The following is a 57,671-nucleotide window of genomic DNA, read 5'->3' on the forward strand; positions in this document are numbered from 1 at the left end:
CCAGTGGAACAATTTTTCATTGATTGCGTAATCGTCATACATAGTTGTCGGAGAAAAATTTTCTTCAGATTTGATAAGATTTATAAAAAGTAATTCCGTGTTCAGTGATGAATTTTCTGCGACGCCTTCTCGACTTGGAGATTTTCTTTCAAATGTGCTTAAACCAAAGGCGACCAAAATTTGATCCCTAGTATAACGCGCATGAATTTTAAGCGGTTGACTGTACGGAAGAGTAATATCTATCTCTTTAAAACTGATTCCATCTATCAGCAACTCTAATATCTCAATAATTTCACCTAGAAGCACTTTGTTTCTCCCTAATTCTCGAACACTCTTTTCTAAAGAATTAAACTCACCGGCTTTTTGCCAAATGTCATAATGTAACATCAAAAGCATTTGTTTTTGCGTTTCACTAAAGTGATCTAATGATATATTAAACCCTTTTTTTGCAATGCTTAAAACGAACTCAAAATAGCTAGTTGAGCTACACGACAACCATTTATTCGAAATTGCTTTAACAATTTCCTTTTCATTTGTGTTATCAAATTCGTCTAACTTTCCTGCATCGAAACATAGTCTTTTCCAACCCCCTCTTTTGTATATTATTTGGATGGGAATATTGTTAAACTCAATAAAATTTTTCAAGTTTAACGATAAAGTTGTTTGATGTTGAAAGTTTTGAATCTTTTGAATCAGTTGATTTCGGTTTAAAGAAGTGGCTGTCGTAATGTTTGATAAAATGATTTGTTTGGCTTTCTTTTCTAAAATGACTGAGCACCCTAATGGTAAATGAGGGAAATTATCTTCGATTTCCTTTTTTACAGTAGAAGCTGTTTTGCCGATCAAAGCCCTAAACTTATTTTCAAAATTGTATTCAGGTCTAGTGTTACCAACAAAGTCTAAAACCGTCAGGCAATCTTTATTTTCTGCAAGTCGTAAACCTCTACCTAGTTGTTGTAAAAAAATAGTTAAACTTTCAGTGGGCCTTAAAAACAGAACTGTATCAATTTCTGGAATATCCACACCTTCATTGAAAATATCAACGACAAATAAATAATTAATTTCCTTTTTGAGTAACTGATTTCTAACACTATCTCTGTTTTGATTATTATCACTTGTCAAATAATCCGCCTTTAAACCTGCAAGAGAAAATTTTTCTGCCATAAATCTAGCGTGTTCCATAGTTACACAAAAGCCAATTGTTCGAACATCATTCAGGTCTTTAGTATATTTTTCTAAAGCATCAATGATTTCTCTGACTCTTCTGTCATTGGCAGTATAAACTGAAGATAATTCGCTAGCTACATAACGCCCTCTTTCCCATCTAACATTTGAGAGATCTATACTATCGGTAATTCCAAAATATTGAAACGGACATAAAAGCTTTCGATTCAATGCTTCAGGCAAACGAATTTCAGCGGCAATTTTATTGTGAAAATCTTCTTGAATATCGCCACCATCCATTCTTTCGGGTGTTGCTGTTAATCCAAGTAAAACTTTTGGCTTGAAATATTTAATTATACCGCGATAACTACTTGCTGTCAAATGGTGACATTCATCGATAACAATAAAATCAAAATAATCTGGTGACAAATTGATTTCATTCAAACGATTATTGATTGTTTGAACTGATGCAAATACAAATTCATAGGTGTCCGGAACCATTCCGTCAACCCACAGTTCTCCAAAATTATTATCTTTTAATATTCCTCTAAACACAGACAGAGACTGAATTAAAATTTCTTTTCTATGTGCTAGGAAAAGGAGTTTTGCCGATGGGTTTTCATTTTTAAATCGCTGATAATCAAATGCAGAAATCACTGTTTTCCCTGTTCCGGTAGCTGCAACCACAAGATTCTTATTTCTGTTATGAACAACTCTTTCAACCTCTAATTTTTCTAATATTTCAGATTGAAACGGGTAAGGTTTAATATCAAAAAAAGTAAGGTTCAAGTTTGAGATTTTTCCTGATTTCCCCTGATTCAATGACTGAATTAATTTTTCTTTATGAATCGAATCATCAAATAATTCAAAATCTTCACTTTGCCAATACGAATCGAATGTTTTTTGAAATTTATCAATAATATGATTTACCTCTTTCGTAGTAATTTTAAGGTTCCATTCTAGACCATCTGTTAAGGCCGAGCGAGAAAAATTTGAAGAACCGATATATCCTGTATGAAAGCCAGTATTTCTTTTAAATAAATATGCTTTTGCATGCAGTCTTTCATTTCCAGAATTATAAGATATCTTTATTTCCGTATTGTCTAATTTTGAAAGCAACTGGATGGCTTTGTAATCAGAAGCCCCCATATATGTGGTAGTAATAACTCTTAATTGACCACCTCTTTTAGTGAACTCAATCAATTCTCTTTCTAATATAATTATACCCTTAAATTTTATGAACGAAACAAGCAGGTCTATTTTATTAGATGACAGAATTTCTTTTTTTAGCTCACTTTCAAGAGAAAGACCAACATTTCCACCTGTGAACAATTCACTATGTGTTAAACGAGTATACGGAGTTATTTCTTTTAGATGAAGATTGAAATCCGAAAAATGAGCATCTACTTTTGTGAATACGGCTTTTAATATTTCTCCTTCAACAGCAATCAAATCATTTTCAAACTCTTCCTTTTTAAGTTCGTCTTTCAGAAAGAGAATAATCTTATTTGCAATTTCGATTTGTGCTCCAATTTTATCTTCTGCCTTTACATAATTAAGTGCATTCTTAATGGTTTGTGCTAAATGTTTAGACAGTATAGAAGAAGCTTCTTCTTTATCTAAAACGGATTTATTAACGAAAAATTCATTTTTGTCAATATATTCAAGTTTCTGTGAAACTAATTGGGTTACTAATTCTTCGTATATTCCTTCATTCATAATCTTAAAAATTCGTTGAGAATGGGAATATCTGCTTCCGCCCAGTCTAAATCGTTTAGTTCAACTTTTTCGAGTAAAAGATATTGTTTATGTTCAGACAACTTGATGTCACCGTCAACATATCTTGCAATAAAAGGTATTAGTTCAATCGAAAAGTTTGGATAATCAAAATTAGAATGCGATAACTTAGAAATCAATTCGATTTCAATATTTAATTCTTCCCATATCTCGCGTTTAACACAATCTTCTGCTGATTCACCGTTTTCAATCTTTCCGCCTGGAAATTCCCATTTTAAGGGCAGTTTCATTTTTTCACTTCTCTGAACAACAAGTGTTTTACCATTTAAACAAACGAGTGCACATGTCACATCTAATTTCTTCATTAAAAATATTTTATACCATAACAGCAATTAAACGTGTAGTGATTATAATAATGTTAATGTTTATTGAAAATGAACTGAAAAACTAAATCTTCTTAATTTACAATAAATATAAAACTAAAAATACACAAACATCGAATGCTTTGCAATAAAAGTTAAGATTTTATTTAGAAAGAGAAGATTTTCAAAAATATATGCAAGACTCTTCATAAACCCAAAACCTGCCCCAACCAAGGCTATTTTTATTAAGCTTTTGTGTTGTATAATTTCCGTGTCAAATGGCTTTTTCTAGGCGTAATTAAAATTAAAATGTAAATAAGACTTGACATTTCAATTTGTTGTTTATATTTGTAAAGTTTTATTTACATAATGTATAATCTTAATTACTTTTAAAATGAAAACAACAAGAAAACACATCTTAAATTTAGCGGGCTGGACTTGGTCTTGGGTAGCTACACTTGCCTTGGCCACCTTTGGTCCCATTTACATCTGGGACGACCATCAATTGCTGTCCATATTATTTGTAGGCGTTAATTTTGCCAACGGGGTTGCCATGCTTATTGCCAACCGAAACTTATTTAATAGCTTAGATGAGTTGCAACGGAAAATACAATTGGAAGCTTTAGGAATTACGCTGGGTTTAGCGGTTGTAATTGGCATTAGCTATTCGCTTTTAGATACCACCAACTTAATAGCAGCAGATGCCGAAATTGGCTTTCTAGTCGGAATAATTGGTATTACGTATTTTGTAAGTTTACTCATTATTAGAAAACGCTACGCATGAAAAACAAATTGAAAGTCTTGCGTGCTGAGCATAATCTCACGCAAGAACAATTGGCCAATGCGGTAGATGTATCCAGGCAAACCATCAATGCCATTGAAAAAGAAAAATTTGACCCGAGTTTGGTCTTGGCCATCAAATTATCGCGCTTATTTAAAACGGATATCGAAACTATTTTTACCTATGAAAAATAGCAGCATTCAATTACTCCAAAAGTATTTGCCTTTAAAATTGTGTAAGTGATTATAAAGCCTTATCTAGGTAAGTTGCTGAAACCACAACATTAATTTTGGAAACACCATAATGTTAGTTTCAGTGACTAAATTTCATTTTATGAAGAAACTACTCCTTTTATTAAGCACCGTATTCGCTAGTCAATTTGCTTTTGCACAAGTAGAAGAATCTAAATTAGGAGCTTGGTATATGTATTTTTACAATGCATCTTTTAACGAAAGCGCTTGGGGAATTCAAGGCGACGCACAATACCGAAATTGGAACAGCATTGGCGATTTAGAACAGCTGCTCTTGCGTTCGGGACTAACTTTTTCGCCACAGGAATGGAAAGCTACTTTTACCGTAGGCTACGCCAATATAAGTACGGGAACACCTGGTAACAGCGACAATACCTTTGCTGAAAACCGAATATACCAAGAAGCGCTTTTACCCCAAAAAATAGCCTCGCGCGTTTTTATTACGCATCGTTTTCGGTACGAACAACGTTGGGTGGAACAGCAAGATTTTAGAACACGATTTCGCTATAACTTATTTATCAACGTAAGTTTAAACGCTAAAGAATTGAAAAAAGGAGTCTTTTATGCTGCTTTTTATAATGAATTGTTTATCAATGGCGAACGCCACACGGGAAATGCAGAAGTGGCTTTATTCGATCGCAACCGAACTTACTTGGGTTTGGGTTATGTACTTAGTCCTACATCGCGAATTCAATTGGGCTGGATGCGACAAGAAACTGAAGTTTGGACAAAAAACCAATTGCAATTTAGTTTACATCAAAATTTGAATTTTTAAAAGGCTACTAAAATGCATTTCAATACTTTTGAAGCTATTACACTAAAAAATAAAAAACGCTAGATGAATTTACAAAACAAAACGGCTTTCATCACCGGCTCAACCCGTGGCATTGGGCAGCAAATCGCCATCGGCTTGGCTGAAAAAGGATGCAATATTATTGTACATGGTCGCACAAAAGCCAATTGCCAAACTACACTCGCTTTGTTAGAAAAATACAAGGTGAAAACCCATTCTGTTTATGGCGATTTAGCACATCCTGAAGAAGTGGAAAAAGTGATTCAGCAGGTAGAAAAGTTAAATATAGACGTAGAAATTTTATATAACAACGCTGCCATTATGCGGCCTTATCGACACGATTACTGGAGCCATACCCAAGAAGATTGGAGTTGGAGCATGCAGGTAAATGTATTTGCGCCGTATGCTTTTTGCAAAGCCTTTATTCCGAAAATGATGACTAACGGATTTGGACGGGTTATCAATTTGGTATCAGGAATTCAAGACCAACCTGAACTTTCGCCCTACAGCACATCTAAAGCAGCGCTAGCCAAGTTAACTAAAGACTTGAGTGTAAAATTAGATGAAACTGCCGTGCGCATCAACTCACTCGATCCAGGATGGTTGCAAACCGATTTGGGTGGCGAGTATGCCGACCATCCTGTTGAAGCCGTGATGCCTGGCGCCTTACAACCCGCCTTAATTGAAAACGACGGTCCCAACGGAACAACTTTTTTTGCATTGAATGCTTAACTTTGTAATCAATTTTAAAAATATGAAATTACACCACTTTACATTTACACTCGTTGCAAGTCTCCTCTTGGCTTGCAATTCTACCGCACCTAAAACACAAACCGAAAAACACAGCTATCCCGATACCAAAGTGGTCAGCGCCATGAAAGAAGTGATGTGGAAAGGAAAACTAGGAAGCCAAATTGATTTAGACAGTATTTCCAACACCAAAGGACTGTACGGAATTGGGCCGCTGAGTTATTTAAAAGGAGAATTGCTGATTAACAACGGAAAAAGTTATGTTTCTAAAGTAACTTCAGATTCCACCATGCAAGTAGTGCAAACTTATGCTGCTTCTGCACCCTTTTTTGTATACACCCACGTAAACGAATGGAACGAAGTAGCATTGCCTGAAGAAATAAAAAACATTCAAGATGTGGAGCAGTTTCTACAGCGCGAAACAGTCGACTTAAAAAGACCTTTTGCCTTTAAGTTAGTAGGTAATGTGACCAGTGCGAAAATTCATATTCAAAATTTACCGAAAGGAAGTAAGGTATCTTCACCAGAAGAAGCGCATCGCGGGCAAACCAACTATGCTATTCAAAATGAAGAAGTTGAAATTATCGGATTTTTCTCTACCGAACATCAAGGAATTTTCACCCACCACGATTCGTTTGTACACCTGCATTTAATCACCAAAGATGAAAGCCAAATGGGACATCTAGACGAGCTGCAAATTAAGGACATGAAATTGTATTTGCCTAAAAAATAGCTTGACACTTTTTTTGCGTTGCAAATGGGTTGGATGCTCCTATAAGTCTCGATGAATGCAATAATGCTTTTTTAAAATTGTAGGTAATAAAACTGACAAATATCATTTTTATACTGTTTCGTGTTTCTTGTGCTACCTTAGTTACAAAGCTAAAAAACGGATGTATTTATTTTTGAAACTAGTAATTGGTCTCACTTTAATTGCATTTACATCATGAAGTTTTTTATCTACACTACTTTTATTTTTTTACTGATCAGTTGTGATTCTTCTCCCAAAAAAGGAGCTTATACCAAAATCGTATCCGAACCCAAAAGTGAACTGCATCAACAAGCATCTAGTTTGTTTAGCTCTGTGAATTCTTTGCCTAATCAAGAACTTTCTGCTGAAAAAATTGCACTTGGAAAAAAATTGTATTTTGATAAACGCTTATCGAAAAACAATAGCATTAGTTGTAATTCCTGCCATAATTTGAGTACCTATGGGGTAGATAATTTGGCAACATCTCCCGGAGACACCAAAGAATTTGGAACTCGTAATTCTCCTAGTGTAATTTATGCTCATTTACATACTTCTCAATTTTGGGATGGTAGAGCTAAAGATGTAGAGGAGCAAGCAGGAATGCCTATTTTAAATCCAGTTGAGCATGCAATTCCCGATAGTTTGTACTTGGAGAACAAACTGGCTCAGGTTGATGATTACGTTCAAAGTTTTGCTAAAGTGTATCCTAAAGAAGGCCTAACCTATACCAATATCACAAATGCTATTGGTGCTTTCGAAAGACAAATGTCTCCAGTAAGTCAATTCGATTTATACTTAGATGGAGATGAAGCTGCGCTGAATACAAAACAGAAAAAAGGCCTGCAAGCTTTTATAGATAACGCCTGTATTGCCTGTCATGCTGGTGTTCCCCTTGGTGGAAAAATGATGCAAAAGTTCGGATTATTTGATGATTACTGGAACTATACTAAAAGTGAAACAATAGATAAAGGACTAGCTGAAGTTACTGGCAAGAAATCCCATGAATATATGTTTAAAGTTCCTAGCTTAAGAAACATAACCAAAACCAGTCCGTATTTTCATGATGGCTCTGTAGAAAGCTTAGAAGAAAGCATTAAAATCATGGCCAAGTTACAGAGCAACAAAGATATTAGCGATGAAGATATTGAAGCCATAATGGCCTTCTTTGAATCACTTGAAGCAGATCTTGATGATTCCATGAAAACACTTTAATAAACAAAAACGAGCGTAAATAAAGCCGTTTCAAAATTGAAACGGCTTTGTTGTGGAGAATATCGCCCCGAAACGTCGGGGGAATTCCGTAAATGAGAAAATATTCAATTTTTAATACATTTACGAGGATGCTCGCAAAAGCGGCACCGATGACTCCATTAAAAAATAAAAAACCACTTTAAAAAGTGGTTGTGTTGTGGAGAATATCGAACCCGAACGAGCAACCACCACAACAAACAACAACTTTAAAAGCTAGTAAATATAAGCATTTATAAAATAGTACATTGAAATAAAGCTAACTTAATCGAACAAAGTAGCAATATATCGAACAAAAATCGAACAAAAGTATTATCTTTGATATTGTCTAAAACGTACTAATTTAAAGCAATATCAATGGCAACGATTAATTTTTATTACAGAAGTAAAAAAGAACAATCTTATTTAACCGCAAAGCTGAGGTTTAGTTTCAATAAAAAACCTTTTGTTATAACGGCAAAAACAAAAACAAACACCAGTTTAGAAGTTTGGCAAAAAATAGATGCTAAACGTATTGACGACGGCGAAATAAAAGACCAAGTTATTGACTTGAAAAAAGACTTATCTAAACTAGAAAAATTTGTTTTAAACAACTTTGAAGCTGAGCCGAACAAATACAAGCCAACTCAAAAACAATGGCTAAAAAGTACCTTAGATACGTTCTACAATCCCGAAAACCAAGCCCCGACGGGTTTAGTTGACTATCTAAACTTTTATTTAGAAAATAGAAATACTGAAATAAAGAAACATTTAAAATTCAAGTTCAAAGCTTTAAAATCAAAACTTGAAGCACTTGAAGCACAAAAGAAAACTCAATACGAAATCAAAGACGTAAACGAAAGTTTTAAAAATACTTTTGTCGAGTTCCTAAAAGAAAAAAGCTATTCACAAAACTACACTAGAAAACAATTCGGCTTTTTAAAACAGCTTTGTAATCATGCAAAATACAACGGGCTTGAAGTAAGCCCACAACTTGACAAACTAAACGTAAAAGGCGAGAAAACCCCTAAAATTTATTTAACGCTTGCAGAACTTGAACAAATAGAACAAACCAACTTCAAAAGCGACGAATTAAAAGCGACTAGAGACTGGCTTTTAATTAGTTGTTATTGTGGGCAACGAGTATCGGACTTTTTAAGGTTTACCCCCGAAATGATAAGAACCGAGAACGGCAAACACTTAATCGAGTTCACACAAAAGAAAACCAGTAAAACAATGACAATCCCGCTTCATAAAAAAATACTAGATATTATTGAAGCCAACGGCGGGAAGTTCCCTAAAAAACTAATCGACCAAAAATACAACAAGTATCTAAAAGATGTTTGCGAACTGGCTGAGGTAAACGAGCCAACCAAAGGGCGTAAATTGATAAATTTAGGAACGAAAAAAGAACCGCTTTACAGATACAAAACAGACTACTATCCAAAGCACGAATTAATAAGTTCCCACGTAGGGCGACGTTCCTTTGCAACTAACTTTTACGGCAAAATACCGACCACGTTTTTAATTTACATTACTGGACATAGCACCGAAGCAATGTTTTTAAACTACATAGGCAAAAGCAATAAAGATTTAGCCCTCGAAGTATCGGACTATTTTAATACACTTTAAAACCTCAGCAAATGGAAACAAGAAAAAACGATTTTTTAGTTAGTTGGGAATTTTTAAAAATTGTAAAAACGGAAGCTTATAATATTACGTTCAATTACGAGAATGAAAATAAACTAATTGCTTCTATAAAAAACCCTTACTTAATTACACTTTTTTTAATAGAAACAAACTTAAAAGAAAAACTAATTAATATTGATGTAATACCTTATAAAGCCAACAACGATATAAGTTTTGATTATAAAAAACAAGCATTTTTAAACTTAAAATATATCTTTGGAAAAGGATATTTAGACGGACAAAATCACTACAACAAAGAAATAAAAAACGCCTTAAATACTTTTTATCTAAATGATTTTAATAGGCTTAAGACCGAATTTGATTTTTTGTATAATGAAAAAAAATATTCGCTTGACAACAAAGGAAAAAAAAAGGAAACAATTACTCAGTTTAGATTTGAGTACAAGCCTTTTAGTTTTTCTGAATTAAATGTTTACAAGTGGGGATTTTTAACAGCAATTGAAAATAATTTATTTGACTTTGCAAGTGAAAAACCTTACTTAATTGACTTAACAAAAAGAACACAAAGCGTAAGACCTAAAAATATAGCAGAAAAGATAAATGCTATTTGGATAAAAATAAGATACACCAAAAAGTTAAAAGGTAACCTCAACTTTGACGATGTCAAATCAAACTTCATAGACTCACTAGAACTATTTAAAACTTTAGAAAAACACCACTTAAACAAGTTAGAAACAAAGGAATTAAGGGGCGAAATAATAGAAGCCTTAGAGAAAATAGAATTTGAACTTGAAACAATAGACCAACGTAGATTTATAAGCAAACTTATTGCAGAATTTGAAGACACAAAAAAAATCAACCCTTTTACTATAACAATCAGTTTAACAAGTATTTTCTATAAACTAAAAAATGATATTAAAAACAACAAAAAAATTGACTTGATTGACCTAAAAAATAGAATAAATAGGGCAAAAGAGTTTTATAGAATAGTTCAAAATAATGATTTCGATAAAACTGAGATTGAAAACTTAAAGGACGATATAAATGATTTGCTAACTAAAATTGAAAATGAATTTGCCGAAGCAAAAGACAAAGACAAAAGATTTATAGCTGAGCTAATTGAAGACTTCAAAAGTATTGACTTAGATTTAAAAATGTTTGAAAATAAACACTTTACAACAATGGCAACAACAAAAGAGAGAGTTCATAAAAGAATAGCAATTGAAGCCTTTTTTAAGGTATTAAAAGAAGTTTCAGACCCTAAGACAACCTACAAGGGGGTAATAATTAATACAGCCAACTGGAACGAGTTAAAAGACTTGTTTTTTGAGCAAAGAATGAAAGCCTATGAAAGTAGCTTAAATAGTTCAGAAAAAATAAAACTTGAAAACGAACTACTCGACCAACTAAAAAACGAAAGCGAAAGCATTTTAAAAGGAATAAAAAAACAACAATTCAATACTTTAGTAGATAGGTATAAAAGCTTACTGAATACACCACAAAAAAAGACAAAAAACAAGCCTACTTTTGAAGACTTCTTTACTGGCATAGAAAAACAACAAATAGAACAATTAAAAGACTTCTCAAATGGTTTTAACTCAAAAAAATCAGCTATTTTTATTGACTTGCTTTATAATGAATTTAGGGTTTTAGATGTAATACCAGGAAACAAAAAAGGCAAAAGCCCAAAGGACTTTGCAAAGTTATTTAATACTGAAACCTACTCAGGTCTAAATGATTTTTTTGATAAGTCAAAAACTTTCAATGGGATAAAACTTACTTATAAAGACCAAGAGCAAAGCGAATATTTACAAATGAAAACACGACTTGAAACAATCTTAAAATAGCTTGATTATTGTTTATACTTGATTATCAAGTTTAATCAATTGATTATCAATGTTTTAGACCTAATAACTCTATAATTTTGGTTTTGAATTAATTTTTAAAATCTAAAAGAATGAGTTATTCAGAACCAGTACAATTTGTACAAATCACAACGGACGAACTGGCAAAGCTAATCGACCAAAAAATTAGCGACAACCTCAACAACTTCAAAAAGGAGTTTCTAAGCAAAGAAGCCGACGATGAACTACTAACTAGAGAGCAAACGGCTGAGTTCTTACAAGTCGATGTTTCTACTTTGTACTTGTGGGCTAAAAAGGGTAAAATCAAACCTTATGGAATTGGCAAACGTCGCTATTATAAGCGAAGCGAGTTAATCGAATGTTTAACCCAAATTAGACAACTAAATTAAATAAGGCTATGAGTACAAAAGATACAAATAGCCTTAACAATGCTTTTAACGAGAAGCACAACAAAGATAAGGCTTTAACGCAAAGAAAACGAGTATTTAAAGCATTTTTTGAAGCACCTAAAACGATGCTAATGGTATCGAACGAAACGGGTATTTTACGAGCTAATATTTGTAGATATGTCCGAACGTTTAGACAATCCGACAAAGTAGCTGAGGTTAAAAAAGGTTTATGTAAAATAAGCAACCACCGAGCGGGCTATTTAACAACCAATCCCGACCAGTTCCCTAAGTCAAACCAATTCAAAATGTTTTAAATATGAGTTTTAATAAATTAGACAACTTTATAAAGAATTGGGAAACTAAGTTTACCAATAGAATAGAACAAGCCGTAAAAAGTAGAAAAGAAGTATTCTTACTTTCGGACGCCATAAAGAAAAGCACCACTAAAAACAGACGTTCAGAATTGGACGAAGTAATGATACATTTTTTAGAATACATTGGTAAGAACCCACTAAATAAAAATGATTATTTTAAATATTTGAATAGTTACAAAAAAGGCAAAGAGTTAAATATTGAATATTTTAAACACGATAAGGAACTTTTATTTGAGCTATACAACAAAATAGATGAGTCCCCAGATTATAGTCCGTTTTCAATTGAGAACTGGAAAACCTATGTTTTGTTTATGCTTCTTAAATTTAATAACGTTTACGAGCCTAAGACAATGGACGAAGTATTTAGCGTTAAGGTTAACGGAAGTCGTGAATACAACCCGCTTACAAAGCTTACACGACCGTTAAGGGGGATGCTTCCCAGTTCTTTAAAATTAGTTCAGTATGATATTTCGAGAGCTTACCCTACTTTTATTGATATGGAGCTTAGTATTGAACGAAAAGAAGACGTTTATAGCCTTATAGATAAACGCAAATTCAATATGCTACTAAATACACACAAGGAGTGTAAAAACGCTAAAATTGAAGCTGTAAGGGGTCAATTGAGACCAGTTTACGGAAAGCGAGTTAATGAAGTAATAACAGAAGACCGATTTAACAATAAAGGGAAACTATTTGAAGACCTAAGCAAGTACGAAAAAAAGTACATTAACAAGTTTATAAAAGCCAACAATATTAAAAACTTTGTACGTCTTCACGATGCAATTTTTGTAGATGCTGAGACTGAAATAAAAGAACTTGTTTTTGATAAAATTACTTTTAAAAAGTCCGATGTAGAACCGCCCGAAGTTGTAAACGATAAAAGGCTATTTTATGAAATTGACGGCAACAATAAAGTTAAGACTTCCCCAGTAAGCTATAAAGATTTTTTTGAACAAGAAAATTTCATAAGAGTTTCCATAAAAGACGAAGACACAATTACAATTTTTAAAGATAGTAATAATGTTGTGAAGCCTTTTAACCACAAAACCGACACCGTTTCATTTTTAAAAAGTAAAGTAAATGAATGCAATCCCGAGCCAATTGAAAATAAAATTGCAAAAGACAACAACAAAGATATTAAAGATAGTTTTTGCTTACTCGATGCCGTTCCACTTACTTACTATCGAGACAATGCAAATAGTTTTGGAATACCTTTTAAAAATGGTTTTGTCTTTTACAAAAAGGATAGCGAAAAACTTGAAGTAATACCTTACAAAAAAGTAAACGGATTTTTTCCTGAGCATCCAACACAAAAGCGAGAGTTTAAATACATTGAAGAGCCTCAAATATCAATTTTTGAACGTTTCTTAACCTTAGTTTCAGTTGGCAAAGACCCAATAAAAGAAGCTTTAACGGAAGACGAACAAAAAACACAATTTCAATTTTTTAGAATGTTTGGTTACTTGCTTCACACTTACAAAGACCCGAGTTTTAGTCCGTCTATTATTTTGTCCGATTTTGGAGCTGACGACAATAGTAGAAACGGAAGACGTGGGAAGTCTTTATTAGCCGAAGCAATAAAACAGGTGCAAAGATTAAACGAAAAGCGAGGGAACGAATTTGACGGAGGTTACCGTCATAGGTTTGCAGACCTTACAGAAGCTGACAAAGTTTATTTAATCGACGACGTAATGGCTAATTTTAATTATAATGACTTATACACAAATATTGTGGGAAGTATAAGCGTCGAACCAAAAGGAAAAAAAGCCCGAACAATAGACTTTAAGCAAACGCCTAAGTTTTTAATAACTACTAATTGGGCTGTAAGGTATGACGCAAACGCAAGTTCAACAAACGCCCGCTTTATGGAGTTTAAATTTGTCGACTATTTTAATATTAAACATAAACCAGTTGACTACTTTAAACATAGATTTTTTGAAGACTGGAACGCTAAGCAATGGAATGAATTTTATAATTTTTGTTTTAGTTGTGTAGCTTCTTTTATTGAGTTCGGCCTCGATGCACCAAAATACGACAAAGATGTAGATAATTATAGAGCTTATTTTTATAACGATACATTACTTAATGAATTTGAACGCATCTTAAACGAAGCAACGAGAGACAACGAAAAGGGTTTTAATGTGAGTGAGTTTTTAAGAATCTACAATACTGGCGGGAATACATTAAGGTTTGAAAAATTCTTTACTTCAAAAAACACAAAAACTCTAATTGATACTTATTTAAAGCATCACAAAATTGAGCATAAATATAGGGAAGACTTAAAAAAATGGTTTGTTAATTAGTTAACGTCATAAGCGTAATGTACATTACAGATGTAAAAAGGGCTTAAGGTATTATAAAACAATGCTTTAAGCCTTTACATTACAGATATGACGGTTATTTTAATAAAATGAGAATAAAATTTAAACTTGTGTAATTATAAATACACACACAACACGAATATTAATATTAATACATAAACTTTTATCCGTCATAAGCGTAATGTAATGATATAAGACAATAATATTCAAAAGCTTAACAACCAAAAATAAGCGTAATATAAATTACAGATATTACAGTTAACTGTTTTTTTTTACTGATTATCTACAACCGTAAAAAAACGGACATAAACGGAAAATCATACGAATCGTACACCCTTAAGAGAACTGTTTTTCCGACATAAAAAAGAATTTTCGGAAACCATAAAAAAGGAATTGTTTACAACGGTAAAAAACGGACAAAAACGGTCAACTTTGATTAATCAATTTTTTTCAATTTGAATAAAAAGAAACGAATAATACACCCTTAAGAGAATAAATAAAATTAATAGTTGATTTGTATTAATTAATTAATTTATATTAATGATTAAACAACCTTAATTTTGAGAAACCATAAAAAGGAACTGTTTTTCGGACATAAAAAAGGTACAAAAAATTACAATCCTATGAATAATTAGACTCCATAAAAAAGGAATAATTTATAAAAGTTCGTTAGTATCTACACGCACGTGAGTAAATATTTAAAAAACGACTAGAAAACGACTAGAAAACGGCTGAAAAAAAGGAATTGTTTACGTCGTTTTCGAAGCGACATGAAGTAGGATTGTTTTTCACACATAAAAAAAGGGGCTGAATAAATCAAACCCCCTTTTTGCCTTTTTGTCTAAAACGTACCAGTAAGGCAACCAATACACCGACAAAGATACTTCTTTAATTTTACCTTAAAAAACTACACTAATTTTTGATTTAGAACAAAAATCGAACAAATAGCTTTATAACTTATTGATAATCAATAAATATTGTGGAGAATATCGGATTCGAACCGATGACCCCTACGCTGCCAGCGTAGTGCTCTAGCCAACTGAGCTAATTCCCCGTTTTATTTTATGTAATGAACTTTTTTGATACTTTACAAAGCGCTACAAATATAAATGTATTTTTAAAATGAAATTACAAACAAGTCAAGAAATTAGAAAAGGATTTGTTGAAATGCTACTAAAAAACATTTAAAAGGCTTTTTTATTTTCGAACTCAACATCTTTCAGCAAATAAAAGCTCACTAAATCCATCTACGGCAAACCTATTTTACAATCAACTTTTTAGTAATGCTTTGTGCTTCTGTATTGATCTTTACAAAGTAAATTCCAGTTGATAAGTCCTGTAAGTCAATTTTACCTTGTACAGAGCCGAATTCGATACGTTTTTTCAATCTCCCTTGGAGATTAAAAATTTCAACTTGGTGTACATGTACTGCACTATCAAAATACAGATGGTTTTCGGTTGCTGGATTAGGATACATTTTTAAAGCAACTTTTTCAAAAGTAGGTGTACTTAAGCTGGTTGCTTCAATTAAAAAGTTGTCTACAGTCCAGCGGGTAGCTTCTTCACCAGAAGTGGTATCATATTTAAAAGCAATGTAGGCCGTGCCAGAAATAGCGCTGATATCAATTTCGTCAAAGAAAAATTCTACTTCATTATTACTTCCATCGGGATGCGTAGGAGCGGTAAAATTGGGCAAGCTTGTCCACGTAAAGTTAGATGGGTTGTTCCCTCCGTTATAGTCGGTAGAATAAACCACTTGCAAAGGGGTGTTTCCAAAAGTGGCTTCAGTATAAAAACTCAATTCTAGAAAAGAATAAGCATCAAAATCGATAGGATTGGTGGTAATTAGCCAATCTAAACTAGGTACTTGACCACCGCTAAAACTGTTCATTTGGTAGGCACCCGTATTGTTTAACCCATTATTGTCTGTGCAATTCCAATCTAAATCGCTCAATTCACTCACCGTAAAAAATGAGTCGGAAACCGTGTCGCAATTATCAAAATCTTCAAAAAAGCTAAAATCAGGTCCAGGTAAAGTTGTAGCTGTTGCGGTGTTGCTTGCATCTGAAACATTTCCGGTAGCATCTATAGCAAAAACTTGAAATATGTAAGTGGTTTCAGCTTCTAATCCATCAACTGAAAGACTAAGTTCGCTTGCATCTACAGTAGCAATGGTTTGGTTGTCTTGCTGAATTTGGTAGCTATCTAAAGCTTCATTATCTGTTGAAGCTTCCCAAGAAAGCAATAAGCTGTTGTTGGTAACATTAGATGCCGTTAAATTAGCAGGTGGTGTAGGCGCTTCTGTATCGGGCTCTGGATCCCAAATTTGCTGCACATAAGCTGGATTGTCTATCAAAGGATTTCGGTTTCCTTGAAAAAAATAACCATTGTTATTGCGGTCTATTTCACGTTGTGAAACTGGGTCTTGCAAATGCCAACTAATCAATAAATCGATGTACCATTGTACGTAAAACTGCTGTTCGTCGTTGCTTGTTAAAACTTCGTTGGCATCCCAACTCGAGCTAAATTCTTGCTCATACCGAATGGCGAAATACAAAACCGAACGGGCAATATCACCTTTAAATTCGTCAATAGGTTCAAAAACAACTCCGTTGTAACCCGGAAAAGTATTGTCTCCTCGTTTTGAGCCGTTTGTAGAAGTGTAATCTGGATTGTTTCCTACTTCGCCAAATGGAAAACTGCCACGTGCACCATTCACCGAACCATCAGTAGGTACTACATGAAAGTAATCGTTTTTCATGGGCGATGCGCTGTTAAATGTAGATTGTGGCACCAAATGTTCGCGGTTATAGCAAACGCCTTCGCCATTGTAGTTTCCACATTGATTTTGGAAATGATTGTAGTTGTATGCATCTGCTGAATTGGGTTGTTCTGAATACATGTCTAGCACCGTTCCGTCATTTTCGTAATAATCGTCTGTATCTCCGCTATTTGGATTGGCATACGCATCATACAAAGCGCCATAACCTTGGTCTTGATGAAATGGAAAACCATCGCCATCGTCTATATCATCTATAATTTGATTGAGCGCTGTTTTCAATTCAAAGCCAGTAAGGCCATCAGCATCATCGTAGTAACCTTGTGGTGCTTGAGCTAATGCCGAAAGAAAAAAGAAAAAAGAAAAAGCAAGCGATAAGTAATATTTCATGTAAAGAATTTTAATTTGCCTTAGCTTACGAAATTTGCTAAAGCGGATGCAAAAATAAGGATTGTAAATTGTTTTAAAGTACAGTTATTTCATAAGATTTGAATTCAATTAAAATTAACTGAATTGAAAATTCGAATTTTATAAACTTTTTTGCACCTTTGATTCCTTTTGAAACCCCATTTATAAAAGAAAATTATGGAAGAATTTTGGTTGTATTTTAAACTTGGGCTAACGCATGTTTTAGATGCGAATGCTTATGACCACATTTTGTATTTAACCGCTTTGGTTGCCGCTTATACTTTTTCTTCTTGGAAGCGCGTTTTTTATTTGGTAAGCATTTTTACCATAGGCCATATGCTATCTTTAGCGCTCGCAGCCTACAAACTTGTACAGGTAGACATTAGTATTGTGGAATTTTTAATTCCCGTTTCAATAATTATTGCCGCAGTGTACAATCTGATTAGCGCCAAAAAAAACATAGAAAGTCAAAAAGTGAATTTACTTTATTTTGTAACCTTGTTTTTTGGATTAGTCCACGGGTTTGGATTTTCAACTTACTTTAAAATGATTTCGGAAAGCGCAGACAACATGACGCTTTTACTCGTTGAATTTGCACTTGGAATTGAAGTAGCTCAGCTCATTGTTGTTTCAGTTGTGTTAATTCTTGGGTTTATATTTCAAAACATCTTTAATTTCGCTAAACGCGATTGGATATTGGTTATCTCATCTATAATCATTGGTTTAAGCATTCCTATTTTGCGAGATAATTGGTTATGGTAAGCAAAAATGAAAACAAAAAACAAGCAACTTAAATTTGACAAAGCCTATTTACGAATGGCTAAGGAATGGGGGAAACTCTCGCATTGCAATCGTAAACAAGTAGGTGCTATTATTGTAAAAGACCGCATGATTATTTCGGATGGTTACAATGGGACACCTAGCGGTTTTGAAAATAATTGCGAAGACCAAGATGGCATTACCAAATGGTATGTTTTACATGCCGAAGCCAATGCTATTTTAAAAGTAGCTGCTTCAACACAGTCTTGTAAAGGTGCTACTTTATACATTACGCTTTCACCTTGTAAAGATTGTAGTAAACTCATTCATCAAGCGGGAATAAATCGAGTGGTTTTTCAGAAGCGATACAAAGACGATAGCGGTTTGCTTTTTTTAGAAAAGGCAGGAGTAGAATTGGCGCACATAACAGACCTTGAACATGAGTAAAAAGCATTATCATAAAAAATATTTACCCTTAATTATAGGTACATCCATTGCCATGGGTTTGTTTATCAATTTTTTTATCAATGGTAATCCTTCGCGCTTTTCGGCAAACAATACTACACAACTCAAAATAAACCAACTGCTCAACTACATTGAAAATGATTATGTAGACGAAGTAAATACAGACAGTATGGTAACTACTATGGTAAACCAAATGTTGGATAATTTAGACCCACATTCTACTTATATTTCTAAAGAAGAATATGGTAGCATTAGAGAAAATATGAAAGGTGAAATAGTAGGTATTGGTATTAGTTTTTACAAAGTAGAAGACAGTATTGCCGTAATACAAAGCTTGCCTAACGGACCTTCAAAAAAAGCAGGGATTTTACCAGGAGACCGTATTTTATTTGCCAATGGCATTAAGTTGCACGATCAAAATTTAAGCAATGATAGCATTATCAAAGTTTTAAAAGGAAAAATGAACACCGATGTAAGCTTGAAGGTAAAACGAAAAGGAAAGGAAGAATTACTCGATTTCAATTTATCCAGAGACCGCATTCCTATTCAAAGTGTAAACGCTGGTATTGTTTTAAACCAAAATTTAGGTTACATAAAAATTAACCGTTTTGCTGAAACAACTTATCAAGAATTTATCGAAAAATTAAATCAACTAAAAAGACAGGGCACAAAAAACCTGGTCTTAGATTTGCGCGATAATGGAGGTGGTTTTTTAAAAGAAGCCATTGCCATTGCAGATGAATTTCTTCAAGATGGGACGCCTATTTTGTACACCAAAAATCGTTCGGGCAAAACTAAAGAAAACTTCGCTACACGAAAAAGCAGTTTTAAAAATGGACAATTGTACATTCTACTAAACGAAAATTCTGCTTCTGCTAGCGAAATTGTAGCCGGTGCTATTCAAGATAACGATCGCGGATACATTGTTGGTAGACGTTCTTACGGAAAAGGTTTGGTGCAACGCGAGATGAAATTAGCAGACGGAAGCGCTGTTAGATTAACCGTTGCTCGCTATTACACACCCACAGGAAGGTCTATTCAGCGTCCTTACAGCAACGGAAATAGTTCGTATTTTAACGACTACGAAAAGCGTTATGAAAATGGCGAACTGCTGGAACGAGATAGTATTCAAGTAAACGACAGCCTTAAATTTACCACTCCTGGCGGAAGAATTGTATATGGCGGTGGCGGAATTGTACCTGATATTTTTATTCCTAAAAAAGTGAACAACCTAGACGAAGATCTAGAATACATGTTGAAAGGCGGAGTTATAGATCGTTTTGTTTTTGATGAGTTAGATAAAGACAGAAAATTTTACAATAATCTAACGGAAGAAGATTATTCCAATTTTGAGATTCCTAAAGAAATGCTCTTAAATTATACTGAGTATTTGAATCAGTTAGCTTTCAATTATAATTTTGAAACGCACGAAGACAAGTTAAAACGCTTTTTAAAAGCAAGTATAGCCAAACAATTATTTGGTGAAGAAGCTGCTTACCGTATTCTAACCAAATCTGACCCAATGTTAGAAGCCGTTCAAAAACACTTGAACGAAAGTTCTTAGTTTAAATGGAAGCAGTAGTATAATTAACTACCTGCAAATGGAGTTCCAAATACACCAACCGCAAGCTCAGCCCAAATTAAAAAAAGCAGAAAAAGAATTCCGACTACGAAAAGGGTTCTCGTTTTTTTAGTTTTTATTTTATTCACAACAAGTAAAACAACAGAACCAAAAACTAGCAATAATACTGCTGCCACCAAAAAGTTGAATTCCGACCAGTTTACTTCGTCTGATACTTGCATACCTATCAACGGAATGAGCAACAAAACTCCTACAAGCAGAAGTAATTTAAGAAAAGAGTTGGTTTTCATAATTAAGGACTCCCTATTAGCATCGTAATTTGTAGTCTGTTCTTAGAATTTGTTACATCATTTTTTTTGGAAGGTAAAACTTTTTATTATTTACACCCTTTGCCTTCGGCATTTCCATCAAGGGAAAATTAATTTTTTGGCTTGAGCCTGCCTGACGGCAAAGGCAGGTGGTTTTGATGAAGCAGAGCGAAGTCAAAATTGTATCGAGAACTAGTCATAATTCCAGAGTTTAAATCTCATTACTTAAGACACCCTTTGCCTACGGCATTTCCCTCAAGGGAAAATTAATTTTTTGGCTTGAGACTGCCTGGCGGTAAAGGCAAGTGGTTTTGATAAAGCAGAGCGAAGTCAAAATTGTATCGAGAATTAATTTAGTAACTCTCACAACTCACTTCTCGATACAAATCCTGCGCATTCCATTCGCAGAATTCACTCGAAGAGACAGTGAGATAATATTATAAAAAATTAATAAATTTGAGAAAATAGTACATCTTGTATTTCGTATATGTCTTAAAGTGTTCAGATAAAACCTACTATACAGGTATTACATCTAATCTTGATAAAAGATTAAATGAACATCAGTCAGGAAAATATTTTGGCAGTTACACCTTCTCCCGCAGACCAATACATTTGGTGTACTATGCCGCATTTACTGACGTCAATAGAGCTATTGAAGCTGAAAAGAAAATCAAAAAATGGTCGAAAGCTAAAAAAGAAGCATTGATTAATAATGAATTTGATAAACTCCCTAATTTAGCAAAGAAAAAATTCAAATAACCAATGTCTGTTCGAGCCTGCCTGACGGCAAAGGCAAGTGGTTTTGATAAAGCAGAGCGAAATCAAAATTGTATCGAGAACTAATCATAATTCCATAGCTTAAATCTCATTACTTAAGACACCCTTTGCCTACGGCATTTCCCTCAAGGGAAAATCAATTTTTTGGCTTGAGCCTGCCTGACGGCAAAGGCAGGTGGTTTTGATGAAGCAGAGCGAAATCAAAATTGTATCGAGAATTAATTTAGCAAGTCTCACAACTCACTTCTCGATACAAATCCTGCGCATTCCATTCGCAGAATTCACTCGAAGAGACAGTGAAATCGTATTAAAAATAAAAAATCCGAACTCTCTTACGAAAATTCGGACTTGCATTTTGTTGGCCTACTAGGGCTTACTTCGGCAAGCCCAGCATGAACTTCATCGCCCTACAACATTTTCAATCAAAAAAAAATCCGAACTCTCTTACGAAAATTCGGACTTGCATTTGTTGGCCTACTAGGGCTCGAACCTAGACTCTTCTGGACCAAAACCAGACGTGTTGCCAGTTACACCATAGGCCAATTTGTCAATGCGGGTGCAAATTTATAACATACTTTCTTTACTGCAAAACATTACTGATAAATTTTCTTCATCTTTTTTAAAAATAAAAAACATCTACAAGTATTTGATTCATTATTCGTTCCAGCTTAGAATCACAAAAAAAATTCAACACCCAATTACAATATAATCCTTATTTTCGCTTTCTTAAATAAAAAAGAATGCCAAAACTAAACTTTAAACAACTCAACCTTTTACTGGGATGGTTTGCTTTTTTCATAGCTTTAATTACGTATTGGCTAACCGTAGAGCCAACGGCTAGTTTTTGGGATGCCGGGGAATACATTTCTACATCATCAAAATTACAAGTCGGTCATCCGCCGGGTGCTCCGCTGTACCAAATTTTTGGAGCTTTCTTTTCCTTGTTTGCTTCAGGTCCAGACCAAATTGCATTAATGGTAAATTTAATGTCTGTTTTATCTAGCGCATTTGCTGTTTTGTTTTTGTTTTGGTCCATCACTTTATTGCTTCGTAAGATTATTCCTAATTTCGAAAATGCTTCCACTTCCACTCAATTTGCTGTTTTATCTAGTAGTTTTGTAGGTGCGCTTGCGTTTACCTTTACCGATAGCTTTTGGTTTTCAGCAGTTGAAGCTGAAGTCTACGCTATGGCAGCTTGCATCATGGCGGCCATGTTTTATTTGGGCTTGCTTTGGGAACGCGATATGCATAAACCCCGCGGACATCGTTGGGTTATTTTAATCGCTTTTTTAGTTGGGCTTTCTTTTGGTGTTCACTTTATGGGATTGCTTACTATTCCTGCAATTGGGTTTTTATATTACTTTAAAAACACCAAAAAAGTTACCGTCAAAAACTTCATAATTGCTAATTTTATAGTGGTTGGTATTTTGTTGTTTATCTTCAAATTACTGCTTCCGTATACCATGACTTTTTTCGCTGAAGCGGAATTGCTTTTTGTGAATAGTTTCGGGCTTCCATTTAACTCAGGAACTATTTTCGCTGGCATTGTAGTGGTTGCGCTGTTTGTATTTCTGTTGAAATATACGCGTTCAAAAAAATATTTTCAACTCAACACCTTAGTGCTTTGCATCTTATTCATTTTAATTGGTTTTTCCAGTTGGATCATGCTGCCAATTCGTGCCAATGCAGGAACCGTTATCAATGAAAATGATCCAAACAACGCCAGAGAATTATTAGCCTATTACAACAGAGAACAATATCCCGAAACCAAATTGTTTTATGGTCCACAGTTTACTGCTCGATTTGCAGACTTAGACGCAGCCGAACCTTATATAGACGATAAGCCTAAATACGAAAAAGACGAAGAAGCTGGAAAATACATTGTAGTTAATAAATACGAAGATGTAAAACAAAACTTAAGTGGCGAGCATAAAACCATTTTACCACGCATGTGGTCTTGGGATCATATTGAAAATTATCTTTCTTACACAGGTCCGTTAGAAATTAGCATTAAATCAGAATATCGTGGAGAACAAGAATTGGTTGCCATGGTTAACGATTTAAACCTTCGATACGAAAATGGTGAGATTGAAACTTCAGAATACATTAGTTACCTCAGTGAACTGGAACGCTACATCAATGTAGAAAAACCGGAATATATAGACAACATTAGCTTTATGTTGGACTTCCAAATGGGTTATATGTACTGGCGATATTTCATGTGGAATTTTGCAGGAAGACAAGACGATGTTCAAGGCAGAAAAAACGATTTACACGGAAATTGGATCAGCGGTATTCCTTTTATAGATGAAATGCGATTGGGCAACCAAAGTGAACTTACCACCGATGCCTTGACCAATCCAGCAAGAAACACCTATTACTTTTTGCCCTTAATTTTAGGTCTAATCGGTATCTTTTTTCACTTGGCTAAAGACCAAAAAACCTTTTGGGCACTAACGGTACTTTTCTTATTTACCAGTATTGCATTAAAAATATATTTGAATGAAAGGCCCTTCGAACCCAGAGAACGAGATTATGCTGTAGTTGGCTCCTTTTATGTTTTTGCCATGTGGATAGGTCTAGGGGTTTACGGTTTATTTGAAACTTTCCAAAAATACATTCCCCCAAAAGTTGCTGCTCCTGTAGTTTTGGTAGCCTGTTTAATGGGTGTTCCTTTTTTAATGGCAAGCCAAAATTGGGACGACCATGATCGCTCAAATCGATACACTGCCTTAGCGATGGCTAAAAAATACTTAGATTCGGTTGACGAAAATGGAATTTTATTTACTATTGGTGATAACGACACCTTCGCATTGTGGTATGCACAAGAAATTGAAGGCTACCGAACCGATGTGCGAACCATCAACACCAGTTTGTTTGCTACCGATTGGTACATCGACCAAATGCGAAGAAAGTCCTACGAAAGCGAAGCCATAAAAACTTTACTTGAACACGAAGACTATCGCTACGGAACCAATGATGCTGTTTTGTATAACAAAGATGAGCGATTAGCAGACACGCTAGACATCATGCAGTTCATGAAATACATCAAAAGCGATAACAGAACTACGAGAGCAGAATTACAAAATGGCGAAATAATTAACACTTTCCCTACTCGTCACGTACGCGTTCCGGTAAACAAAGAAAATGTAATTAAAAATGGTATTGTAAAAGAAGAAGATGCCGACTTAATTGAAGATACTTTATACTTAGAAATCAATACCAACCAAATTTCGAAACACCGCTTGATGATGTTGGATTTATTGGCAAACAACAACTGGGAACGCCCGATTGCATTTACCGGCGGAAGTTTTGGAGACGATGATTATTTATGGTTAAAAGACTACCTACAAATGGACGGTGTGGTGTATCAATTGGTGCCCATTAAAACGCCTGTCGACCCTAGAATTCCATTTGATATGGGAAGAGTTGATGTGGACAAAAATTTTGAAATCATGACCAATTGGTATTGGGGCAATAGCGGTAGCGATGATATTTACCATGACCCTGAAACCAGAAAAAATTCAATAACCTACCGAAGCAACATAGCTAGAGTAGTTGAAAAATTGTTGCAACAAGATGATGAAGAACGCGCTAAAATACTAATGGATTTAGCCATGGAAAAAATGCCGATAGATAAGTTTGGTTTTTACACTTTAACCGAACCCTTTATTTCTGGTTATTACAAAATTGGTGAAACCGAAAAAGCCCGCACATACTGGAATCAAGTGGTGAAAAAATACCAAGAACAACTCGACTATTTTGCGAGTTTAGATTTGCCCAGACAATACTATTACATTGAAGATATTGTTACGGACATAGAGCGATATAGAACTTTTGTTGATATTGCCATTATGAATGAAGAAAAGGAATTTTCAGAAGAAAAAGCCTTAGAATTCAATGAATACATTCAACTGTTTTCTCATTTTTATGAAGGTGAAGAGCAGGATTTAGACCAAGAACTTTTAAACGAAATTGATGCAGAAAATTTAGATGAAGCTGAAGTAGATTCGGTTGAAATGGATGCCAATTTAAACGAACTGCTTCAACCCTAGTTAATGATGCTGTATTAGCTTGATTAAAATCAAATGAGTTTGTTTACGGAGTTGTAACTAATCAGTATCCAAAACATGTTCTACTAAACTTTTTTAGAAATGGATGTCTTTCCACATAAAACCCCATTTTGGGTGAAGCAGTTATATCCTAAACGAATTTGGGATATGCATGGAAAAGAAAATGTGCAAAAAACAATCTACCTTAGTTTTGATGATGGTCCCATTCCCAAAGTAACTCCTTGGGTACTAAAAACACTCAAAGAATTTAATGCAAAAGCAAGTTTTTTCTGCATTGGAGAAAACCTTCAAAAGCATCCTGAAATTGCTGAACGTGCTTTAAATGAAGGACATGCATTAGGAAATCACACCTTTCATCATGTAAACGGCTGGAAAACTTCGTTTGAAACCTATGCTGAAGAAGTGCAACAAACCGCAGACTTATTTACTCAACTTGAACTTAAGACCCATTTATTTCGTCCGCCATATGGAAAAATGAATTCCAAACAAGCTGATTTTATTTTGAAGAAAAACTATAAAATCATCATGTGGGACGTACTTACCAAGGATTACAATCAAGGATTGCAAGCCGAAGATTTACTTTCAAAAAGCATTGCCGCAACACGTAATGGAAGTATTGTTATTTTTCATGATAGCGAGAAAGCTTTTGAAAACTTAACCTACATCTTGCCCAAATACTTGCAACACTTTAGGCAACTTGGCTTTAGTTTTAAGAAACTTTAAGCGGTGGTTTGCAATTTGGCTACCAAAGTATTGGCATCCATCACACCTGATTTTCGCCAGACCATTTCGCCATCTTTGTACAAAACAAAAGTAGGGAGGCTTTTAATTCGCAGGACTTCGGCTAGCTCTTGATTTTTATCAATATCAATTTTAATCACCTTCGCTTGATCTCCCAAAGCAGCTGCAACATCCTTTAAAATAGGATGCATGGCTTGAGAATCTTCATCCCATTCTGTATAAAAATTCAACAGTATTGGGATTTTTAAATTGATTAAATCTCCAAATTTTGACATAACTCTTGGTTTAGTTTTTTAAAAGTAAGCATTTTGATAAAATTTAAATAATTTTTACAAAATATTGTTGATAAATTAATACCGAATGTTATTTTAAAGTATGTTATGAATAGTTTATTTCCATATTATAAATCCAAGCATCTATTACTTAATTACTTTGCTGCGAAGTCTTAGACTTCGAAGAGCACAACTTCGCAGAGCGCAAAGACAAAAGACTAAAGCTATGCGAAGTTTGAAACTTCGCATCATGAATTATCTAGTTTCTACATTACAAGTCCAAGCTATTTTCACCTAATTGCTTTGCTGCGAAGTCTTAGACTTCGCAGAGCTCAACTTCGCATAACCTACTTTTAAGCAACAACTTCCTTTTTCTTTAATCTCAATTTTGCTCTGGCTACCAAATAAAACATCACCGGCACCACCACTAAAGTTAAGAATGTTGCGAAAATAAGTCCGTAAATTACCGTCCAAGCTAGAGGTCCCCAGAAAATTACGTTGTCTCCACCGATGTAAATACCAGGTTCATAATCTACAAACAAACCAAAAAAATCGATATTGAAACCAACTGCTAACGGAATTAACCCACCAATAGTCGTAATGGCCGTTAACAAAACAGGACGCAGTCGCGATTTCCCACCAGCTACAATTTCTTCAAAATATTGCTTTTTGGTCAGCATTTGGTCAAAATCTAAATTGAGTTTTTCTTTTCTTCTATCGATTAATATTTGGGTATAGTCTACCAAAACAATGGCGTTGTTCACCACAATTCCCGCTAAGGAAATTACCCCCATCATGGTCATGATGATTACAAAATCCATTTTGAAAATGACCATTCCGAAGAAAACGCCTGCTAAACTCAACACCACCGCAGTTACGATAATGATGGGTTTGGAAAGCGAATTGAATTGACCTACCAAAATCAATAAAATTCCGCCAACGGCTATCAATAAAGCCTTTAACAAAAACGCCATGTTTTCTTCTTGCTTTTCTTGTTCGCCTGTAAACTTATAATTGATGTCTTTGTGAAGATCAAAATATTTCATTTCATCTTCAATCATTTCTACGATTTCATTTCCATTGTACCCTTCCAAGACATTGGAATATAAAGTGATCACTCGTTTTAAATCCTTCCGTTTAATAGCGGAAAAAGTAGTAGTAGGCTTGGTTTCAATTAAAGCTGAAATAGGTACTTGCACAATTTGTCCTTGAATGTTTCTAAACGTAATGGGCTGATCGAAAATGGCATTTTCATCGTACCTGAATTCTTCATTAAAGCGAACGTTAATCGGGTAATCGTCATCTGCATCTTTATAGGTTGAAGCTTCTTCGCCAAAAACTGCTCTTCGGATAGTTTGACCTACTTGTGCCGTGGTAATACCTAATCTTCCGGCTTTGTCTCGGTCTACTTCAATATCCAATTCGGGTTTGGATTTATTGATGTCAATTTTCAATTCTTCAATTCCTTCAATGCCGGTATTGTTGATGAATTGGCGTAAACGTTCCGTTTCATCTAGCATTTTGTCATAATCTTCACCACTGATTTCAATATTGATGGGATAACCCGACGGTGGTCCATTTTCATCTTTTTCAACTGAAATACTAACTCCAGCAAATCCTTTTAAGGCATCTCGAATTTCTGTTTGAACGGTCGAACTTAACACACCGCGCCTCAATTTGAATTCGCGCATAGACAAAGTAACTTTTCCGCGATGTGGCATGTCATTCACCATTCCACCATCGGTATTTGGGTTTCCAGAACCTTTCCCGACTAAGGCAATAGCTGACTCGACCATGAAATTGTAACCGTCTTCATCTTCATATTTTTCAATGGTTTCATAAATGCGTTCTTCTACTCGTCTTACCAATTCATTGGTTTTTTCAATATCCGTTCCTTCAGGATATTCAATATAGGTAATGATTTGGTTGGGTTCGTTTTCAGGAAAAAACAAGACTTTTGGTTGAACAATTGCTATCAATATGAAGGAAAATATCAGTAAAACAATCGTACCAAAAAAGGTGAAATACGCCATTTTTTTAGACAAGGCAAACTTCAATGTATTTTCGTATAAACTTTCTAACTTTTTCAAAAAGGTAAACTGAAAATAATCTACCGCTTTGGCTAAAATCAGTTTGTAAATGAAAATTAAAATAGCAGCAAGAATACTTAGGTTTCCGATGGCTCTAAAAGCGCCGTAATCTTGAATGAATCCAATGGCTAAAAATATTCCCCCGATAACCAACAGGCTTAAACTAATGCGGATGGTTTTTTTGGTAGTCAACTTTTTTTCTTCTACTTTCATAAAAGTGGAAGTAAGCATAGCGTTGATAATCAATGCCACAAAAAGTGAAGAACCCAAAACTACAGAAAGTGTAATCGGGAAATAAATCATGAATTTACCAATGGTTCCCGGCCATAAACCCAATGGAAAGAAAGCAGCTAAGGTAGTGGCTGTTGAAGCAATAATCGGCCAAGCAATTTCGCCTACACCGAGTTTGGCCGCTTCCATTCTACTTTTGCCTTGCGCCATGAGCGAATACACGTTTTCTACAACTACAATACCGTTGTCTACCAACATTCCCAAGCCCATTACCAAGCCGAATAAAACCATGGTATTTAAGGTGAAACCGAAAGATGACAAAATAATCAACGCCATTAACATGGATAAGGGAATAGCAATTCCCACGAAAAGTGCATTTCTAAATCCAAGGAAAAACATCAAAACCACCACCACTAGAATCACTCCAAAAATGATGTTGTTTACCAAATCGTCTACCTGATTGTTGGTTTTAATGGATTGATCGTTACTTAGGCTGATGTGTAAACCTTCAGGAAATTCAGTTTCCAATTCCGTTTCCACCATGGCTTTAATTTGGTCCACCGCTTCAATCATGTTTTTGCCCGCTCTTTTTTTAACGTCGAGCGTAACTACGGGGTCGCCATATTCTCTAGCGTAAGTAGTGGCATCTTGCATTTGAAAATTGACTTTGGCGATATCGCGCAAGTACACTTGTCCGCCATCGTCTTTCACAACAATATTTTCCAGTTCACTTGGGTCTTTTACTTCGCCAAGAATGCGGATGTTTTTTTGAAATCCATTGGTGACAATGTTACCACCGGAGATGGTTTTGTTTTCATTGCGAATGGAATTGATGACATCGTTAAAACTTACTTTGGTAGCTGCCATTTTGTAAATGTCTACCGCTACTTCTACTTCTCTATCTTCTACTCCACGGATGGAAGCTTCTTTGATTTGGGGAAGCAATTCAATTTTTTCCTGAAGGTATTCTGCATGTTCTTTGAGCTTCAGAATAGGAAAATTTCCCGTTAAGTTGATATTCAAAATGGGCATTTCTTCCGAAATATTCAAATCGAATACATTGGGTTCTACTTTGGCACCATTGTCTAAGGTAGGCCAAGTGGTAGCCGATTTCACTTGGTCTACTTTGTCTTTTACTAGTTGTTTGGCGTTTTGAACCGCAACGTCTTCTTCAAATTCAACAATCACCATGGAGAAATCCTGTTGCGTAGTAGAAGTGATTTCGCGTACGCCTTTTACATCCTTGAATTCTTCTTCCAGCGCTTCGGTAATGAACTTTTCAACATCTTCAACGGAGTTTCCAGGGTTTATTGAACTCACATATATTTTGGTCTCTACAATCTCCGGAAAAGCTTCCCTAGGCATGTTGAAGTAGGAAACAATTCCGCCTAGTAGAATAATGGCAATGATGACGTAAACCGTCATTTTATTGTCAATCGCCCAAGAAGATAAACCGAATTCTTTGTACGTATTTTTCTTTGCCATCCTATTTATTGGTATTAGCTATTCTTACTTTTTCGTCTCTCTTTAAGGTGCGAGCGCCTTCGGTAACAATGAAGTCTCCTGCTTGTAAACCTTCTAAAATTTCGATTTTCCCTTGGTAGTTTCTACCCGGTATAACTTTTTGATATACCGCTTTGGCAACATTGTCTTCTTGTTTTTCTAATTTGAAAACAAAAAACTCTCCCGTAGCGGTTTCTTGCAACACATTTTCTGAAACCTTGATGGCTTCATTATTGGTGTAGTCATTCAATTGAAGCGTTGCTATTAAGTTGGGTTTCACGTATTCAATAGAATCGGGAACACTTACACGAACTCTAAAATTACGGTTGCTGTCTTCAATAAAACTGGAAACGCGATCTACTTTGGCTTCAAATGAAGTTTCCAAAGCTCTAAGGTTTACAATACTTTCAGTGTCTTTATCAATTTTGCCTACGTAGGTTTCGGGTACGTTGGCTTCAATGTACATATTGCGCAAATTCACAACTCTAAAAAGCGCATTTTGGTTTTGCATCACTACTTGACCGCGGTCGGTAATTACTTCATCAACTACGCCATCAAAAGGAGCTCTTATTTCGGCTTTTGCCAATTGCTGCTGCATTTGTTTAACCGAATTGTCGATTTGCTCAAAACCAGTTTTGGCTTCCAAAAATTGAATTTCAGAACCGATGTTTTCATCCCATAAACGTTCTTGGCGTTCGAATCTAGTTTTTACCAATTCGCGTTGAGCCCTTAATTCTTGCAATTGATTTTGCATACCGCCATCGTCAATTCTAGCTAACAATTGTCCTTTTTTTACGCGGTCGCCTTCTTGAATGTAGATGTTTGTTAACACACCTGTGAACTCTGGATAAATTAAAAGATTTTCATCTGTGGTAACATTTCCTTGTACTTTGATGTAGTGTTTGAAATTGGACTTTTCAACTTGTTCTGCTTCCACTAAGGAATATTTACTTTTGTCTTCAAAAGCCAACAATTTTTCGTTTACGCGTTCTAAATCGGTAGTTACTTTGCGTTGTTCTGCGTACAACTCTTCCTTTAACTGCTGAATTTCTTCCTTGTTGTTGTTCTCAAGGATTTCATCGATATTTCTTTCGTTTTCCTTGTCGCCACAAGCAATTAACATCAAGGCGAAAAAAAGGAAGTATATGGTGTTTTTTGTTTTCATGGTCAAATATTATCGGGTGATGGGTTTGTTAAGTATGGTTTCTAATTCTGCTTTAGCGGTGATGATGTTGAGCATGGCTTGCAAATATTCGTTTTGAGCTGAATACAGTTGTTGTTGGGCCTGGCGTAATTCAAAACTAGTGGCGATGCCTTCTTTAAATTTCACATCGTTTTTATGTTCGATGCGTTCGGCTAAATCTAAATTACGTTGCGATGTAATGTAAGATTCCGCTGCATATTTAAAATCTGATTTGGCTCTGCTAGCATCTAACTTGAGTTGTTGGGTAGATTGTTCTAAATCTACTTCGGCTTGTTCTAGAGCAATTTCGGCACGTTGACTTCTAGCGCTTCGCTTCAATGAACTAAAAATGGGAACATTTAAACTCACTCCTACGGTTGAAAAATCGAACCAATCGGCATCAGAACTCAAAAAATTGAAGTCATCATTAAATGACAAATAGCCATAATTAGCAAAAGCACTTAAAGTTGGGAGCGCCTTGCTGCGTTCTAATTTCCACTCCAATTCGCGTTGTCTTACTAAATTGTCTGCAATTTTAAAATCGATATTGCTCTCTACATTTAGCTCTTCATCTAGTAAATCTTCTTCCATTAAGTTTTGTTGAGCTAATTCGGTTAAACCGTCTGTCAATTCAACCGAAACATCAATAGGAATACCCAAGACAAAATTCAAGGTTTCTTTGGTGATTTGCTGATTTCTTTTGGCATTTCGCAACTCGTTTTCCAATTGCAAAACCGTAATTTCCAATTGTTCAACATCTTCTTCTTCGGCTAAACCGTTTTCAAAAATGGCTTTGGTTTCTTGAAAGTTGCTTTGCGCATTGGCTAAGTTTCGTTCGATAATGGCAAGAGATTCTTCCATCAACAAAACGTTTCCATAGGCGTCAACTACGGCTTTTCTGACTTCTAATTGAGTTTTTTCTTCAAAGTTGGCAGAATACTTCAAGAAGGTTTTGGCTGCCCGCAATGCCACAATGTACGAACCATCAAAAATCAATTGGTTTAAGGTTGCTGTAGCATTGACGTTTTGCCTTGTAGAAAACTGAACAGGCACAAAAGTTCCAGGTTCTCCGCCCGTAATTTCTGCTGGCAGCGGCGTAACTTGAATAATGGGATTGTATTGGTAATCTACATTGGCATTAATTTGCGGCAATCCATCTGCTGTGGTTTCCCATTTTTGTTTCATGGCTGCCAAGACGTCTTTTCTGGCGTTGATGGCATTGTAGCTGCTGTCTACTGCAAATGCAATAGCTTCTTGCAAAGAAAATTGATAGGATTTTTGGTTTTCTTCTTGCGAATAGCCCAAAAAACCCATCAACAGCATGAGTGTAATTATGTAATTTTTGTACATCACGTGGTTATTTCTATTTGTTTTAATATTTCTAATCCTTTTGGCGTTACGATACTGCGTAAATGATAAGCTAAAAACTCTTCATACAATTGCTTTGGTGTTAAATCTGTATTCTTAAACAATTCTTCGTTTTTAAGATTCAGCATTCCTGAAATGTACAGTCTAGTTATAAAGGTTTCGTTTAAGTTTGCTCTGTAATATCCTTTTTTAATACCGCGCGTAAGGTTTACACTGCAACATTCGTCCATTTTGCAAACCTGATTATCTCGAAGGCGTTGGTATATTTCAGGATAATATTTCTGCATCTGAAATTGCGGAGAAGCTTTTTCGTCTTTCAGGCGTTTCAACACGCAGCGTTTGATTTCAAACAATTCTTCTATGGGATTGAAGTCTGCTTTCATAATGGCATCAATTTCCTGTTGAATTTCATCACTGATAAATCGAGCAACTTCTTCAATTAAATGCGCTTTGTTGTTGAAGTATTCGTAGATGGTTTTTTTGGAAACGCCCATTTCTGATGCTATGTAATCCATAGTTACGCTCTTGAAACCATATTCCAAAAACAACTCCGAAGACTTATGTATAATTTTATCTTTCATCGGGCACAAAAGTAATTCGGAAACTTTGAATACTTTTAAAGTTTCCGAAGTTTTAATGTTAGTTTAACATTGATAGTTTATCAAGTAAGTGAATTTGAAATGCAGTAAAAAGTAGCTTTATGTATAGCTAAATTTTAGGTTGTTAAGTTAGATTGAAGCAGACGGATGAAAAAAATGTCAGGGCGCTGCCCCTTAAATTTATTATCTTGGCTTCTTTAATTATTAACATATCAGGGCTATCGCCCCTTAGATTTGAAAAATCAAAAATGGTTTTACTGATTTATTGTCATTCCTTTTTTAAAATGATATTTAATAATACCTAGCAAAAAAACATATAATCTATTCAAATGTTCGGTTTAATGAAGACATTTTTTTATTCAATATAAAAATTTGGGGGCAGCGCCCACAAATCTTAATAATTTAGCTTGCGTACTTACATCAAGGGGCAGCGCCCTGAAATCTTGAAATCACATCAATTGTAATAAGATGTTTTTATTTTATAATGAATGCTGTTTAGTCAACTGAAAACTCCTAGCCCCGGTAGTAGTGGAAATCTATTTTGGCTTATGGGCAAGTAGGAAACGAACAAAAGAGCGACCCTAGAAGCTCCTTTTGTGAAGATTGAATACGCCCATAAGCCAAAAAAATTAAAACGGATAACGGGTTCTTGGCTTCTGATTGAATTTTTATAAATGGATGCCAATTTTTTATTTTGTTTTAGAATTTTGTTGAAAAAAAAGCTTTGTTTTGCCTTCAAAGCAAAGTAGAATGAAATCAGTGTCCAAATACCAGCAGGCGTTTTTAACTTATATGAAGGCTCAAAATTTTGAGAAAAAACCTGAGGGTCTTTACGAACCCATAGATTACATCTTGCATTTGGGCGGAAAACGCTTGCGTCCTGTATTGGTTTTGATGGCTGCAGAAGCTTTTGGTGCCGATGTAAAAAAAGCTTTGCCTGCTGCAATGGCCATTGAAACATTTCATAACTTTAGTTTGGTTCATGATGACATTATGGACGATGCGCCTTTGCGGCGTGGAAAAGATACGGTACATGAAAAATGGGATGTGAACACAGGAATTTTATCGGGTGATGCCATGCTTATACAAGCTTATCAGCAATTTGAAACTTATGATGCTGAATTGTTTAAAGCTTTGATGCAATTGTTTTCTAAAACAGCTCAAGAAGTCTGCGAAGGCCAACAATACGATGTAGATTTTGAAGAGCGAGACGATGTTACTATAGCCGAATATTTGCACATGATTGAATACAAAACCGCAGTTTTGGTTGCGGCGGCTATGCAAATGGGAAGTATGATTGCAGGTGCAAATGAAGCTAACCAAGAATTGATTTATCAATTTGGTTTGCAATTGGGCATTGCTTTTCAGCTGCAGGATGATTACTTAGATGCTTTTGGAAATCCAGAAAACTTTGGTAAAAAAGTAGGTGGCGATATTGCTGAAAACAAAAAAACCTATTTGTACTTAAAAGCGCTTGAGTTAGCAAGTAAAGATGAAGCACAGCAATTAAGACATTTATACAGCTTACAACCCGAAGATGATTCTGCTAAAATTGAAAATGCAAAGCAGATTTTTGAAGACAGCGGTGCAGCAAAAGCAAGTTTGGATGCCATTGAAAAATACACCACTTCTGCTTTTGAAAATTTGAATAAACTAGACATTGCTTCTCCTTATAAAGAAGCCTTTACCGATTTTGGAAACTGGTTGATGAATAGAAAACATTGATTTGAAATCTGAGTTATCATCTAGCGATTAATAACAATTGTATAACACAGTGTTATTTGTTATATTTGAAAAAAATTCATCATGAGTAACAAGATTCAAACCGCTGTGAGATTAGATAAAGATTTGTTGAAACTTTTAAAAGAAAAAGCAAAAGCGAATCAAAGAAGCCTGAATAACTACATAGAATGGTTATTGTATGAAGATGTAGGGAAAATTCCAAATGATTTAACTAAAGCAGCTATAGAAGAAGCTCAAACAGGAAAGTTAGAATCAGTAGAAGATGTAGATGATTTTCTTGCTAAATTTTAGATAAGAAAATGTATCGCTTAGAAGTTACAGGTCAATTTAAAAAGGATTTGAAAAAAGTCAAAAAAAGAGCAAAGGATTTTGAACTTACTCGGCATCTACTTTTAAATTTGCAATCCAAAGGAAAAGATGGAGTTCCTCCAAAAATGAAGCCCAATCAATTAATTGGAAATTATAAAAATCATTGGGAATGTCACATCAAACCCGATTTGTTAATTATCTGGTTTCAAATTGAAAATCCAAAAACCATCAAGTTGATTAGAATTGGATCACATTCTGATTTATTCAACTAGAAAAAAACTCAGGTTTGAATTCAGAAAAATATGAAATAGCTAAATATTAAAAATGAACACGTATTTTATATCAGGCATCGGAACCGAAGTAGGGAAGACTTTAATTTCTGCCATTGTGGTGGAAGCTTTGCAAGCAGATTACTGGAAACCCATTCAGGCAGGCGATTTACAAAACAGCGACACACACAAAGTGAAAAACTTAGTGAGCAACTCCACTTCTCATTTTTTTGAAAATGCCTATGCATTGCAAACACCTATGAGTCCACATGCAGCTGCTGAAATAGACAACATACGAATTGATTTAGCTAACATAAAACGTCCAAAAATCAACAATAATCTAGTAATTGAAGGCGCTGGCGGTTTGCTGGTTCCGTTGAATGATGAAGACTGCATTATCGATTTAATGCAAGCTGAAGACAAAATCATTTTGGTTTCTAGGCATTATTTGGGAAGCATTAATCATACTTTACTTTCTATTGAAGCCTTACAACAACGTGGATTCATACAAATAGGAATTATTTTTAGTGGTGATGAGCATCCTACTACAGAATCGATTATTTTGCAAAAAACCAACGCAAAGTTTTTAGGAAGAATTCCTGAGTTAAAAACCATCAACAAAGAACGAGTTGCCACTGAAGCTGCAAAATTGCGAAATAGTTTAATGGAGTTTTAGTTTTGCTTGGAAAACTCGGATTTGTAATCGGATAGCTCGGATTTGAAATCCGAGACATCAAACCTTTGCTTTAGGCATTATCTCAACGTATAACTCAGAAATTTTATATGGTTAAATTTCTGAAAAATATAAAATGCTAAACTAATAGCAAAGTCGATAATTCGGATAGCTCGGATTTGTAATCCAAGACAACAAACAAAGTAATATAAATTTAAGCTGCTACTTTCCGAGTAAACTTTAAAAAACACCCTTTGCCTTTCGGCATTTCCCTCCAGGGAAAAATATTCGGATAGCTCGGATTTGTAATCCGAGACAACAAACAAAGTATTATAAATTTAAACTGCTACTTTGCGCTTTAACTTGATCACCGTAATTTCTGGCCAAATACCTAAACGACCGGGATAAGCTAAATAGCCAAATCCACGGTTTACATTCAAAAATTGTCCTGCTTCTTTATAAATTCCAGCCCATTGTGGATAGCGAAATTGGACGGGAGAGAATTTAAACCAACCTGGAATTTCAATTCCAAATTGCATTCCGTGTGTGTGACCGCTTAAAGTCAATTGAAATTTTTTAGGGTGATTTTTGACTTTTGCATCCCAATGCGATGGGTCATGACTCATCAACACTTTGAAATCATTTTCGTTTAAATTTGCAGTTGCTTTGTCTAAATCTCCTTTTTGTTTAAAGCCACCTTTTCCCCAATTTTCTACTCCAACGATGGCAATTTTTTCATTAGCTCTGTTAATTTCGTGAGCTTCATCTAACAACAATTTCCAACCCATTTCGTGTTGAATTTGCTTTATCGAATTGAAGTTATTTAATTTTTCTCTGTCCGATTCCCAGTTGTAATAATCTCCATAATCGTGGTTTCCTAAAATAGAAAACACACCGTCTTTGGCTTTCAATTTAGCAAAAGACGATTTCCAATTGTCCATTTCAGCAGCGGTATTATTCACCAAATCGCCTGTAAACAAAATGGCATCGCTTTGTTGCTGGTTAATTAAATCAATGCCGTAGTTTACCATTTCATTATTATCGAAACTTCCACAATGCAAGTCGCTAATTTGGGTGATTTGATACCCATCAAATGAAGCAGGTAAATCCTCAAATTCCAATTCGTAGGTCAGTACTTTGTAGTTGTATTTGCCTTTGTACATTCCGTAGAGCAAACCCAAAAAAGGAATGCTGCCTATGCCGATGGCCAAAGTACTTATGAATTTCCTTCGACTAGGAATTTCGAAAGAATTAGTTGTAAATAGCTTCTGAAATAACGCCGAAAAGAACCGAAATAGGTCTTCACCAAAAAGAATAAACACAATGCTAATTTTTAATGCAGCCATACTCAACATTAAGCCGATAGCAAAGGAACGCAATCCTGTAAAAGAACCATTTGGATTGGGAGTATTGAAACTGTAGATGATAAATGCAATTAAAGTAAGGCTAACCAAAATGTAAATGGTTAAACTCCATTTGAATTTAAAAAGCGTCCTGAAAGCTTGAAATGCGTAGACTTCAATAAGCAAGAGAATAAAAATCGGGATAATCCAGCGCATTTTTTTTGCTGCAAATATAGTTTTAATAGCAGCTGCAGAAAGACTTTTAATTATTCATTAACCTATAATTAAATAGGCTAAAAGCTTCCTTTGAACTAAAGATTTTGTTTTTTTGTTGAAAATTTTTCAATTTGAAAAAGCAATCCGATCAAACTTGTTTTCATTTGTTTTCCACATCGGTTTCGGGGTATGAGATTCCGAATAAATTTACTTTTCCCTTTTATTACCAAGCGCATCCCTTAGCTCAACTTGCAGCCAAAGAAGTGCAGCAATATTTAGCCACCCAAAGCGATTTTCAACATCAGTTTGGTTTAAATGAAGATGAAAAAGATCCCATCGGAAAAATGTTTGGGGTTTTGGTGGTGAAAAACGAAAAAGATGAATTGGGTTTTCTAGCTGCCTTTTCAGGAAAGTTAGCCAACAGCAATGAACATGCTTATTTTGTACCACCTGTATTTGATTTACTGGCAGAAAACAGTTTTTTTAAAGCGGAAGAAGTTGAACTAAATAATATTAATGCTGAAATAGAAAAACTTCAATTACAACCAGAATACCTTGAACTGAAAAAAGAAAAAAAAGCGCTTCAATTGGAAGCTGAACAAGATATAGCGCAACAGAAAATTCGCATTCAACTAGAAAAGCAAAAACGCGATCAAGTTCGAGCAGAACAAAAAAAACACAAAACTGAAGCTGAACTTGAAGAGTTGAATTTCCGCTTAAGCGAAGACAGTAAAAAGGAAAGCATCTTGCTAAAGAAGATGAAGAAATTCTGGAAATATACACTTCAAGAAAAAGAAGAAAAACTTCAACAATTTGAACAGCTTATTCAGGAATTAAAACAAAGTAGAAAACTGAAATCAGCTGCCTTACAGCAAAAGATATTCAGGCAGTATGCTTTTTTAAATGCAGCAAAACAAGAAAAAAGTTTAGGTGCTATTTTTCAAGACAATCCACCTGCTGGTGCTGGCGAATGTGCAGCGCCTAAATTGCTTCAATATGCCTATTTACAAAATTTACAACCCATTTGTATGGGTGAATTTTGGTGGGGAACATCGCTACAATCTCAAATTAGAAAACACGCTAATTTTTATCCAGCATGCCGTAGTAAATGCGAACCCATTTTAGGACATATGCTAGAAGGTTTACAAGTAGATGAAAATCCTTTGCTTACCAATCCCGCAGAAGGAAAAGAACTGAGTATAATTTACGAAGATACGTTTTATGCTGCCATTTCAAAACCAGCTGAATTTCTTTCAGTTCCTGGGAAAACTTTGGAAGATTCGGTATTAACTCGCGCTAAAAAACTCTTCCCAGATGCCAGCGGACCATTGTTGGTGCATCGATTAGATATGAGTACATCGGGTATTTTATTAATTGCCAAAACCGAAAAAGCGCATAAAAAATTGCAAGCTTTGTTTATTCAGCGTAAAGTAAAAAAACGCTATGTGGCTTTGTTGGAAGGTATTGTAAAAGAAGAATCAGGAAGCATCAACTTGCCTTTGCGGGTAGACTTAGATAACCGTCCGCATCAATTGGTGTGTTACGAATATGGTAAACCAGCAGAAACACATTGGAAGCGGATCGAAATTAAAAACGCACAAACCCGAGTTCATTTTTTCCCAATTTCAGGAAGAACGCATCAATTACGAGTTCATGCAGCACATCAATTAGGATTGAACACTCCTATTGTCGGTGATGATTTGTACGGAAAACGTGCGGAACGTTTGTACTTGCATGCAGAAGAAATTCAATTTACGCATCCGTTTACCAAGGAAACAATCACGATTTATTCGCCTTCAGAATTTTGATCTGCTTGCTGATTGGCATTTCGCATTAAATACGAAAACATAATGACATCATACACAAAATGTGCAGCCATAGCGGTGTAGATGCTCATCCATTCGAAAGCATACCCAAAAGCAGCTGCCACAAAAACCAAGAAAAAGCCGTAAATACTTTTTGGCAAATCTTTTAGACTGATGTATCCGTGTAACAACACAAACAACAAAGCCGTAACCCAAATGCCTAAAAACGGCTGAATGGCACCACGGAATAAAATTTCTTCTCCTACTCCAGCACAAAACGAATAAAACAAAATATCAGGCCAGGTTAAATGGATTTTGGTAAAGATTTGCTGATAAAATTCACCTACTTTTTTTAAAGCTGGAATTTGCAAAACCGCTAAACCCAATGCAGCCAAAACACTTCCGCCTACCAAACCATAAACGATATCTACGTATGGACTTTCAGCTTCAAAAATTGCAGCATAACTATGCATATCACTAAAACTCAAAATAAAATATCCTATTCCGCTAAAACCAAATAAGGTGAAAATGGATAGAAAAGTGAGTTGGTTTTTAGTAAGCATATATTGAATTTCGGTAAAGGTAAGCATTGCATAGAGAAAGGGAATGGAATGCTTGGACTTTGAAATATGTTGTTTAAAATAATGTATATTTGTTTGAATTCAAATTTTGAAAAATGGATTTAGAAGTGATAAAAAAGCGATTTGCTTAACAGTTTTACATTGAACTTAATTAAATTCACTTTCGCTTCTATTAATCACTTAACTCCCAATTTCTTTTAGCCTTTGTCTCCCTTTATGTTTTTTAATCGGTTGTCCAATCTTCAATTACAATGTTATCTAGTCTAACAAAATCTTTCACATTTCTTGTCACTAAGGTCAGATTATTATGAATTGCAGTCGCTCCTATTAGTAAATCAAAATCATCTATTATTCTCCCTTTTGTTTTTAATTTAGCTTTTTCTTTAGCGTAAATATCAAGTGCTGGAAATACAGGAAGGATTTTAAATTTGGCAAGAAATTCTTCATTATTCTTTCTGTTTTTTTCTTTTTGTTTGCTGTTTTCGGCACCATATTTAAGTTCAGCTATAGTTATTTCTGACAGATAAAAGTTTTGTTCTCCAATTTGTTCAATTTTCCTGTGTAATTCAAATTGTCCTTTGAGGAAATAAATACAAATATTAGTGTCGAGAAGATATTTTTTCACAATATTTCTCTTTCACGATTAAAATTTCTGGCGCTTTTTAATTCAGCAATTATATCATCGGCTGATTTATCGGATTCCCAAGATCCATAGAGAGAATTTAATGAAACTTCTTTCTTTGCTTTTTTTGAAGTTTTCATCGATTTTGATAGTCGGGCAATAAGTTCCAATTTAGCATCAGCGCTTAAATCCTTCAAAAAAGAAAAATAATTATCTATCAATGTTGTATTTATGTCTGCTGCTTTCATTTTGATTTATTTTATTACGAATTTACAAAAATATCAAATACTTTTGATTGATAATGTTACGTATTCAACTTCACATCATTTCATTAGTTCAATTTTTCTTCTGTAATTCGAAATTTTATCTTTTTTTTATAGCAGGCAACGAAAATAGTTTAGCAACATTAGAGCTTGTTTTAAAGCGGAAAAAAGAAGAACTCCAAGAAATTTCTACAAATCATAAAAGAGAATTAGACAACCGAATGGATAATTACAAACAAAATCCTGATGATGTTTTAGATTGGGAAGATGTAAAAAACGACTGGTAATAAACTTATGCAGATCAACACTTTGCGTTTCCTTTTCGTGAAATAAAAACAACAATGGAGTACTTCTTTTGTGCTTACTGATTGGTTACTTTGATATCTGATTATACTCTATTTCTTCAATTAAAAAAATTCTAATTAAACTTGATTGGTTTTCTCGACTTCCGATTGGTAGGAACCCAACCTATGGTTATGTTGAGTAAAAAACCGTGACCGCTTGCATATTCATTCGCCGAATTAAAAACTCCATATGCATCGTACCAACCATATCCGAGTTCTGCGGTAATGTTTAAGTTTTTACTATTGGTACGCTGAAATCCGTAGGTTGGTCCGTAAAAAGTAATCGATCCATTTTTGTCAAAATCCAAATCGGTCGTTATTTGAATGGGTTGAAAAAAAACCGTTCGAGCAAACGAAACAAAGTTGGCCGAATTGCCCATTACATTTTTTTCTAAATCGTAGCGTTTTTTAAAATTATGGTAATAGCGAATTTGCGTATGCCAAGCGAACCCAAAGGTATATCCTTCAGAATAATAAGCAAGTGCCGAATTAATTCCAGAAGACAAACTTACGTTTTTGATTAAGCCCAACTCATACCGAATTCCAGGATTGATCAAATTTAAAGTGAGTTGGTGCCGTTCTAAATTGGGTGTATTGTCCCAACTTTCTACAAATTGTTGCGCCTTAGCTGAGAAACCAAATAGTAAAACTATACCTAAAACCCAATAAGTTTGTTTGATCATGTTCTTATTTTAAAACGAAATAAAAGTAAGCAAAAGCCCTGTAAGTAGAATTCAAACTGATCGATTAATTTTCACATATCAAAACCACTATCAACAAAATATGCATTTACAATTACCGTAAGATTTTTGTATTTTAGATGCTAAAACAATTTTTATGGCAGGACATAGCAAATGGGCTAACATAAAACATAGAAAAGGAGCTCAAGACAAGAAAAGAGCCAAACAATTTACACGCGCCATTAAGGAAATTACGGTGGCCATTAAAGAAGGCAATAGTGCCGATCCGGAGACCAATCCAACTTTGCGCAACGCCATAGCAAATGCTAAAGGCGTCAACATGCCAAAAGACACCATTGAACGAGCCATCAAAAAAGCTTCTGGTGCGGATGCTGATAATTACGAACAAGTTACTTTTGAAGGCTATGGCCCCTATGGAATTGCCATTTTTGTAGAATGCACCACAGACAACACCAATCGAACTGTAGCTTCTGTTCGCTCTATTTTCAGTAAGAATGATGGAAGCTTAGGCACCAATGGTTCGTTGGAATTTTTATTCGATAAAAAAGGCGTGTTTAATATTGAAACAACAGATTTGGAAATTTCTTTAGAAGAATTGGAATTGGAACTAATTGAAGCTGGTGCAACCGATTTTGAAAAAGAAGATGAAATGCTCACTATTTTTACTGAGTTTGAAAGCTTCGGAAGCCTTTCTGCTAAGTTAGAAGAATTCAATATTGAAGTGAAGAATGCTGAAGTTCAACGTATACCGTTGAATACAACTGAACTTCCTTTAGACCAAGGAATACGGATATTAGCATTAATCAATAAGTTTGAAGAAGACGATGATGTACAAAATGTTTATCATACTTTAGCACTAACCGATGAGCTGATGCAAGCTTATGAAGCAGAATAAATAGCATTGAATCAAACATCATTTTATAATAAGTAACGATTCATAAAACGTATATTTTTTCAAAATAAAATACGTACAACAATACAATTGATTATCTTCGTTAATCGAATTAAGTCGTATTACAATGAATACAAAACTCACTTTAAGTATTGAACAAGAAGTAATTCAACAAGCAAAAAAATATGCAAAAGCTCAAAACAGAAGCTTGTCTGATCTTATTGAAAACTATTTAAAGCAACTCACAGCTGTAGAAAATATAACCGAAGAAAAGAAAAAACTGAAGCCCATCGTAAAATCTTTAAAAGGTTCTTTTAAAATGCCTGAAAATATGGACTATAAAAAAGAACTCAGAAAAAGAGTAGAAGAAAAATACGATTGATGGATAGAGTTTTACTTGATACAGACGTAATCATGGATTTCTTCTTTAATCGAGAGCCATTTGCTGAATTTGCTATTGAAGTATTGAATCGTTGTGAAGAAGGTAAAATCAAAGGATTTATCACTCCTGTTATAATTTGCAACGTATATTATTTATTACGAAAAACAGCACAACATCAACTGATTATAGAAAAAATAAAACAACTTTTAAGCATAATCGATATTGTACAAATGGATAAAGAAGTGGTTTTAGATGCGCTAAATTCAGAATTTAATGATTTTGAAGATGCTTTACAAAATTATGCTGCCATACAAAACAGTACATTAAATATCATTCTAACAAGAAATATAAAAGACTTTAAAAAAAGTGACTTAGGCGTATTCACACCTGAAACTTATTTGAAATTAAACACATCAGATTAATGTCAAAAAACTGGATATTTCGCCTTTCTTTAGTTTCAATTCTTCTTTTAAGCAAAAGCTTATTTGCACAAACAGATGTGCCTTTAACTTCAGAAGAAATTACCAAACTAGTAAATCCCGATCAAAAAAAATGGCGGAATCTTTTTGTGAACGTAGGAGGTGAATTTGTAGATGATTATGCTATAAATTCTGTTTTATTTGCACAAGATGTTCCTGTAATACCCACAAATCTTTTTTATCTAGGAGTTGGTTTTTCGTATCGAAACCAAGAATTTAAAGATACCTTTGAAGTAGAATTGGGTTTCAACTTGGCAACAAGTGAAGAAGAAGAATTCAATTATGGTAACAATTACAACGAAGTTCAATTTCAACTCCGTTATGAACGAAGATTTTTAGATGTTAAATCTGCTTTTTTTTCCGCAGGATTACAAGCCAAGTATCTCTTTGCCAATTTAGATATCTATCCAATTGAAACTTCAGTAAATATAGACGAGCTAACTACTTCAGCAAATAACACATCCATACAAAACCAAGCTTTATTTTTGGGACCTTCATTTTCATTTAATTGGATTAATCCAAATTCAGACCGTTTGATGTTGCGGGTTATTTTGAATTACGATTTTAATTTATATAACACTGATTGGGAAGCGCAATACGGAACTACTATCAATTCATTTAATGAAGATGCATCAAGATCGAGTATTAGATTACTAATTCCTTTGTATTTTTAATGGAAAGCTATGAAACTTCAAATCCAACATCAACAATTTGAATTGCATTCGTCAGGTGCTATTTATTGGTTAGAAAAACAAATTTTGTTGGTAGCCGATGTACATTTGGGAAAATCGACTCATTTCAGAAAAAATGGAAGCGCCATACCTAGTTTTACAGATGTAGAGAATTACAACAGCCTTGATCGATTAATTCAAGAATACAACATAAAGCAACTGATTTTCTTAGGCGATTTGTTTCATTCGGTGTACAATTCTTCTTGGAATGCATTTTCAGAATGGGTGAAAAGGCAAGACTTTCAAATTGATTTAGTAGTGGGAAATCACGATGTTATTCCATCAATACATTTTGAAAAAATAGGCATACAAACCCATCAACATTTGCAGATAAACGATTTCAGTTTCACACATCATCCACAAAAAGAACCTGCATTTTTTAATTTTTGCGGGCATTTGCATCCGGGTTATCGCTTACGTGGAAGTGGTCGTCAAGTGCTCAACTTACCTTGCTTTTACCAACAAGAGAATCAGTTGATACTACCTGCTTTTGGAAATTTTACCGGGCACTTTTATGTTACTCCAGAACTTAACGAACGTGTTTTTGTTTTAGCTGAAGATGAAGTTTTCGAAGTGTGAAAATTTAATCAAGCAATTAGTTTTTCGTATCTTCATCATTCAAAAATTCATTATATGAAGATCCGTTATCTTTTGCTTTTTGTTTTTGCATTAAGCTTATGCCATTCTGGTTTTGCGCAAAAAAAACCAGCCTATCAACTGTACAAATCCAACGGTAAAAAAACCAAGTATAAACGCATGTTTAAAAAAGCTCCTAAAGCAGATGTGGTTTTGTTTGGGGAGTTTCACAACAATCCGATTAGTCATTGGCTTCAATTGGAATTGATTCAAGATTTACACCAAAAAGAGATTCAGCTTAGCCTAGGAGCAGAAATGTTCGAAGCTGATAATCAAGAAGCTTTAAATGATTATTTAGCAGGAGAAATCAATTCAAAAGAATTCAAAGAAAAAACCAGATTATGGCCAAATTATTCAACTGATTATGCACCGCTGGTCGATTTTGCTAAACAACATGATATTGCTTTTACAGCAACAAACATTCCCAGAAGATATGCTAGCAAAGTGTATAAAGAAGGTGGATTTGCAGCACTAGATTCTTTAAGCAAAGAAGAGCAAAGTTGGATGGCTCCCTTGCCTATTCCGTTTGATATTGAATTAAAAACCTATCAAAATATGCTTAAGATGATGGGCGACCATGCTACCGAAGATATTGCGAAAGCACAAGCCATCAAAGATGCTAGCATGGCACATTTTATTTTACAGAATAGAGAAAAGGATAAACTATTTGTGCATTTCAACGGCTCGTATCATTCTAATTATTACGAAGGCATTGTTTGGTACTTGCAAACTTACCAAGAAGATGTAGAAATCATGACCATTACTACTGTAGAACAAGCCGATATTAGCAAATTAGAAGAAATTCATAAGAATATAGCAGACTTTATTATCTGCGTTCCTACTAGCATGACAAAAACCTATTGATGATGCAAAACTTAAATCTAGCCATTTTACAAGCCGATTTAGCTTGGGAAAATCCACAAGAAAATATCGATTATTTTACGAAGGAAATAATAAGCTTAGCAGAAAATGTAGACGTAATTGTGCTACCCGAAATGTTTACAACCGGTTTTAGTATGAATGCAACACATTTGGCTGAGCCGCAAAATGGAAAAAGCTTATCTTGGATGCAACAAATGGCAAAAGAAAAACAAGCTTGTGTTACAGGCAGTTTAATTGTTGAAGAAAAAGGTAATTACTATAATCGACTGTATTGGGTTTTTCCAGATGAAACTTTAAAAACGTACGATAAAAAGCACTTATTCACTTTAGCTAAAGAAGAACAAACCTACACCGCTGGAAATCAAAAATTAATTGTGGAATATAAAGGCTGGAAATGTTGCCCATTGATTTGTTACGATTTACGCTTTCCAGTTTGGGCGAGAAATACAGAAGATTACGATGTATTGCTATACGTAGCCAACTGGCCCGAAATGAGAACATCGGCTTGGGATGCTTTATTAAAAGCCAGAGCTATCGAAAATATGGCGTATTGCGTAGGGGTAAATCGAGTTGGTGAAGATGGAAATGGCTATCCCTACAGCGGTCACTCTGCAGTGTATGATGCGTTAGGAAAGCAAATCACCAAAAGTGAAAATCATCATGAAGTTTTTACCGAAATACATGAATTAGATTACAAAAAGCTTCACGAAACTAGAAAAAAAATCGGTTTTTTATACGATAGAGATAGGTTTTCAATAAGTTGAATCTATACTAATCAGGAAGTGAAATTACATGCGAGTCGTCCCAATTGGCTCTAATCTTAATCGGCTCCATATAATAATCTACTGCTTCGGGTTGTATTTTTTCTAAGTAATCTCCGGTATCCCACTTTTGATTTTTATTTTCATCGTAAATTACACGAATATAATATTCAGCTGGTTCTAGGTAATTGAATTCAAAAACCTGCGCATTTTCAGAAAACTGCTCGTATTTTACTTCATCTTCTGCAGTAATAAGTTGCACAATTATTGGATAGCTTTTTATATTCTGTAGCGTCAACACTAAATTTCCATAATCTGAATATTTTTTGGTACTTACTTTGAGACTTAAAGTATCGTTTACTTCATCAAAAAAACTAGTTACTCCACCAGGTAAAATTTGCAATTCATAACTTTTTTGTTCATTTTTTTCAAATTGAACTTCCAATTGATTCCGATATTTATCTAAAGCAAGCGAAAAGTCTACTGCTACAGAATCTTTGGTATTCATAAGCAACATGCTATCTTTTTCAAATTCAACCAAAGGTATGTTGGCCGTTATTTTTATCGGCTCATCATAATATATGTTTCCCTTTGGCTCAAAAGCTATTTTTAAAGAATCTGGTATTTCCAGTTCTTTAGGGTAAAAGTATACTGTATCAAACTTTTTTTCATTTCCAAAAACAAATAGTAAAGAATCTCTTTCTAAGTAAGGTTTAAACCAATAATTAAGCGTGTCTGCGTCTTTTTCTTTCCAAATTTGATACGTGAAATCATCCGGTTTTTCGCCTAATAATTCTATGCTGTGGTTTTCTTTAGTAATTTCTCCTCGGTAACCAAAGATAATTTTGTTTAAATTATCTTGCTCGGGTCGCTCCGCTTTAAAGTCAACTGCTTCTTTAAAAAGTGAAAGAGAGAAAGATTCTTCATGGTCTCTAGGCAAAACAATGGTGTCTTGTAGGAAACCAATTTCATCTTGAGCTGCTTCAAATTTATAATTGTTGTTTTTATCTGAAATAGCTACCAATTTGTATTTGCCAGCTTTCATATTTTCCAACTGAAACGTGTTGGTTGAATCTTGTGTATAAGATATATAAGTTGGCATTTTTTGATACACCACAGAATCTGAATATACAGAATCTATTTGATAAAGTAAAATTGAAATAAACTCGTCTGCAACTCTTTTGCTGGGTTGGTAAACCTTTCCTTGAATGGCTAAAGAATCTAAATAGCTTCCTGTTGAAAATACATATTTGTAAAATGGAAAGGTATTGCCTTCGTTGTTATCTTCAATGCTTTTTCCAAAATTAATGGTATAAGTTGTTTCCTTTTGAAGCGAATCTAAGTCGAATTTAATACTAAGGGTTTTTGAAGCCAATCCCATTGGTAAAATTTGTGGTCTTGGCTCAATAGGAGGAGAAAAAATAATTTGATTTCTTGGATCGTCTAATTTAATGAATTCATTAAATGTAATCTCCAGTTCTTCTTTATCAAAAAAATTAGAAAAATTAGCTGGACGTTCTGTAACTATTTTCGGCGGATCTTCGTCAATGGGTCCACCATCCGGTCTGCCGCGTTGGGCACAAGCATAGACCAAAAGCGAAACAAATAATATAGCTAAGAATTCACGTATTTTCATTAATCAATCATATCAAATCCAGTATACGGCACTAAAACTTCAGGAATTTTGATGCCATCTGGAGTTTGGTAATTCTCTAAAATACCTGCCAAAACGCGTGGTAAAGCTAAAGCGCTTCCGTTTAAAGTATGCACCAAATGTTTCTTTTTATCCTTTGTTTTATATCGAATTTTCAACCGATTGGCTTGAAACGTTTCAAAATTAGAAACCGATGAGATTTCTAACCAACGGTCTTGTGCTGTAGAAAATACTTCAAAATCGTAAGTAAGTGCAGAAGTAAAGCCCAAGTCTCCACCACACAGTCGTAAAACACGATAAGGCAGCTTTAATTCGCGTAAAATTTCTTTAACGTGTGCTACCATTTCATCTAAAACTTGATACGAATCTTCTGGTTTAACCACGTTTACAATTTCTACTTTATCAAATTGATGCAGTCTATTTAAACCACGAACGTGCGCACCATACGAACCTGCTTCTCTTCTGAAACAAGGTGTATAACCGGTACATTTTATAGGCAATTGATCTTCAGTAAGCAAATCTTCCCGAAAAATATTGGTTACCGGAACCTCTGCAGTAGGAATTAAATATAAATCGTCTTCAGTTACATGGTACATTTGCCCTTCTTTATCGGGCAACTGTCCTGTACCAAATCCAGAAGCAGCATTTACTAAATGCGGAACTTGATATTCTGTGTAACCAGCTTTTGTGTTTTTATCTAAAAAATAAGTGATTAAAGCACGTTGCAATCGCGCTCCTTTTCCTTTGTAAACAGGAAAACCAGCACCCGTAATTTTATTGCCCAATTCAAAATCGATGATATCGTATTTTTTGGCCAATTCCCAATGCGGCAGTGCGTTTTTGTCTAAGGCGGGAACTTCACCTTCGCTAAAAATCTCTTCGTTATCATCTTCAGAGTTTCCTGTGGGCACACTTAGGTGTGGAACGTTAGGAATACTGTGCAACAATTCATCTAAAGCTTTGCTTACCTTTTCCATTTCTGTTGAAATGCTTTTGGTATTCGCTTTTATCGAAGCTGTTTTTTCTTTTAAAATATTGGCCTTTTTTTGCTCTCCACTTTTGAAAAGCATACCTATTTCTTTTGATAGTTGATTAGATTCGGCTAGCAATTGGTCCAACTCCGTTTGCATGCTTCTGCGTTGCTCGTCTAATTGAAGCACTTCAGGAAGCACTTTTGAAGCATCAAAATTTCTTTTTTGTAGGGCTTCTTGGTATTCAGCTAAATGCTGCTTTATATTTTTAACTTCTAACATGCGAAAATCCTTTGGCGTAAATGAAGCGCAAAGTTAGCAAAAGCATTTTGTTTGTAGTGTTATTTTTTAGTAGTAAAAATTGGTGGATAAATATTAAACTTCAAAGTTCTGTGCTATGGATTGAGCTAATTCAGCTAATTGGTTATTGTCCATTTCTACCTTATGTTGAAAGGTCATTTCTTTCATATCGTTCAACGGAATTAGATGAACGTGCACATGTGGTACTTCTAAACCCACTACCGCCATTCCAACGCGTTTACAAGCAATGGTTTTTTCTAAAGCATGAGCCACTTTTTTCGAGAATTTCATCAAATGGAGATAGGTAGCTTCATCTAAGTCGAAAATTTTGTTCACTTCTTTTTTAGGAATGCACAAGGTGTGTCCTTTGGCGTTTGGATTGATATCTAAAAAAGCTAAAAAATCTTCGTTTTCAGCTACTTTATGTGCTGAAATTTCTCCGTTAATGATTTTGGTAAATAAGGTAGACATGGTTTAAAAATTGGTGAGTATCCCTAAATTGAATACCACTTGGTTTATATCGTTTACAATGTATTTCGATTCTGCAAATAAAAACAGATTATTACTGAGTGCGTATCGAAATCCACCACCGAGATTTGCTCCTACTCCTGATTCTTGCAATTCAAAAAAGTCGATTTCATCCGATTCAAATCCATCTACATCATTATTTGCTTCTGTATAATTGAAACCTGCTAAAGCGTAAATCTCTAAGTTTTTAATGTATAAATCGAAAGTGTAATGCACATCTGCATTAAAAAGAATCATATTGGTTGTAGCTTCAAATGTCTGGTTTCCGTCGATACTTACATCTTGCTCCTTGGGTAAAAAAGCTACAATTTCTGGAACAAAAGAAAAACTTTCATTAATAACAATTACTCCGCGGAGTCCTGCTCCTATGGTTTCTATTTCTGTTCCATAAACTGCACTCAAACCCAATTGGTTTTGAGAAAAACTTAAACTTGAAACGAATAGAGCTAAACCTAAAATTATTTTTTTCATACAGTAAATGTAAAAATTATTTAACTACTTAGAAAGTAAATTTAAAACAGAAACTAAATTGTAATTTAAAAATGATAAGTTGCCCCTAAACCAACAGATGAATAATTTGGAAAACGCGTATCGGTATATATTTTTTGATAGTATACAAAAAATGAAAATTTCCCAGAATTGAAACCGATTTTAGGTTGATAAAAACCTCCGCCTTCAATATCATCTAAACCTATGGCGTAACCCAAATCTACTATAAGGTATACATTAGCATTAAAATTGATTCTCCCTAAACCACCAACACGTAAAAAAGAAGCATCAGGTAAAGCCAAATTTGCAGATTCGCTGGTTAAAACTTGATCTCCATTAAAATTGATATAACCACCTGTAAAACCAAAGTTTAAAACTTCTGCTATATTGATAAAATAATAGTTGAAATCTATACCATAAACCAGATTTACTGCATCTTCAATATCTTCTGTAGGAATTCCTAGATGAACACTAGCTTCTAAACCATTGCTATTTTGTGCATTAGCATTGAAACCTGACAAGCTTATAAAAGCAGCTAAAATGATGAGTTTATAATATTTCATAATTCAATTATTCTTCTGTTAAATCGTATCCTAAATCTTTTCCTTTTTGGGTTCTAGGCAATCCTTCTTTCATCCAAACGGGCTGTGGTGTATCTTTTAAAAAATGGTCGAAAAACTGCATCATGCGTATAGATAAATCCTGTTTATTTTTCATTTTTCGCAAGTTATGGGCTTCATTATTATAGACCAACAACCATGCTGGTTTTTGTAAACGTCTTAAACCCATAAAAAATTCAATTCCTTGATAATAAGGCACGGCTCCATCAGCATCGTTGTGCATTATTAAAACCGGAGTGTTTATATTTGGTACACCAAATAAAGGAGAATTTTCTAAATACAAATCTAAATCGTCCCACAGATTTGTGCCAATTCTACTTTGGGTGCGTTCATATTGAAACTGCCTGCTTAAACCTGAATCCCAGCGTATTCCGCCATAGGCGGAGGTCATATTGCTTACCGGCGCACCACTTCCTGCTGCTGCAAATTTATCGGTTTTAGTAATGAGATGCGCGACTTGATAACCACCCCAAGATTGTCCTTGTATGGCAAGCTTTTCTGAATCTACATAGGGTAATTTTTCCATAGCTTCAACACCCGATAAAATACAATTTTCTGCACTGCCACCAGGTTTTCCGTCTTGATAAACAATATCTGGAACAAAAACCAAATAGTCATTACTTACCAAATAACTCATATTTACGATGGATGCACTGGGTTGTGGCGAAATATATCGGTGTAAATTATCGCTTCTTTTTTCATAGAAATAGGTAATCATTGGGTATTTTTTACTTTCGTCGAAGTTTTCTGGCTTATACAACAAACCTTGCAGTTCGGTGCCATCGAAAGCAGTCCACTTAACCAATTCTACACTTCCCCATAAAAAGTCTTTTTGCTGCGGATTAACTTCGGTGATTTTTTGATGTTCTTGATTGGTTTTCAACACAAACACATCGGGATACGTATTGAAATCTTGCTTTCTAAAAATCATTTTTTCCTCTTCTTCTGCTTTATTAAAACTTGATAAAGCGTAATCGCCTTCACTCACCAAACTTTTTATTTCTCCATTAGCGTCTACAGCAAACAAGGCTTGTTTTTTGTTGAATTTCCCAAAAGAAGTTAGCAATAATTTATTTTGGTAATAGGATGCTAAACTTCGGTCTTCCGCATCCAATCGAAGTGTTCTAAATTCTTGGGAATTTGCTCTTCCTTTGGTCATTTTTTCTGGCTGATTAACACCCGACAAATCCAATTTCCAAACATCAAAGGCATCATAAACCAAAGCTTCTCCTTTTTGGGTAAAACCGCCAAATCCGTAAGCTCTTGGTGCACTTGGCGTATCGTTTTCTTCATCAAAAAAGTTAACATCTAAATTGTGCGTAAGTTTTATTTTTTCTTGTTTTGCTAAATTTAAACTCCACCAGTTTTGGTCTTCGGTGTTGTAATACAATGCATATTTTCCGTTAGGAGCAAGATAAGGACGTTGAGCTAAAGCTTCCAATACAAATGTTTTTTCGCCTGTTTCTGTATTCACCACAAACCAATCAGTTAGCCATGGGTAACTCCATGAACGCTGTAAGCGGTAAGCTTTGTCTGTATAACCCAAAACCCATTTTTGCACTTTATCTTTATCAAATACAATTCCGTCTAATTCTTCATCTTGCAAGTTTACCAGCTGGTTTTCGACCAAGTTGTAATACGAAATATAAGCTTGGTTTTCCAGTTGCTTTGCTCTTGCTTTTTGTTCAGGTTGAATGCGTTTGTCTTTATACGTCCATACATCTACTTCAGGAATTTCTTCTTTTAGCAAAGTAGTGTCTATGCTAAATTTAGGAATGGGTTTAGAATGGAAATACAAGCTTTTTTCATCTTCAGAAAAACTAGGTTTTTGATAAGTACTTACCTGCCAATTTTCACGAAGATTTGTACCTAAAGTATCGGTGATTTGTGAAATAACCTGCTGATTAAAAAGCAATAATTCAAATTGAAGCGAATCTTTTTCAACCGAATCTTTTGCTGCATAATAAGCTAGTTGTTCACCCGATTTGGATGCGCTTAATTTCTGATAGCGAAAGTAGGTAGAATCGATTACTTCAGCTTTCAAGTTAGCCACATCATATTTGTAAATTCCTAAAGCTGGCTTTTTCTTGCCTTGAGATTTCGAAAAATAAAAATGATTGGCTTCTTTGGCTAATTCAATTTCATCAATTTGAAAAATGCTGTCTTTTTCTTGTGAAGCTAGATTATAAACAATGGCATAATCCGCCTCTTGACGAAGTGGTTTTGCCTTTGGCTTTTCATCTTCTTTCTTCTTTTTCTTTCTTTTTTTCTTTGATGTAGTGTCTTTTTTAGACTTTTTCTTTTCGTCTTTAAATTTTTCAATAACCACCCAAGCATCTGCTTCTTCTGGAATATGAAACTTTTTCACCCTACTTAGACTGTCTACAATTTGTTGTTGTGCAACGCTAAAAATTTTTAGTTTTGGTTTAGACTGTTTGTCTTTTTTAACTTCTCGTTTTTTTTCTGCTCGTAAACTATCGTAAGCGGGTTGTTCTAAAAACACAATGTATTTTTCGTCTTGAGTAATTTTAGCATTGGTGCCATTGAAAAACTGTGCAGAATATTTGTTGTTTAATAAGTTGATTTGCAAGTAGCCATTGCCTCTACTGGTAGAAGTTTTTACTTCATTAAGTAAAATATTTCCCGACTTGCTTATTTGCGTAGAAGAAATGCTTTGCCATAAATCGTAATCATCGTGAGTTAGGGCTTTTTTTTCTTGCGAAAAACCAATACAACATAAGCTAAAAAAGAAAAAGAAATACTTCATATCAATCATCAATTAATTCGGTTAAACTATTTTGGTCTGCTTTGCGTTTTAGTTTGGCTACTTCTTTGGCATGTTCATTTGGAACAATAAGCGAAAGTACGTAGTGTTTTATCTTCCAAGTCTTGTTTTCTAAAATCATAACTCCAGAACCTCGGCAAACACCTAAGTGTTCGGAGTTTAAAATTTCATCGAACCAAGCTAATTTTCCAATTGCGTTGCACGGGAATAAACTCCCAAGCAGGCGCAGTTTCAAAATGCGGCTTAGCAAAGTTTTTAAATTGTTTTACAGACCAACGTTCGCTGGCATCGGTACCCAAAAAATAGGCGTCTTCAGCAAAACTGGAGAAGTATTCTTCAAAATTTGCTGTACTTGCCGCTTCATGCCAAGTATCTAACGTAGCTTCAATGGTTTTTTGAGCTTGCAGTAAGTTAAAACAAAAAAGACAACTCAATAGTATTAATTGCTTCATTTTTCTAGATTTTCTATTTCGGGCATTTCTATAAAGACTTCATTCAATTGAATATTTAGGTTGTAAAAATCAATTGGAATTTCTTCAGCTACTTTCTTTACTTCATCTAAGTCTTTTTGTTGTTTATTACATAATTGATTGAGTACACTTGCCTTGGTATGCAAAACTTTTATTCTAGATTCTACGGGCTTAATTCTAAATTGTTTTGGAATAGTTTGAACCAATGTATCGGTTGCTCTAAGAATGCTGGGTGCATTATTAATTACATCGTCCAATGTATAATTTTCCATGCGCGTTACTTCAGCTTCCATGGCAGTGTAAAGCATCCATTTTTCAGTTTCATTTTGAGCATTTTCATTTAAAGCAATTTCATTTTTAGGGTAGTTAAGCTTTACCTGAAGTAAACTATCGTTTTGATTAGTTTGCGCTAATTCTGTTTTATTTTGTTGATTTTGATCCTTCTGGCAAGCCGTAAAAAAAGACAATGAAATGAAGGTGAATACAATACAAGTAAATTTGTGCATTTTCATAAAATGAAGCAATTTTTAGGCTAATTTAAAACATTTCAAAAACTTAATCTACAATTCCCTTAAAATTAAGGTTTAACTAAATTTTGGAACAATTTATTAAGAATGTTTCATTTAAGAAAGGACATTATCTGTATTTTCGCAGAAATTCACATGTAATGAAACCAAGGATTTTAATTATTGGCGCATGCGGCCAAATAGGAAGCGAATTAACTTTTACTTTACGTGAAAAACACGGTGCTGATCATGTAATTGCAAGCGACATTAGAGAAGGCAGTGCAAGTTTAATGCAATCTGGCCCTTTTGAAATTCTTGACGCTACTAATTACAATGCTTTAGAAGATTTGATTTTGCATTACGATGTAAATGAAGTATATTTAATGGCTGCCATGTTAAGTGGTACTGCCGAGAAATTTCCGATGAAGGCTTGGGATTTAAACATGAACACCTTATTTCATGTTTTAAATCTAGCCAAAGATGGAAAAATAAATAAAATATTTTGGCCTTCTAGTATTGCTGTTTTTGGACCCTCTACGCCAAAAGACAATACACCACAAAAAACAATAATGGAACCTTCTACCGTTTATGGAATTAGCAAACAAACCGGAGAACGCTGGTGCGAATATTACTTTAAACGTTATGGAGTAGATGTAAGAAGCATTAGATATCCAGGCTTAATTAGCTATAAAACACCACCAGGTGGCGGCACAACAGATTATGCAATCGAAATTTTTCATGAAGCCATAAAGGAAGAAAAGTATACTTGTTTTCTTAGTGAAAACACGGCTTTACCGATGATGTATATGGATGATGCTATAAATGCTACCATTGCCATTATGGAAGCACCAAAAGAACAAATTGAAATTCGATCTTCTTACAATTTAGGTGGAATTAGTTTTACTCCTAAAGAGATTAGCGAAAAGATACAAAAACACATTCCCAATTTTTCCATTTCTTATGATCCCGATTTTAGACAAGCTATTGCTGATTCTTGGCCAAGTAGTATTAATGACGAAGCTGCTCAGAATCATTGGAATTGGAAACATTCTTTTCAACTTGAAGATATTATTGAAACCATGCTTAATGGCATTAAACAAGAATTGAAAGCAAACTGATTTAGGTCATTGTTTAGCATGTGTTAATGTAGAATATTTGTATCTACAATTTAAAACACAAGAAGATGAAACCTACCGTACCCGTATCTAACATAATGACCAAAAACTTAGTTAAATTGAATTTAGACGATTCTTTAACCAAAGCAGAGTCCTTATTTAAAAAACACAAAATAAGACATATTCCTGTTGTTAAAGGAAAAAAAATTGTTGGCATTCTTAGTTATACCGACTTACTCAGAATTTCTTTTGCAGATGCAACCGATGATGATGGAACAGAAGTAGAAACCACTATTTACGACATGTTTTCTATTGAACAAGTAATGACCAGCCAAATTGTAAGCTTAGATGCCGATGATTATATTAAAGATGCTGCTGAAATTTTTACTAAAGCAGAATTTCATGCACTTCCAGTACTCAAAAATGAATCTTTAGTGGGTATTGTTACCACTACAGATGTTATTAAGTATTTATTGAAGCAATACTAGTAAACTTCAACATATTAAAAAAGACAACGCCCAAGCAAAAATGCTCGGGCGTTGTGTTTGTTGAGATATAATTAAGCTTTAAAAGCCGTTATTTTACAATCAATTTTTGGGTAGAAGTAACTTGCGTTTCTTGGTCCGTTAACTTCACTAAATAAATTCCTGCATTGGCTTGATTCAAATTAATTTGAGTTTCATTTGCTCGAGCTTCTCCTTTACTAATTAGTCTTCCTGAAATGGTATAGATCTGATAATCTACAAGGTTGCCAGATGTATTGGAAATGTATGCTGTTCCATTTGTTGGATTAGGATACAGTTTCACATTATTATTCAGTTCAAAGGTGTCGTTGCTAAGTGAAATAAAATTATTAAAGTCAACCGATTCTGATGCATCAAAATCACCACCGCTAATTATTTCATCTCCGGCATCCGTTTCTAAAGTATAACTACCTGAGCCAAATCCACAACAAATTCCATCGCCATAAGCATCAAAAATGGTAAACGTGTAGCAATCATCATTATCTAAGCTAATATCTTCAGTTATAGAATCATCAGTATCTGAG

55 protein-coding genes, 2 tRNA genes and 1 pseudogene (2 of these 58 only partly in view) are annotated in these 57,671 nt (G+C 34.5%); 32 read left to right on the top strand and 26 right to left on the bottom strand.

The features are described 5' to 3' along the window. Together IEV72_RS01400 and IEV72_RS01405 are read right to left on the bottom strand one after the other, a co-directional pair. Positions 1-2,883: the 5' portion of a DUF3427 domain-containing protein gene (locus IEV72_RS01400; RefSeq protein ID WP_188457286.1), read on the bottom strand. It extends 258 nt beyond the left edge of the window; the window shows 2,883 of its 3,141 coding nt (coding positions 1-2,883); the start codon lies at positions 2,881-2,883; its stop codon lies beyond the left edge, outside the window. Beyond that, positions 2,880-3,266, bottom strand: coding sequence for a (deoxy)nucleoside triphosphate pyrophosphohydrolase (locus IEV72_RS01405; RefSeq protein ID WP_188457287.1), 387 nt, complete (start codon positions 3,264-3,266; stop codon positions 2,880-2,882). Before IEV72_RS01405 ends, IEV72_RS01400 begins: the two co-directional genes overlap by 4 nt. Positions 3,267-3,657: 391 nt before the next feature. Here IEV72_RS01405 and IEV72_RS01410 point away from each other — a divergent pair, with 391 nt between their 5' ends. The 11 genes from IEV72_RS01410 to IEV72_RS01460 all read left to right on the top strand — a co-directional run bounded on the left by IEV72_RS01410 (position 3,658) and on the right by IEV72_RS01460 (position 14,397). After that, entirely contained in the window at positions 3,658-4,047 is a 390-nt protein-coding gene (locus IEV72_RS01410; protein WP_229731759.1) for a hypothetical protein, read from the top strand. Beyond that, entirely contained in the window at positions 4,044-4,238 is a 195-nt protein-coding gene (locus IEV72_RS01415) for a helix-turn-helix transcriptional regulator (RefSeq protein WP_188457288.1), read from the top strand. Before IEV72_RS01410 ends, IEV72_RS01415 begins: the two co-directional genes overlap by 4 nt. A gap of 139 nt (positions 4,239-4,377) precedes the next feature. Beyond that, complete coding sequence (locus IEV72_RS01420) at positions 4,378-5,070, top strand: DUF2490 domain-containing protein (RefSeq protein ID WP_188457289.1); 693 nt, start codon at positions 4,378-4,380, stop codon at positions 5,068-5,070. 63 nt (positions 5,071-5,133) lie between these two features. Further along, complete coding sequence (locus IEV72_RS01425) at positions 5,134-5,820, top strand: SDR family NAD(P)-dependent oxidoreductase (protein ID WP_188457290.1); 687 nt, start codon at positions 5,134-5,136, stop codon at positions 5,818-5,820. Between the two features lie 22 nt (positions 5,821-5,842). Beyond that, positions 5,843-6,571 (top strand): acetolactate decarboxylase, encoded by a 729-nt coding sequence (locus IEV72_RS01430; protein WP_188457291.1) that lies wholly within the window; start codon positions 5,843-5,845, stop codon positions 6,569-6,571. Positions 6,572-6,784: 213 nt separating this feature from the next. Then, positions 6,785-7,801, top strand: coding sequence for a cytochrome-c peroxidase (locus tag IEV72_RS01435; RefSeq protein WP_188457292.1), 1,017 nt, complete (start codon positions 6,785-6,787; stop codon positions 7,799-7,801). 393 nt (positions 7,802-8,194) lie between these two features. Then, positions 8,195-9,448: a tyrosine-type recombinase/integrase gene (locus IEV72_RS01440; RefSeq protein ID WP_188457293.1), complete on the top strand. Its 1,254-nt coding sequence runs from the start codon at positions 8,195-8,197 to the stop codon at positions 9,446-9,448. 383 nt (positions 9,449-9,831) lie between these two features. After that, the gene (locus IEV72_RS01445; protein WP_188457294.1) at positions 9,832-11,313 is read left to right on the top strand and encodes a hypothetical protein; all 1,482 of its coding nucleotides are present in this window, start codon (positions 9,832-9,834) and stop codon (positions 11,311-11,313) included. A 110-nt stretch (positions 11,314-11,423) separates the two neighbouring features. Beyond that, positions 11,424-11,720 carry a helix-turn-helix domain-containing protein gene (locus tag IEV72_RS01450; protein ID WP_188457295.1) on the top strand — a complete coding sequence of 99 codons (297 nt, stop codon included), beginning with the start codon at positions 11,424-11,426 and terminating at the stop codon, positions 11,718-11,720. 8 nt (positions 11,721-11,728) lie between these two features. Next, on the top strand, positions 11,729-12,034 hold the full coding sequence (locus IEV72_RS01455; protein ID WP_188457296.1) for a hypothetical protein: 306 nt from the start codon (positions 11,729-11,731) through the stop codon (positions 12,032-12,034). A gap of 2 nt (positions 12,035-12,036) precedes the next feature. Continuing rightward, complete coding sequence (locus IEV72_RS01460; RefSeq protein WP_188457297.1) at positions 12,037-14,397, top strand: hypothetical protein; 2,361 nt, start codon at positions 12,037-12,039, stop codon at positions 14,395-14,397. A gap of 998 nt (positions 14,398-15,395) precedes the next feature. Here IEV72_RS01460 and IEV72_RS01465 read toward each other — a convergent pair. Both IEV72_RS01465 and IEV72_RS01470 read right to left on the bottom strand, forming a co-directional pair. Beyond that, a tRNA-Ala gene (locus IEV72_RS01465) sits at positions 15,396-15,469 on the bottom strand. A 204-nt stretch (positions 15,470-15,673) separates the two neighbouring features. Continuing rightward, complete coding sequence (locus IEV72_RS01470) at positions 15,674-17,584, bottom strand: endonuclease (protein ID WP_188457298.1); 1,911 nt, start codon at positions 17,582-17,584, stop codon at positions 15,674-15,676. Positions 17,585-17,779: 195 nt separating this feature from the next. On the opposite strand from IEV72_RS01470, the gene IEV72_RS01475 reads away from it, so the two are divergent. From IEV72_RS01475 to IEV72_RS01485, 3 genes are read left to right on the top strand one after another with little or no spacing between them, the layout of a single operon-like run. After that, positions 17,780-18,364, top strand: coding sequence for a HupE/UreJ family protein (locus IEV72_RS01475; RefSeq protein ID WP_188457299.1), 585 nt, complete (start codon positions 17,780-17,782; stop codon positions 18,362-18,364). 6 nt (positions 18,365-18,370) lie between these two features. Continuing rightward, positions 18,371-18,808 (top strand): deoxycytidylate deaminase, encoded by a 438-nt coding sequence (locus tag IEV72_RS01480; RefSeq protein ID WP_188457300.1) that lies wholly within the window; start codon positions 18,371-18,373, stop codon positions 18,806-18,808. Beyond that, entirely contained in the window at positions 18,801-20,390 is a 1,590-nt protein-coding gene (locus IEV72_RS01485) for a S41 family peptidase (protein WP_188457301.1), read from the top strand. The genes IEV72_RS01480 and IEV72_RS01485 overlap by 8 nt, the downstream gene beginning before the upstream one ends. Before the next feature lie 23 nt (positions 20,391-20,413). On the opposite strand, the gene IEV72_RS01490 is transcribed toward IEV72_RS01485, so the two are convergent. After that, on the bottom strand, positions 20,414-20,698 hold the full coding sequence (locus IEV72_RS01490; RefSeq protein WP_188457302.1) for a hypothetical protein: 285 nt from the start codon (positions 20,696-20,698) through the stop codon (positions 20,414-20,416). A 492-nt stretch (positions 20,699-21,190) separates the two neighbouring features. Here IEV72_RS01490 and IEV72_RS01495 point away from each other — a divergent pair, with 492 nt between their 5' ends. Beyond that, complete coding sequence (locus IEV72_RS01495; RefSeq protein ID WP_188457303.1) at positions 21,191-21,475, top strand: GIY-YIG nuclease family protein; 285 nt, start codon at positions 21,191-21,193, stop codon at positions 21,473-21,475. A 487-nt stretch (positions 21,476-21,962) separates the two neighbouring features. On the opposite strand, the gene IEV72_RS01500 is transcribed toward IEV72_RS01495, so the two are convergent. Beyond that, a tRNA-Gln gene (locus IEV72_RS01500) sits at positions 21,963-22,035 on the bottom strand. A gap of 198 nt (positions 22,036-22,233) precedes the next feature. Between IEV72_RS01500 and IEV72_RS01505 the strand changes: the two genes are divergently transcribed. Both IEV72_RS01505 and IEV72_RS01510 read left to right on the top strand, forming a co-directional pair. After that, positions 22,234-25,548: a glycosyltransferase family 117 protein gene (locus IEV72_RS01505; protein ID WP_188457304.1), complete on the top strand. Its 3,315-nt coding sequence runs from the start codon at positions 22,234-22,236 to the stop codon at positions 25,546-25,548. Positions 25,549-25,647: 99 nt separating this feature from the next. Continuing rightward, a complete protein-coding gene (locus tag IEV72_RS01510; protein WP_188457305.1) occupies positions 25,648-26,289 on the top strand; it encodes a polysaccharide deacetylase family protein in 642 nt (213 codons plus the stop codon). Here IEV72_RS01510 and IEV72_RS01515 read toward each other — a convergent pair. The 5 genes from IEV72_RS01515 to IEV72_RS01535 all read right to left on the bottom strand — a co-directional run bounded on the left by IEV72_RS01515 (position 26,286) and on the right by IEV72_RS01535 (position 33,535). Next, the gene (locus IEV72_RS01515; RefSeq protein WP_188457306.1) at positions 26,286-26,582 is read right to left on the bottom strand and encodes a thioredoxin family protein; all 297 of its coding nucleotides are present in this window, start codon (positions 26,580-26,582) and stop codon (positions 26,286-26,288) included. The two genes, IEV72_RS01510 and IEV72_RS01515, sit on opposite strands and share 4 nt — an antisense overlap. A gap of 350 nt (positions 26,583-26,932) precedes the next feature. Then, entirely contained in the window at positions 26,933-30,385 is a 3,453-nt protein-coding gene (locus tag IEV72_RS01520) for an efflux RND transporter permease subunit (protein WP_188457307.1), read from the bottom strand. A gap of 1 nt (position 30,386) precedes the next feature. After that, positions 30,387-31,568 carry an efflux RND transporter periplasmic adaptor subunit gene (locus tag IEV72_RS01525; RefSeq protein ID WP_188457308.1) on the bottom strand — a complete coding sequence of 394 codons (1,182 nt, stop codon included), beginning with the start codon at positions 31,566-31,568 and terminating at the stop codon, positions 30,387-30,389. Between the two features lie 9 nt (positions 31,569-31,577). Beyond that, positions 31,578-32,936, bottom strand: coding sequence for a TolC family protein (locus tag IEV72_RS01530; protein WP_188457309.1), 1,359 nt, complete (start codon positions 32,934-32,936; stop codon positions 31,578-31,580). Then, complete coding sequence (locus tag IEV72_RS01535; RefSeq protein ID WP_188457310.1) at positions 32,936-33,535, bottom strand: TetR/AcrR family transcriptional regulator; 600 nt, start codon at positions 33,533-33,535, stop codon at positions 32,936-32,938. Before IEV72_RS01535 ends, IEV72_RS01530 begins: the two co-directional genes overlap by 1 nt. 768 nt (positions 33,536-34,303) lie before the next feature. Here IEV72_RS01535 and IEV72_RS01540 point away from each other — a divergent pair. From IEV72_RS01540 to bioD, 4 genes are all read left to right on the top strand, one after another. Further along, complete coding sequence (locus IEV72_RS01540; RefSeq protein ID WP_188457311.1) at positions 34,304-35,278, top strand: polyprenyl synthetase family protein; 975 nt, start codon at positions 34,304-34,306, stop codon at positions 35,276-35,278. Between the two features lie 81 nt (positions 35,279-35,359). Continuing rightward, complete coding sequence (locus tag IEV72_RS01545) at positions 35,360-35,587, top strand: hypothetical protein (protein WP_188457312.1); 228 nt, start codon at positions 35,360-35,362, stop codon at positions 35,585-35,587. Positions 35,588-35,595: 8 nt separating this feature from the next. After that, complete coding sequence (locus IEV72_RS01550; protein ID WP_188457313.1) at positions 35,596-35,877, top strand: type II toxin-antitoxin system YafQ family toxin; 282 nt, start codon at positions 35,596-35,598, stop codon at positions 35,875-35,877. Positions 35,878-35,929: 52 nt separating this feature from the next. Beyond that, complete coding sequence (gene bioD, locus IEV72_RS01555) at positions 35,930-36,550, top strand: dethiobiotin synthase (RefSeq protein ID WP_188457314.1); 621 nt, start codon at positions 35,930-35,932, stop codon at positions 36,548-36,550. Positions 36,551-36,885: 335 nt separating this feature from the next. Here the strand turns inward: bioD and IEV72_RS01560 are convergent, their stop codons facing one another. After that, positions 36,886-38,106 carry a metallophosphoesterase gene (locus tag IEV72_RS01560; RefSeq protein WP_188457315.1) on the bottom strand — a complete coding sequence of 407 codons (1,221 nt, stop codon included), beginning with the start codon at positions 38,104-38,106 and terminating at the stop codon, positions 36,886-36,888. 131 nt (positions 38,107-38,237) lie between these two features. Here IEV72_RS01560 and IEV72_RS01565 point away from each other — a divergent pair, with 131 nt between their 5' ends. Beyond that, positions 38,238-39,914 carry an RluA family pseudouridine synthase gene (locus tag IEV72_RS01565; protein WP_229731761.1) on the top strand — a complete coding sequence of 559 codons (1,677 nt, stop codon included), beginning with the start codon at positions 38,238-38,240 and terminating at the stop codon, positions 39,912-39,914. Here the strand turns inward: IEV72_RS01565 and IEV72_RS01570 are convergent. From IEV72_RS01570 to IEV72_RS01580, 3 genes are all read right to left on the bottom strand, one after another. Beyond that, a complete protein-coding gene (locus IEV72_RS01570; protein WP_188457316.1) occupies positions 39,893-40,474 on the bottom strand; it encodes a CPBP family intramembrane glutamic endopeptidase in 582 nt (193 codons plus the stop codon). The genes IEV72_RS01565 and IEV72_RS01570 overlap by 22 nt on opposite strands. Before the next feature lie 241 nt (positions 40,475-40,715). Beyond that, positions 40,716-41,117 carry a type II toxin-antitoxin system VapC family toxin gene (locus IEV72_RS01575; protein ID WP_188457317.1) on the bottom strand — a complete coding sequence of 134 codons (402 nt, stop codon included), beginning with the start codon at positions 41,115-41,117 and terminating at the stop codon, positions 40,716-40,718. After that, positions 41,114-41,362 carry a hypothetical protein gene (locus IEV72_RS01580; protein ID WP_188457318.1) on the bottom strand — a complete coding sequence of 83 codons (249 nt, stop codon included), beginning with the start codon at positions 41,360-41,362 and terminating at the stop codon, positions 41,114-41,116. Before IEV72_RS01580 ends, IEV72_RS01575 begins: the two co-directional genes overlap by 4 nt. 53 nt (positions 41,363-41,415) lie before the next feature. Between IEV72_RS01580 and IEV72_RS01585 the strand changes: the two genes are divergently transcribed. After that, complete coding sequence (locus IEV72_RS01585; RefSeq protein ID WP_188457319.1) at positions 41,416-41,664, top strand: addiction module protein; 249 nt, start codon at positions 41,416-41,418, stop codon at positions 41,662-41,664. A 131-nt stretch (positions 41,665-41,795) separates the two neighbouring features. On the opposite strand, the gene IEV72_RS01590 is transcribed toward IEV72_RS01585, so the two are convergent. Next, the gene (locus IEV72_RS01590) at positions 41,796-42,404 is read right to left on the bottom strand and encodes a hypothetical protein (RefSeq protein WP_188457320.1); all 609 of its coding nucleotides are present in this window, start codon (positions 42,402-42,404) and stop codon (positions 41,796-41,798) included. Positions 42,405-42,558: 154 nt separating this feature from the next. On the opposite strand from IEV72_RS01590, the gene IEV72_RS01595 reads away from it, so the two are divergent. The 7 genes from IEV72_RS01595 (at position 42,559) to IEV72_RS01625 (ending at position 47,188) form a co-directional block, all read left to right on the top strand. Beyond that, positions 42,559-43,317: a YebC/PmpR family DNA-binding transcriptional regulator gene (locus IEV72_RS01595; RefSeq protein WP_188457321.1), complete on the top strand. Its 759-nt coding sequence runs from the start codon at positions 42,559-42,561 to the stop codon at positions 43,315-43,317. A gap of 124 nt (positions 43,318-43,441) precedes the next feature. Further along, positions 43,442-43,696 (top strand): DUF6364 family protein, encoded by a 255-nt coding sequence (locus tag IEV72_RS01600; RefSeq protein ID WP_188457322.1) that lies wholly within the window; start codon positions 43,442-43,444, stop codon positions 43,694-43,696. After that, a complete protein-coding gene (locus IEV72_RS01605) occupies positions 43,696-44,118 on the top strand; it encodes a PIN domain-containing protein (protein WP_188457323.1) in 423 nt (140 codons plus the stop codon). Before IEV72_RS01600 ends, IEV72_RS01605 begins: the two co-directional genes overlap by 1 nt. Then, complete coding sequence (locus tag IEV72_RS01610; RefSeq protein WP_188457324.1) at positions 44,118-44,849, top strand: hypothetical protein; 732 nt, start codon at positions 44,118-44,120, stop codon at positions 44,847-44,849. The genes IEV72_RS01605 and IEV72_RS01610 overlap by 1 nt, the downstream gene beginning before the upstream one ends. 9 nt (positions 44,850-44,858) lie before the next feature. Next, complete coding sequence (gene pdeM, locus IEV72_RS01615; protein WP_188457325.1) at positions 44,859-45,485, top strand: ligase-associated DNA damage response endonuclease PdeM; 627 nt, start codon at positions 44,859-44,861, stop codon at positions 45,483-45,485. A gap of 54 nt (positions 45,486-45,539) precedes the next feature. After that, positions 45,540-46,406: a ChaN family lipoprotein gene (locus IEV72_RS01620; RefSeq protein ID WP_188457326.1), complete on the top strand. Its 867-nt coding sequence runs from the start codon at positions 45,540-45,542 to the stop codon at positions 46,404-46,406. After that, entirely contained in the window at positions 46,406-47,188 is a 783-nt protein-coding gene (locus IEV72_RS01625) for an amidohydrolase (RefSeq protein WP_188457327.1), read from the top strand. Before IEV72_RS01620 ends, IEV72_RS01625 begins: the two co-directional genes overlap by 1 nt. 7 nt (positions 47,189-47,195) lie before the next feature. Here the strand turns inward: IEV72_RS01625 and IEV72_RS01630 are convergent, their stop codons facing one another. The 9 genes and pseudogenes from IEV72_RS01630 to IEV72_RS01665 all read right to left on the bottom strand — a co-directional run bounded on the left by IEV72_RS01630 (position 47,196) and on the right by IEV72_RS01665 (position 55,514). Next, complete coding sequence (locus IEV72_RS01630; protein WP_188457328.1) at positions 47,196-48,821, bottom strand: Ig-like domain-containing domain; 1,626 nt, start codon at positions 48,819-48,821, stop codon at positions 47,196-47,198. Beyond that, entirely contained in the window at positions 48,821-50,092 is a 1,272-nt protein-coding gene (serS, locus tag IEV72_RS01635) for a serine--tRNA ligase (RefSeq protein WP_188457329.1), read from the bottom strand. Before serS ends, IEV72_RS01630 begins: the two co-directional genes overlap by 1 nt. Before the next feature lie 93 nt (positions 50,093-50,185). Continuing rightward, positions 50,186-50,581, bottom strand: coding sequence for an HIT family protein (locus IEV72_RS01640; RefSeq protein WP_188457330.1), 396 nt, complete (start codon positions 50,579-50,581; stop codon positions 50,186-50,188). A gap of 3 nt (positions 50,582-50,584) precedes the next feature. Further along, positions 50,585-51,109, bottom strand: a complete 525-nt coding sequence (locus tag IEV72_RS01645; RefSeq protein WP_188457331.1) for an outer membrane beta-barrel protein — start codon at positions 51,107-51,109, stop codon at positions 50,585-50,587. A 65-nt stretch (positions 51,110-51,174) separates the two neighbouring features. Further along, on the bottom strand, positions 51,175-51,690 hold the full coding sequence (locus tag IEV72_RS01650; protein ID WP_188457332.1) for a hypothetical protein: 516 nt from the start codon (positions 51,688-51,690) through the stop codon (positions 51,175-51,177). A 7-nt stretch (positions 51,691-51,697) separates the two neighbouring features. Beyond that, the gene (locus IEV72_RS01655; protein WP_188457333.1) at positions 51,698-54,514 is read right to left on the bottom strand and encodes an alpha/beta hydrolase family protein; all 2,817 of its coding nucleotides are present in this window, start codon (positions 54,512-54,514) and stop codon (positions 51,698-51,700) included. A 1-nt stretch (position 54,515) separates the two neighbouring features. Continuing rightward, positions 54,516-54,653: a hypothetical protein gene (locus IEV72_RS13625; RefSeq protein ID WP_229731770.1), complete on the bottom strand. Its 138-nt coding sequence runs from the start codon at positions 54,651-54,653 to the stop codon at positions 54,516-54,518. A gap of 3 nt (positions 54,654-54,656) precedes the next feature. Then, positions 54,657-54,984, bottom strand: a pseudogene (locus IEV72_RS01660) (nuclear transport factor 2 family protein); the annotation flags it as partial. Then, entirely contained in the window at positions 54,981-55,514 is a 534-nt protein-coding gene (locus IEV72_RS01665; RefSeq protein WP_188457334.1) for a hypothetical protein, read from the bottom strand. The gene IEV72_RS01665 and the pseudogene IEV72_RS01660, both read right to left, overlap by 4 nt. A 155-nt stretch (positions 55,515-55,669) precedes the next feature. Here IEV72_RS01665 and IEV72_RS01670 point away from each other — a divergent pair, with 155 nt between their 5' ends. Together IEV72_RS01670 and IEV72_RS01675 are read left to right on the top strand one after the other, a co-directional pair. After that, positions 55,670-56,626, top strand: coding sequence for an NAD-dependent epimerase/dehydratase family protein (locus tag IEV72_RS01670; RefSeq protein WP_188457335.1), 957 nt, complete (start codon positions 55,670-55,672; stop codon positions 56,624-56,626). A 65-nt stretch (positions 56,627-56,691) separates the two neighbouring features. Then, a complete protein-coding gene (locus IEV72_RS01675; protein ID WP_188457336.1) occupies positions 56,692-57,111 on the top strand; it encodes a CBS domain-containing protein in 420 nt (139 codons plus the stop codon). 88 nt (positions 57,112-57,199) lie between these two features. Here the strand turns inward: IEV72_RS01675 and IEV72_RS01680 are convergent, their stop codons facing one another. Continuing rightward, positions 57,200-57,671, bottom strand: partial view of a T9SS type A sorting domain-containing protein gene (locus IEV72_RS01680; RefSeq protein WP_229731762.1) — the end only. It continues 1,802 nt past the right edge of the window; only the last 472 of its 2,274 coding nucleotides appear in the window; the start codon falls outside the window, past its right edge; it ends in the stop codon at positions 57,200-57,202.

Origin of the sequence: Psychroflexus planctonicus (assembly GCF_014640195.1) — a bacterium.
Lineage (GTDB): Bacteria > Bacteroidota > Bacteroidia > Flavobacteriales > Flavobacteriaceae > Psychroflexus > Psychroflexus planctonicus.

Coding starts and splice junctions, on each gene's coding strand:
- IEV72_RS01455 (WP_188457296.1), top strand. CDS start 11,729: ATGAGTACAAAAGATACAAATAGCCTTAACAATGCTTTTAACGAGAAG.
- serS (WP_188457329.1), bottom strand. CDS start 50,092: ATGTTAGAAGTTAAAAATATAAAGCAGCATTTAGCTGAATACCAAGAA.
- IEV72_RS01485 (WP_188457301.1), top strand. CDS start 18,801: ATGAGTAAAAAGCATTATCATAAAAAATATTTACCCTTAATTATAGGT.
- IEV72_RS01580 (WP_188457318.1), bottom strand. CDS start 41,362: ATGAAAGCAGCAGACATAAATACAACATTGATAGATAATTATTTTTCT.
- IEV72_RS13625 (WP_229731770.1), bottom strand. CDS start 54,653: ATGATTTTAGAAAACAAGACTTGGAAGATAAAACACTACGTACTTTCG.
- IEV72_RS01585 (WP_188457319.1), top strand. CDS start 41,416: ATGTTACGTATTCAACTTCACATCATTTCATTAGTTCAATTTTTCTTC.
- IEV72_RS01675 (WP_188457336.1), top strand. CDS start 56,692: ATGAAACCTACCGTACCCGTATCTAACATAATGACCAAAAACTTAGTT.
- IEV72_RS01405 (WP_188457287.1), bottom strand. CDS start 3,266: ATGAAGAAATTAGATGTGACATGTGCACTCGTTTGTTTAAATGGTAAA.
- IEV72_RS01435 (WP_188457292.1), top strand. CDS start 6,785: ATGAAGTTTTTTATCTACACTACTTTTATTTTTTTACTGATCAGTTGT.
- IEV72_RS01550 (WP_188457313.1), top strand. CDS start 35,596: ATGTATCGCTTAGAAGTTACAGGTCAATTTAAAAAGGATTTGAAAAAA.
- IEV72_RS01610 (WP_188457324.1), top strand. CDS start 44,118: ATGTCAAAAAACTGGATATTTCGCCTTTCTTTAGTTTCAATTCTTCTT.
- IEV72_RS01570 (WP_188457316.1), bottom strand. CDS start 40,474: ATGCTTACTAAAAACCAACTCACTTTTCTATCCATTTTCACCTTATTT.
- IEV72_RS01460 (WP_188457297.1), top strand. CDS start 12,037: ATGAGTTTTAATAAATTAGACAACTTTATAAAGAATTGGGAAACTAAG.
- IEV72_RS01525 (WP_188457308.1), bottom strand. CDS start 31,568: ATGAAAACAAAAAACACCATATACTTCCTTTTTTTCGCCTTGATGTTA.
- IEV72_RS01450 (WP_188457295.1), top strand. CDS start 11,424: ATGAGTTATTCAGAACCAGTACAATTTGTACAAATCACAACGGACGAA.
- IEV72_RS01650 (WP_188457332.1), bottom strand. CDS start 51,690: ATGAAATATTATAAACTCATCATTTTAGCTGCTTTTATAAGCTTGTCA.
- IEV72_RS01655 (WP_188457333.1), bottom strand. CDS start 54,514: ATGAAGTATTTCTTTTTCTTTTTTAGCTTATGTTGTATTGGTTTTTCG.
- IEV72_RS01410 (WP_229731759.1), top strand. CDS start 3,658: ATGAAAACAACAAGAAAACACATCTTAAATTTAGCGGGCTGGACTTGG.
- IEV72_RS01420 (WP_188457289.1), top strand. CDS start 4,378: ATGAAGAAACTACTCCTTTTATTAAGCACCGTATTCGCTAGTCAATTT.
- IEV72_RS01645 (WP_188457331.1), bottom strand. CDS start 51,109: ATGAAAAAAATAATTTTAGGTTTAGCTCTATTCGTTTCAAGTTTAAGT.
- IEV72_RS01440 (WP_188457293.1), top strand. CDS start 8,195: ATGGCAACGATTAATTTTTATTACAGAAGTAAAAAAGAACAATCTTAT.
- IEV72_RS01490 (WP_188457302.1), bottom strand. CDS start 20,698: ATGAAAACCAACTCTTTTCTTAAATTACTTCTGCTTGTAGGAGTTTTG.
- IEV72_RS01670 (WP_188457335.1), top strand. CDS start 55,670: ATGAAACCAAGGATTTTAATTATTGGCGCATGCGGCCAAATAGGAAGC.
- IEV72_RS01535 (WP_188457310.1), bottom strand. CDS start 33,535: ATGAAAGATAAAATTATACATAAGTCTTCGGAGTTGTTTTTGGAATAT.
- IEV72_RS01415 (WP_188457288.1), top strand. CDS start 4,044: ATGAAAAACAAATTGAAAGTCTTGCGTGCTGAGCATAATCTCACGCAA.
- IEV72_RS01540 (WP_188457311.1), top strand. CDS start 34,304: ATGAAATCAGTGTCCAAATACCAGCAGGCGTTTTTAACTTATATGAAG.
- IEV72_RS01590 (WP_188457320.1), bottom strand. CDS start 42,404: ATGATCAAACAAACTTATTGGGTTTTAGGTATAGTTTTACTATTTGGT.
- IEV72_RS01530 (WP_188457309.1), bottom strand. CDS start 32,936: ATGTACAAAAATTACATAATTACACTCATGCTGTTGATGGGTTTTTTG.
- IEV72_RS01505 (WP_188457304.1), top strand. CDS start 22,234: ATGCCAAAACTAAACTTTAAACAACTCAACCTTTTACTGGGATGGTTT.
- IEV72_RS01560 (WP_188457315.1), bottom strand. CDS start 38,106: ATGCGCTGGATTATCCCGATTTTTATTCTCTTGCTTATTGAAGTCTAC.
- IEV72_RS01640 (WP_188457330.1), bottom strand. CDS start 50,581: ATGTCTACCTTATTTACCAAAATCATTAACGGAGAAATTTCAGCACAT.
- IEV72_RS01475 (WP_188457299.1), top strand. CDS start 17,780: ATGGAAGAATTTTGGTTGTATTTTAAACTTGGGCTAACGCATGTTTTA.
- bioD (WP_188457314.1), top strand. CDS start 35,930: ATGAACACGTATTTTATATCAGGCATCGGAACCGAAGTAGGGAAGACT.
- IEV72_RS01665 (WP_188457334.1), bottom strand. CDS start 55,514: ATGAAAATGCACAAATTTACTTGTATTGTATTCACCTTCATTTCATTG.
- IEV72_RS01515 (WP_188457306.1), bottom strand. CDS start 26,582: ATGTCAAAATTTGGAGATTTAATCAATTTAAAAATCCCAATACTGTTG.
- IEV72_RS01600 (WP_188457322.1), top strand. CDS start 43,442: ATGAATACAAAACTCACTTTAAGTATTGAACAAGAAGTAATTCAACAA.
- IEV72_RS01625 (WP_188457327.1), top strand. CDS start 46,406: ATGATGCAAAACTTAAATCTAGCCATTTTACAAGCCGATTTAGCTTGG.
- pdeM (WP_188457325.1), top strand. CDS start 44,859: ATGAAACTTCAAATCCAACATCAACAATTTGAATTGCATTCGTCAGGT.
- IEV72_RS01630 (WP_188457328.1), bottom strand. CDS start 48,821: ATGAAAATACGTGAATTCTTAGCTATATTATTTGTTTCGCTTTTGGTC.
- IEV72_RS01425 (WP_188457290.1), top strand. CDS start 5,134: ATGAATTTACAAAACAAAACGGCTTTCATCACCGGCTCAACCCGTGGC.
- IEV72_RS01545 (WP_188457312.1), top strand. CDS start 35,360: ATGAGTAACAAGATTCAAACCGCTGTGAGATTAGATAAAGATTTGTTG.
- IEV72_RS01520 (WP_188457307.1), bottom strand. CDS start 30,385: ATGGCAAAGAAAAATACGTACAAAGAATTCGGTTTATCTTCTTGGGCG.
- IEV72_RS01620 (WP_188457326.1), top strand. CDS start 45,540: ATGAAGATCCGTTATCTTTTGCTTTTTGTTTTTGCATTAAGCTTATGC.
- IEV72_RS01605 (WP_188457323.1), top strand. CDS start 43,696: ATGGATAGAGTTTTACTTGATACAGACGTAATCATGGATTTCTTCTTT.
- IEV72_RS01470 (WP_188457298.1), bottom strand. CDS start 17,584: ATGAAATATTACTTATCGCTTGCTTTTTCTTTTTTCTTTTTTCTTTCG.
- IEV72_RS01430 (WP_188457291.1), top strand. CDS start 5,843: ATGAAATTACACCACTTTACATTTACACTCGTTGCAAGTCTCCTCTTG.
- IEV72_RS01510 (WP_188457305.1), top strand. CDS start 25,648: ATGGATGTCTTTCCACATAAAACCCCATTTTGGGTGAAGCAGTTATAT.
- IEV72_RS01595 (WP_188457321.1), top strand. CDS start 42,559: ATGGCAGGACATAGCAAATGGGCTAACATAAAACATAGAAAAGGAGCT.
- IEV72_RS01480 (WP_188457300.1), top strand. CDS start 18,371: ATGAAAACAAAAAACAAGCAACTTAAATTTGACAAAGCCTATTTACGA.